The sequence below is a fragment of the Paraburkholderia elongata genome (assembly GCF_013177735.1).
GTDB classification, from domain to species: domain Bacteria; phylum Pseudomonadota; class Gammaproteobacteria; order Burkholderiales; family Burkholderiaceae; genus Paraburkholderia; species Paraburkholderia elongata.
This window is the reverse complement of sequence record NZ_WOEZ01000222.1, coordinates 1-53,717: the sequence shown is the minus strand read 5'-3', so window position 1 is coordinate 53,717 and position 53,717 is coordinate 1. Positions and strand designations below refer to the sequence as shown.

Annotated in this window: 44 protein-coding genes and 1 pseudogene; 25 read left to right on the top strand and 20 right to left on the bottom strand. The window is 62.4% G+C overall.

Annotated elements, in window-relative coordinates:
* The 3 genes from GNZ13_RS39520 to GNZ13_RS39510 form a co-directional block, all read right to left on the bottom strand.
* On the bottom strand, window positions 1–214 hold a 214-nt coding region (locus GNZ13_RS39520; protein WP_172175438.1), incomplete at its 3' end, for a hypothetical protein.
* A gap of 916 nt (window positions 215–1,130) precedes the next feature.
* On the bottom strand, window positions 1,131–1,439 hold the full coding sequence (locus tag GNZ13_RS39515; RefSeq protein WP_172175436.1) for a hypothetical protein: 309 nt from the start codon (window positions 1,437–1,439) through the stop codon (window positions 1,131–1,133).
* Window positions 1,440–2,966: 1,527 nt separating this feature from the next.
* Complete coding sequence (locus GNZ13_RS39510) at window positions 2,967–3,938, bottom strand: AraC family transcriptional regulator (RefSeq protein WP_172175434.1); 972 nt, start codon at window positions 3,936–3,938, stop codon at window positions 2,967–2,969.
* A gap of 94 nt (window positions 3,939–4,032) precedes the next feature.
* Between GNZ13_RS39510 and GNZ13_RS39505 the strand changes: the two genes are divergently transcribed.
* A complete protein-coding gene (locus GNZ13_RS39505) occupies window positions 4,033–4,866 on the top strand; it encodes an oxidoreductase (RefSeq protein ID WP_172175432.1) in 834 nt (277 codons plus the stop codon).
* A 658-nt stretch (window positions 4,867–5,524) separates the two neighbouring features.
* Here the strand turns inward: GNZ13_RS39505 and GNZ13_RS39500 are convergent.
* From GNZ13_RS39500 to GNZ13_RS39485, 4 genes are all read right to left on the bottom strand, one after another.
* Complete coding sequence (locus GNZ13_RS39500) at window positions 5,525–5,896, bottom strand: nitrile hydratase accessory protein (RefSeq protein ID WP_172175444.1); 372 nt, start codon at window positions 5,894–5,896, stop codon at window positions 5,525–5,527.
* 1 nt (window position 5,897) lies between these two features.
* Window positions 5,898–6,569, bottom strand: a complete 672-nt coding sequence (nthB, locus tag GNZ13_RS39495; RefSeq protein WP_172175430.1) for a nitrile hydratase subunit beta — start codon at window positions 6,567–6,569, stop codon at window positions 5,898–5,900.
* Window positions 6,566–7,240 (bottom strand): nitrile hydratase subunit alpha, encoded by a 675-nt coding sequence (gene nthA, locus GNZ13_RS39490; RefSeq protein ID WP_172175428.1) that lies wholly within the window; start codon window positions 7,238–7,240, stop codon window positions 6,566–6,568. The genes nthB and nthA overlap by 4 nt, the downstream gene beginning before the upstream one ends.
* Window positions 7,241–7,346: 106 nt before the next feature.
* Window positions 7,347–8,411 (bottom strand): pyridoxal-phosphate dependent enzyme, encoded by a 1,065-nt coding sequence (locus tag GNZ13_RS39485; RefSeq protein WP_172175426.1) that lies wholly within the window; start codon window positions 8,409–8,411, stop codon window positions 7,347–7,349.
* A 483-nt stretch (window positions 8,412–8,894) separates the two neighbouring features.
* On the opposite strand from GNZ13_RS39485, the gene GNZ13_RS39480 reads away from it, so the two are divergent.
* From GNZ13_RS39480 to GNZ13_RS39465, 4 genes are all read left to right on the top strand, one after another.
* Window positions 8,895–9,179, top strand: coding sequence for a DUF3303 domain-containing protein (locus tag GNZ13_RS39480; RefSeq protein WP_172175424.1), 285 nt, complete (start codon window positions 8,895–8,897; stop codon window positions 9,177–9,179).
* 178 nt (window positions 9,180–9,357) lie between these two features.
* Window positions 9,358–9,846 carry a RidA family protein gene (locus tag GNZ13_RS39475; RefSeq protein ID WP_172175442.1) on the top strand — a complete coding sequence of 163 codons (489 nt, stop codon included), beginning with the start codon at window positions 9,358–9,360 and terminating at the stop codon, window positions 9,844–9,846.
* Between the two features lie 170 nt (window positions 9,847–10,016).
* On the top strand, window positions 10,017–10,481 hold the full coding sequence (locus GNZ13_RS39470) for a hypothetical protein (protein WP_328807363.1): 465 nt from the start codon (window positions 10,017–10,019) through the stop codon (window positions 10,479–10,481).
* Between the two features lie 194 nt (window positions 10,482–10,675).
* Window positions 10,676–11,488, top strand: coding sequence for a mechanosensitive ion channel family protein (locus GNZ13_RS39465; RefSeq protein ID WP_172175422.1), 813 nt, complete (start codon window positions 10,676–10,678; stop codon window positions 11,486–11,488).
* Window positions 11,489–11,654: 166 nt separating this feature from the next.
* Here GNZ13_RS39465 and GNZ13_RS39460 read toward each other — a convergent pair whose 3' ends face one another.
* The gene (locus tag GNZ13_RS39460) at window positions 11,655–12,326 is read right to left on the bottom strand and encodes a DedA family protein (protein WP_172175420.1); all 672 of its coding nucleotides are present in this window, start codon (window positions 12,324–12,326) and stop codon (window positions 11,655–11,657) included.
* 172 nt (window positions 12,327–12,498) lie between these two features.
* Between GNZ13_RS39460 and mutL the strand changes: the two genes are divergently transcribed.
* Window positions 12,499–14,562 (top strand): DNA mismatch repair endonuclease MutL, encoded by a 2,064-nt coding sequence (gene mutL, locus GNZ13_RS39455; RefSeq protein ID WP_172175418.1) that lies wholly within the window; start codon window positions 12,499–12,501, stop codon window positions 14,560–14,562.
* 43 nt (window positions 14,563–14,605) lie between these two features.
* Window positions 14,606–15,562: a tRNA (adenosine(37)-N6)-dimethylallyltransferase MiaA gene (gene miaA / locus GNZ13_RS39450; RefSeq protein WP_172175416.1), complete on the top strand. Its 957-nt coding sequence runs from the start codon at window positions 14,606–14,608 to the stop codon at window positions 15,560–15,562.
* Window positions 15,563–15,633: 71 nt separating this feature from the next.
* Here miaA and purM read toward each other — a convergent pair whose 3' ends face one another.
* A complete protein-coding gene (gene purM, locus GNZ13_RS39445) occupies window positions 15,634–16,701 on the bottom strand; it encodes a phosphoribosylformylglycinamidine cyclo-ligase (protein ID WP_172175414.1) in 1,068 nt (355 codons plus the stop codon).
* 110 nt (window positions 16,702–16,811) lie between these two features.
* Here purM and GNZ13_RS39440 point away from each other — a divergent pair, with 110 nt between their 5' ends.
* The 7 genes from GNZ13_RS39440 to panB all read left to right on the top strand — a co-directional run bounded on the left by GNZ13_RS39440 (window position 16,812) and on the right by panB (window position 23,173).
* The gene (locus GNZ13_RS39440) at window positions 16,812–17,888 is read left to right on the top strand and encodes an AI-2E family transporter (RefSeq protein ID WP_172175412.1); all 1,077 of its coding nucleotides are present in this window, start codon (window positions 16,812–16,814) and stop codon (window positions 17,886–17,888) included.
* Window positions 17,889–17,981: 93 nt separating this feature from the next.
* Window positions 17,982–18,788: a DnaA regulatory inactivator Hda gene (gene hda / locus GNZ13_RS39435; RefSeq protein ID WP_172175410.1), complete on the top strand. Its 807-nt coding sequence runs from the start codon at window positions 17,982–17,984 to the stop codon at window positions 18,786–18,788.
* Window positions 18,781–19,467 carry a histidinol-phosphatase gene (locus GNZ13_RS39430; protein ID WP_172175408.1) on the top strand — a complete coding sequence of 229 codons (687 nt, stop codon included), beginning with the start codon at window positions 18,781–18,783 and terminating at the stop codon, window positions 19,465–19,467. The genes hda and GNZ13_RS39430 overlap by 8 nt, the downstream gene beginning before the upstream one ends.
* Window positions 19,464–21,047 carry a polynucleotide adenylyltransferase PcnB gene (gene pcnB / locus GNZ13_RS39425; protein ID WP_172175406.1) on the top strand — a complete coding sequence of 528 codons (1,584 nt, stop codon included), beginning with the start codon at window positions 19,464–19,466 and terminating at the stop codon, window positions 21,045–21,047. The genes GNZ13_RS39430 and pcnB overlap by 4 nt, the downstream gene beginning before the upstream one ends.
* 48 nt (window positions 21,048–21,095) lie before the next feature.
* A complete protein-coding gene (gene folK / locus GNZ13_RS39420) occupies window positions 21,096–21,644 on the top strand; it encodes a 2-amino-4-hydroxy-6-hydroxymethyldihydropteridine diphosphokinase (protein WP_172175404.1) in 549 nt (182 codons plus the stop codon).
* Window positions 21,641–22,321, top strand: a complete 681-nt coding sequence (locus GNZ13_RS39415) for a deoxynucleoside kinase (protein ID WP_172175402.1) — start codon at window positions 21,641–21,643, stop codon at window positions 22,319–22,321. The genes folK and GNZ13_RS39415 overlap by 4 nt, the downstream gene beginning before the upstream one ends.
* 36 nt (window positions 22,322–22,357) lie before the next feature.
* A complete protein-coding gene (gene panB / locus GNZ13_RS39410) occupies window positions 22,358–23,173 on the top strand; it encodes a 3-methyl-2-oxobutanoate hydroxymethyltransferase (protein WP_172175400.1) in 816 nt (271 codons plus the stop codon).
* Between the two features lie 369 nt (window positions 23,174–23,542).
* On the opposite strand, the gene pabB is transcribed toward panB, so the two are convergent.
* The 5 genes and pseudogenes from pabB to grpE form a co-directional block, all read right to left on the bottom strand.
* Window positions 23,543–25,432 carry an aminodeoxychorismate synthase component I gene (gene pabB / locus GNZ13_RS39405; protein ID WP_172175398.1) on the bottom strand — a complete coding sequence of 630 codons (1,890 nt, stop codon included), beginning with the start codon at window positions 25,430–25,432 and terminating at the stop codon, window positions 23,543–23,545.
* A gap of 24 nt (window positions 25,433–25,456) precedes the next feature.
* Window positions 25,457–26,599: a molecular chaperone DnaJ gene (gene dnaJ / locus GNZ13_RS39400; protein ID WP_172175351.1), complete on the bottom strand. Its 1,143-nt coding sequence runs from the start codon at window positions 26,597–26,599 to the stop codon at window positions 25,457–25,459.
* Between the two features lie 266 nt (window positions 26,600–26,865).
* Window positions 26,866–28,818: a molecular chaperone DnaK gene (dnaK, locus tag GNZ13_RS39395; protein WP_172175348.1), complete on the bottom strand. Its 1,953-nt coding sequence runs from the start codon at window positions 28,816–28,818 to the stop codon at window positions 26,866–26,868.
* 153 nt (window positions 28,819–28,971) lie between these two features.
* Window positions 28,972–29,160, bottom strand: a pseudogene (locus tag GNZ13_RS39390) (thioredoxin family protein); the annotation flags it as partial.
* An 87-nt stretch (window positions 29,161–29,247) separates the two neighbouring features.
* Window positions 29,248–29,832, bottom strand: a complete 585-nt coding sequence (gene grpE / locus GNZ13_RS39385) for a nucleotide exchange factor GrpE (RefSeq protein ID WP_172175345.1) — start codon at window positions 29,830–29,832, stop codon at window positions 29,248–29,250.
* A 388-nt stretch (window positions 29,833–30,220) separates the two neighbouring features.
* On the opposite strand from grpE, the gene GNZ13_RS39380 reads away from it, so the two are divergent.
* Window positions 30,221–30,382 carry a hypothetical protein gene (locus GNZ13_RS39380; protein WP_012431795.1) on the top strand — a complete coding sequence of 54 codons (162 nt, stop codon included), beginning with the start codon at window positions 30,221–30,223 and terminating at the stop codon, window positions 30,380–30,382.
* On the opposite strand, the gene GNZ13_RS39375 is transcribed toward GNZ13_RS39380, so the two are convergent.
* The 3 genes from GNZ13_RS39375 to hrcA all read right to left on the bottom strand — a co-directional run bounded on the left by GNZ13_RS39375 (window position 30,354) and on the right by hrcA (window position 33,045).
* The gene (locus GNZ13_RS39375) at window positions 30,354–30,761 is read right to left on the bottom strand and encodes an RNA-binding S4 domain-containing protein (RefSeq protein ID WP_172175342.1); all 408 of its coding nucleotides are present in this window, start codon (window positions 30,759–30,761) and stop codon (window positions 30,354–30,356) included. The two genes, GNZ13_RS39380 and GNZ13_RS39375, sit on opposite strands and share 29 nt — an antisense overlap.
* 8 nt (window positions 30,762–30,769) lie before the next feature.
* Window positions 30,770–31,840 (bottom strand): ferrochelatase, encoded by a 1,071-nt coding sequence (hemH, locus tag GNZ13_RS39370; protein WP_172175339.1) that lies wholly within the window; start codon window positions 31,838–31,840, stop codon window positions 30,770–30,772.
* A gap of 185 nt (window positions 31,841–32,025) precedes the next feature.
* Window positions 32,026–33,045 carry a heat-inducible transcriptional repressor HrcA gene (gene hrcA, locus GNZ13_RS39365; RefSeq protein ID WP_172175336.1) on the bottom strand — a complete coding sequence of 340 codons (1,020 nt, stop codon included), beginning with the start codon at window positions 33,043–33,045 and terminating at the stop codon, window positions 32,026–32,028.
* 354 nt (window positions 33,046–33,399) lie between these two features.
* Between hrcA and GNZ13_RS39360 the strand changes: the two genes are divergently transcribed.
* Both GNZ13_RS39360 and recN read left to right on the top strand, forming a co-directional pair.
* The gene (locus GNZ13_RS39360; protein WP_172175333.1) at window positions 33,400–34,302 is read left to right on the top strand and encodes an NAD kinase; all 903 of its coding nucleotides are present in this window, start codon (window positions 33,400–33,402) and stop codon (window positions 34,300–34,302) included.
* Between the two features lie 118 nt (window positions 34,303–34,420).
* Window positions 34,421–36,091 (top strand): DNA repair protein RecN, encoded by a 1,671-nt coding sequence (gene recN / locus GNZ13_RS39355; protein ID WP_172175330.1) that lies wholly within the window; start codon window positions 34,421–34,423, stop codon window positions 36,089–36,091.
* Between the two features lie 158 nt (window positions 36,092–36,249).
* Here the strand turns inward: recN and glnE are convergent, their stop codons facing one another.
* Entirely contained in the window at window positions 36,250–39,048 is a 2,799-nt protein-coding gene (gene glnE / locus GNZ13_RS39350; protein ID WP_172175327.1) for a bifunctional [glutamate--ammonia ligase]-adenylyl-L-tyrosine phosphorylase/[glutamate--ammonia-ligase] adenylyltransferase, read from the bottom strand.
* A 208-nt stretch (window positions 39,049–39,256) separates the two neighbouring features.
* On the opposite strand from glnE, the gene GNZ13_RS39345 reads away from it, so the two are divergent.
* The 6 genes from GNZ13_RS39345 (at window position 39,257) to GNZ13_RS39320 (ending at window position 48,372) form a co-directional block, all read left to right on the top strand.
* The gene (locus GNZ13_RS39345; protein ID WP_236002390.1) at window positions 39,257–43,441 is read left to right on the top strand and encodes a YhdP family protein; all 4,185 of its coding nucleotides are present in this window, start codon (window positions 39,257–39,259) and stop codon (window positions 43,439–43,441) included.
* Window positions 43,442–43,569: 128 nt separating this feature from the next.
* Window positions 43,570–44,445: a carbon-nitrogen hydrolase family protein gene (locus GNZ13_RS39340; RefSeq protein WP_172175321.1), complete on the top strand. Its 876-nt coding sequence runs from the start codon at window positions 43,570–43,572 to the stop codon at window positions 44,443–44,445.
* A 113-nt stretch (window positions 44,446–44,558) separates the two neighbouring features.
* Window positions 44,559–46,025 carry a metalloprotease TldD gene (gene tldD, locus GNZ13_RS39335; RefSeq protein WP_172175318.1) on the top strand — a complete coding sequence of 489 codons (1,467 nt, stop codon included), beginning with the start codon at window positions 44,559–44,561 and terminating at the stop codon, window positions 46,023–46,025.
* A gap of 403 nt (window positions 46,026–46,428) precedes the next feature.
* The gene (gene aroG / locus GNZ13_RS39330; RefSeq protein ID WP_172175315.1) at window positions 46,429–47,502 is read left to right on the top strand and encodes a 3-deoxy-7-phosphoheptulonate synthase AroG; all 1,074 of its coding nucleotides are present in this window, start codon (window positions 46,429–46,431) and stop codon (window positions 47,500–47,502) included.
* 198 nt (window positions 47,503–47,700) lie between these two features.
* Entirely contained in the window at window positions 47,701–48,036 is a 336-nt protein-coding gene (locus GNZ13_RS39325) for a type II toxin-antitoxin system RelE/ParE family toxin (RefSeq protein ID WP_172175309.1), read from the top strand.
* A gap of 3 nt (window positions 48,037–48,039) precedes the next feature.
* A complete protein-coding gene (locus GNZ13_RS39320) occupies window positions 48,040–48,372 on the top strand; it encodes a helix-turn-helix domain-containing protein (protein WP_115781897.1) in 333 nt (110 codons plus the stop codon).
* Between the two features lie 55 nt (window positions 48,373–48,427).
* Here GNZ13_RS39320 and hmpA read toward each other — a convergent pair whose 3' ends face one another.
* Window positions 48,428–49,633, bottom strand: a complete 1,206-nt coding sequence (hmpA, locus tag GNZ13_RS39315) for an NO-inducible flavohemoprotein (protein ID WP_172175306.1) — start codon at window positions 49,631–49,633, stop codon at window positions 48,428–48,430.
* Window positions 49,634–49,743: 110 nt separating this feature from the next.
* Window positions 49,744–50,298, bottom strand: a complete 555-nt coding sequence (locus GNZ13_RS39310) for a cob(I)yrinic acid a,c-diamide adenosyltransferase (RefSeq protein ID WP_172175303.1) — start codon at window positions 50,296–50,298, stop codon at window positions 49,744–49,746.
* A 248-nt stretch (window positions 50,299–50,546) separates the two neighbouring features.
* On the opposite strand from GNZ13_RS39310, the gene GNZ13_RS39305 reads away from it, so the two are divergent.
* Window positions 50,547–51,962: an FAD-linked oxidase C-terminal domain-containing protein gene (locus GNZ13_RS39305; RefSeq protein ID WP_172175300.1), complete on the top strand. Its 1,416-nt coding sequence runs from the start codon at window positions 50,547–50,549 to the stop codon at window positions 51,960–51,962.
* Window positions 51,963–52,086: 124 nt separating this feature from the next.
* Entirely contained in the window at window positions 52,087–53,580 is a 1,494-nt protein-coding gene (locus GNZ13_RS39300) for an FAD-linked oxidase C-terminal domain-containing protein (RefSeq protein WP_172175297.1), read from the top strand.
* Window positions 53,581–53,717 lie beyond the last annotated feature (137 nt).

The following is a 53,717-nucleotide window of genomic DNA, read 5'->3' as shown; positions in this document are numbered from 1 at the left end:
CCACACGATAATTGGATTTCGACTCCGGATTGCCGACGCGAAACTCGGAGAAAAACGGCTCCGTCCCGAGATTCTCCAGCCCGAACACCTGCTCGCGCCCAAATTGCCGGCGCAAGGCGCGCTGCCAATCGGCGGGAGGCATGTGATCCGGGGCGTGAGTACGAGAAAGCTTCGGGGCTTCAGCCGCCTTGGCAACATTGCGCTTGCGTTTCATAACTTCCGCGTAATCATGGGTTGATAGATACCTAGCTTGTCGACTCCGCATCCCCGGCATATTTCTTCGTGCGCAACTCTTCGAGCACTTTGTCCCCCAGCTTCCACGCATCACCTTTGATGCGGACTATCAGTTCCGCCCACGGAGCGCCAGGCCGCAAGTTCCCTCCACTGTTACCACACTGCGTGGATGCCGGTGTCGCTCAGCGGTGCCGGTCCTGGACTTGCTATGCGCTAACGCCGCACCGTCGAAGCATCCTGTCCATAGAGGATCTAACGAGGCTCCGCCTCAGATCCACGAGTGGTATTGGTGACTGCGTGACGCTCGGGGTGTAGGGTAGCCTCGCGCGCACCGGCTTGGACAAGCCCAGAGACGTACGAGCTCGAAGCTCAATGGGGTCCGAAGACCCGTGGACGACCGGAGCCATACATGACGCTATCACAGAGTGTGTGCGATGTTCTATGGGACCACGTCGTGCTTGAGAGCAAGTGCAGCGATCCGATCTGGCGCCTATGTCGCCGGGTAGGTAGTCGCCACACCCATCGTTAGCGCGGGATACTTTCTGGACGAGAAGGGCGCGCGAGGCCCGCAGCGGGGCGTGGCCAAGCCTGTGGCGTGTTTCCACGCAGCCGCGATTGCCTGCGCGACTGACTTCGATTCCACGAGCGCGATGACTGCGTCGTGCTCCACGTGCAGGAAAGGCCCAGCGGAGCCGGACATCGACCGAGACGACACGAAGCCTGGTCACGCGCGCGGTGTAAGGTACAGCGGCGGATCCCCTGCGGAGAAGGCACGCTGTCGGATCTTGCCGATCTTGCCGATCGTGGCGAGCATCACCGTTGGTGTAAGGGGCAGAATCATGGGTTCTTCTTGCCGAACGTTTCTGATCGCTCGTGACGATACCCTCTGGCGGCTGTCAAGCACTAGGTTTGACCGGATGCTGCGAGATCCGGCAAGCCACTGTCTGCCCGTTTTTGCGGGGCAACGAGCGCGAATGGCCAGCGTCGTGGTAGAGCTTGTGGCGAGAAACCCGGTGCACGTCGTTCGGAGCACGTTTTCCATTCTCACTTTCGATGCCGAAGGCCGCATCGACCCGAGCAGATTCGAAAAGCAGCAGTTTGCCCTCGCGGAGTCGGTCGTCGCACCCGTCTTTGCGGTATTCGATGATGACAGCAACCAAACCGTCGTCGACGCGACTTCCCGATTCATTGCACAGGGAGGCCAATGGGTTCCGTCACGCGCTTTGGCGCGCGTCATAGGCCAGACCGCGTTAGGCCAACGACAGTGTCGACACCTATAAGCGGTCGCTCGAAGGCGGCTCTACGGCACCCAGTTCTCGACTCTCGAGTGTTGGAGTGCCGATACCTGCCGACCGACGCCAAGGGATGAATGACCGCTCCACACTGATACTGTTGAAAAAGTCGCTGTCCATCTCTGCCGTGACGTTAGAGGGTAGCCGCGCCCCCTCCCGGAAACGCGGCCCCCGAAGAACCGTACGTGCGAGTTTCCCCGCATACGGCTCGCGCACGGCATTAAGCATCATGTCGATGCCGGTTGCGGCTTGTGCACACACAACCTTCGCAAACGTCACATCGTCGATTCATCCCGTCGCCGGGACAAGGGCGCTGAACCGTAGCCCGACCGGTCTCTCACAAGCTTCCCTTTGGTGAATCTCTGACGTGGGCCAACGACAGCCGCACCACGCGCACGTCAGCACCCTTTCAGGTCGGGGCAAATCTCGAACCCCTATGTCACCCGTTACAGGCAACCCTTCGCTTCTTGCGCGTTCTCACTCCCGCTTCCCCAACAGTGTTCCTCACGGTCCACCTGCCACCGCTCCATTGAACCAGAGCGAGGGCGGGAAATCGGGGTTCCCGCGTTCCCATCCCTGCCGACCCGACCACTTCCGGGCCTGTCCGTTTAGCACCTGTCTATTCCCCGATGGCCTCGTGACGACGTGCACCCACTTGAAAAAGATGCAACCGGCCATTTACCATTTTGGTCAGAGCCTCTCAGCAGCTTTGGCTCTTCGAAGATAACGAGGATTCCATCGACAGTTCACGTACGTTGTGCATGCGGAACTTGCCTGGCCCCCACACCGCACGGCTGCTGGCAGTGTCGATCCCTGCCCGGTCGCCCGGGTGAATCGCCCATAGGGTGGGTACGTTGTCCCCGGAGCTTCGAACCCGACCGTTACCGGTCGCGCACGTCCAGGTAGGCAACTGCTGGTCGTACAGCAGGTCACGGCTTCAATCTCCGATGTTCAGGTTGTTGAATGTGACAAGGCAGAGAAGAGCTTTGCCATCCACTACGTTGCCGATTTACGTCCGGCGGACGGCGACACGCGTCGCACTTCAGGGGTCTTCTTACCCTTGACCGGTACTCGCGAGCGGTCTGCAAGCCGATCTGAGAGGTCGATTTTCTTGCGAGCGAATTGAAAAAGCCACGCGGCGACTTTTTCAACAGTATCCACTAAAAGCTGCCGATCAAGTGGCGCGCGGTCCAGCGTCCAGAGTGGGTCGCGTGCTGCCGATCGCCGACAGGCAGAGGACGGTCGACCTGGGCCGGCCGCCATCGGGCTCAGTACGGCCAGGAACAGTCCTGTGTGACGATAACGTAGGCGCCCGCTTCTCGCCGCTTACCGGACGTTCGTGGGGTATCGATAACGGATCAACGCAAGTGCACGTTTGTTACTCGCGTAGTAGACCGTCGCGACGCCTTCACACTGCCGTCAAAACGAAGCGTGCCAAACTCAGTGTGACGAAACGTACGTCGCATCGCCGAACGCTGCCGGAATGGCGAAGCTCTCGCGCATACGCTTCGTCTCCGCCGCTGGCGTCAAGCCAAAAAGCCGCTTGAACTCTCTGCTGAACTGGGACGCGCTCGTGTAACCCACTGCGTGGCTCGCGGCCTCCGCAGTCAAATCCTCGCGGACCATCAACAGGCGAGCCTGATGCAAACGCGTTGACTTCACGTACTGCATCGGCGAAACGTGTGTGATTGCCTTGAAGTGGCTGTGGAAGCTCGGAAGACTCAATCCCGCTTCCTCTGCCAACTGCATCAAGTCCAGCGGCTGCGCGTAGCCGGCATGGATGAGGCGTAGCGATCTGCCTATCCGGCCGAACTGCCCTCTCATCGCCAAAGACTCGCGCATCGAGCTTCCTTGCTTTCCGGTGAGCACACGGAAATAAAGTTCGCGTAGCAGGCCCGGGCCCAATACAGCGGCTTCGAGCGGCCGATGCATCGCCTCAAGGAAGCGCAACACGGACGCCTGCATCGCGTCATCCATCGGCGTCGACATCATGCTCTGAGGCGCCTGCACGTGTTCCGTTACGCCTTCACGATCGATCTGTACGGCCAGTTCAGCGGCCAATGTGAAATCGAGGTGAAGGTACAGCGCGAGCAGCGGGCGCTCCTGGGTTGCCTCGGTTTCCATGCTGAACGGAACAGGCACGGACACGGCCAGGTAGTGATGCTCGTCGTACAGATAGAGCTGGTCGCCGAAATGACCTCGCTTGCGGCCCTGACAAACGATCACGATGCCGGGGTCGTAGAGAACCGGCGTGCGTGACAGGGGCCGGTTTGAACGCAAGATGCGGACGCTCGGCAGCGCCGTGAGGTTGTAGCCCTCCTCGGGCGCCAACGCGCGGAGCAACGCAATCATGCGCTTCTGGGTTCCCGAGGAAAGATCAGGATTGTGCGGAGAGGCCCGCTTCGTACTCATAGCTTTAGGCAAGAAAAATAGCGGAATATGGCTTAGCTAGCCCCGTCCTTCAGACTAGTATGCATTCTCCAGACAACATTCGGGAGAAGCTTCAGTGGCATCCAGCAAAATTCTGCTCATCACTGGCGTCAGCAGCGGCTTCGGCCGTGCGCTCGCAGGAGAGGCTCTAGCGGCGGGACACAAAGTCGTCGGTACTGTGAGAAGTGCGCAGGCAAAGCGTGATTTCGAGTCTCTGTCTGCGAAAGCTGCTTTTGGACGTGTACTTGACGTGACCGACTTCGATGCCATCGACGGCATCGTGGCGGAAATTGAGGAGACCGTCGGACCCGTGGACGTTCTGGTCAACAATGCCGGCTACGGGCACGAAGGCATCATGGAAGAATCGCCTTTGTCCGAGATGCGCAGACAGTTCGATGTGAATGTGTTTGGCGCTGTCGCCATGATGAAAGCCGTCCTGCCCTTCATGCGTGAGCGCAGACGTGGCCACGTTCTGAATATCACGTCTATGGGCGGCCATATCACCATGCCAGGAATCACCTACTACTGCGGAAGCAAATTCGCGCTGGAGGGCATCTCTGAGGCGCTTGGCAAAGAGGTCAAGCCTCTCGGCATCGCCGTAACAGCCGTCGCGCCAGGCTCGTTCCGCACCGACTGGGCGGGTCGCTCGATGACGCGAACGCCCCGTTCGATTGCGGATTACGACCATATCTTCGACCCCATCCGCAAAACTCGAGAGGAGAAGAGCGGCAAGCAATTGGGAGATCCCCAAAAGGCGGCACGCGCGATGCTCGCCGCAATCGCCGCGGATCGCCCTCCCACGCATCTTTTGCTTGGTAGCGATGCACTCGGGCTCGTGAGGGACAAGTTGTCCGCGTTCGAAAATGAGATCCGTGACTGGGAGGCTGTTACGGTCTCGACTGACGGCTGAAGACCGCTGGAGCAGGGAGGCTGTCGCGTACCTGATCCCTCGCCATCGGGCCCGGAAAGCAGCGGTCCGCAACCAGGACATGGTCGTCTGCTGTCGACGCATTGCCGTCATCCACGGCTGGAACACGAAGGACGGGTCGACTCCAGTCCTAGGCCTCGCTCGTAAGCGGCCGTTCGCTGAGCGCGGGACACGACGGGTTGCGGACAACCGCAATGGCCAAACCGAAGTCAGCCGCTGAGTTCGGTCAACTGTTTCGAAAAAGGTCGAACTGCCAATCGGCGTGTGCCAGTTTCGACTACTCCGCTATCTCACTCGCTTCAGCGTCGACGCACGCTCATCCCGACCCACCTCGGATCGCCCACACATCCCGCCGACTGCCCGCGTGACGGGCCTGAGCCGGCGGAATCGGGAGGCAGATTGGGAGGCAGACAGAGCTGCGAACAACTGCCTCTGACTGCGGACGACTGCGGTCCAGTTGCGCCAAGTCATTGATTTTTAGTAGAATACGTATGCAGCGTTATACCCTGATTCGCACTTTTAATCCGTTGGTCACAGGTTCGAATCCCGTACGGCCTACCAAGAGATTCAAGGGCTTAGCGTTCGCGCTAGGCCCTTTTTCTTTGCCCCTCGCGGGCATCGGGATGCATTGGAAGGCTCGCTATCGTCCAAGCTCGATCGGCTGACCATGCGGAGTCCGTCGCGCTGCCGCGTCCCATTCATCGCGACGCTGTAAGAGCAAGTCGCCTTTCACCCATCCTCTCGCGGCACTAATGCGTTCCAGTGCCGTCAGCCAATGGACATAGTACGTGTCGCCACGGTCGGGGTCGCCGGCCGCCTGAGCGTCATGGATGGCCTGGTTCAGATATTCCGCCCATTCCGTCCAGGTGAACAGGCCGCGTTCATGCAAGGCCAATGTCATCGCAAAAGCCTGGGCTTCCCATGGCGCCTTGAACGTGGGCCCTGCGTCGTCGCACGGCAATTCGGGCAGCGCGGTACGCAGTTCGTGCGGGTTCTGCTTGGTGGAAGTCATGTCAGGCCGGTTCGACGTCTGGATAGTCAAGGTAGGGCTCCCAGCAATCCACACTCACCGACGCCGCAGTCGTGTCCTTACCCCAGAGTTCGGAGGCATCGAAGCGCACGGTATAGAGCCATTGCGGTTGTTCGCCCAGGCCGATCGCATTGGTATCGGGAAAGACGTGCGCACCATGCACGCGGATAATTTGCCCTCGCTTGCCGCGGCAATAGCGCGGCAAGCGCGTGTGAGTGCGTGGATGCAGTTGACGGGTCCGAACGATATCGCCGACCTTAAAGCGCGCTTCGGCGGACGCTGGGCGCTCGACCGGGCTGCCTCGCAGCAACGCGGCAGCCACCTGGTCGGCGATCAGGACGCGAGGGACCGGCGCCGCCGCGACCTTCGACTCGCCCGTCGCGATTTCTGCTGCCGTCGCGAGCCCCGTATTCAGGAGCAGCTTTTTCAGTCCCTCGAACCAGATCTCGTAGTAGCTGCTTGCGAGGTATTGCGCCGGTGGCAAGCTCTCCCGCGCGGCACGAGACGTGTCGATGTTCCACTTGCCGGTTGCTCCCATCGCCAGCGTAATGGCCAGCACCCGGCGCTCCCAGTCGGCGTGAAAGGATGCAACGTCGGCCTCCGGCTCGATCGGGCCGAACGCCTGCATGCCACCGAGATCTTGTGCGCCGTTCATGTGAACTCCCGTTTCGATTCGGGCGCACTTGGCAAACCGGTACCGATCATCGAATCACGCGTCACCAGTTCAGCCAGCGCCTGCTCTGACAAACCATCGGTTCCGGCGGGGCGCATCGGCAACACGACATAGCGGACCTCCGCCGTGGAGTCCCACACGCGCAACTCCGTTTCAGCGGGTAATTCGAAGCCGAACTCCTTCAACACGCCGCGCGGATCGATAACCGCGCGCGACCGATACGGCGCCGACTTGTACCAGACAGGCGGAAGCCCAAGCACTGGCCACGGATAGCACGAGCACAGCGTGCAGACCACCATGTTATGCACGGCAGGCGTGTTCTCCAGCGCGATCATGTGCTCGCCCTGCCGGCCGGTATAGCCTAACGAGGCGATCGCCGCGGTGGCGTCGTCGAGCAGCCATTGCTTGTAGACCGGATCGCTCCAGGCCTTCGCGACCACGCGCGCACCGTTGTGCGGTCCGACTTTGTGCTCGTATGTCTCGATCAGGATATCCAGCGCCTTGGGATCGACGTACCCCTTCTCTACCAACAATGATTCCAGCGCCCGCACGCGCAAATCCATCTCCGACAACTCACTACCTTCGTGGTCGTGTTCATGATCTGGAGCATCGGCGTGCCGATATTCTGGCCGGGTCCTTTGAGGATCGTTCATTGAAGTTCGCCCAGGAAATTGCCCAAGAAAATCAGTATGGTCGGCTCGATGCGCAAATGCAAACCGGGGGATACAACCTGCCTTTGCGGGTAACGTTCGCCTCATCCTACTCATAGTTACGAAGCCGCGACGGTGCATCGTAGCCCGATCGATCGCCGGTCATGACTGCAGCAAAAACGTGCATATCAATGCCTCCCCCCGTGAGGACAGCGGCAACGCACTTGCCAGAAAAGAACGGATGATCAGCTGCCGCGAGAGCTGCAGCGCCTGCCCCTTCGACGACGATATGATTATTCTTTGCCAGACGTCGGATGGCATCAGCCGTGGCATCCAGCGACGATACGACTACACCGTCCACCATCGCACTAAGGTAGGGCCAGTTTGCCTGAAGGACAGTTGATACACCGATGCCTGTGACCATCGGACTCGGGTTGACAGGTACTTCGACGGGTGCACCCGCCAGGAAGGAGGAATACAGCGGCGTCGCCGCCTCGGTCTCGCATGCGTACACCTTCGCGGGAGAACCCCACAGCGTGCGCGCCAGCGCAATCCCGGTCATGAGTCCCCCACCGCCAAAGGGCACCAGAATCGCGTCCACGTTCGGCAGATCCTCGAAAATCTCCTGTCCGATGGTGGCGTTTCCGACGATGACATCGCGGCCCGAGCATGGATGAACGAAGGTGCCGTTTTCGCCGTCAGGCGTTTCCCCGCACAGGATCGCCCACCATTTGTCGAAACTCGTTTCGATGACTTCCGCACCCAGTTCGCGAAGTGCGGCGATCTTGCTTTTCGCAGCGGTTTCCGTGACATAGACCCTAACGTCCACCTCACGCGCACGCGCGGCATGCGTCAAGCCGAGTGCGAAATTGCCGGTGCTCGCCGTATAGATCCCTTTCGATAGCCGAGCCGGCTCGAGGTTGGAGATCGCGTTCAGCGAACAACGTATCTTGAACGATCCACGCGGCTGCAGGTTCTCAGGCTTGACCCATATCGACCGGTCACCGGATGGCTCTGCGCAAGTGCAAGACAGCAGAGGCGGGCGAACAGCTTCCTTGCTGAGCACGCGCGACGCCTCTTCGACGTCGTCACGGGTTACGCCCGACAGAAAATCCGCTTCGGTTCCACTATGGGTGAGTGGCTTCCGATGATTGTGAAGGATGTCTGGAAGCATGATTCCGCCCTCCGCTCAATCAATATCCCGGACCGCTCGGGTGTCTGCAAATAGTGGGCTAAGGCATGTGTACAACGTAGTCGAACGGACGCTATACGCTTCGTCGGAGACATCAAAGAGAAGCGAGATCCAAGCCACAATAGTAGGTGTTAATTCGCACGGGCCAAGCTCTTTTCACGGCCTCATTTTCATCGCTTGTGATATCGATTCCACCGCGGCGCGAATCGACGCTATGGTCAGATGATAGATACCGCGGCAATCTCTTCGCGCCTGATTATTCGCCGCGACGTCGCATTCGAACCTCCTTGACATGCCTGCTCGCCTATCATGATTTGAACGCCTCGTGGCCTCATGCCGTTCGCGTGGAAAGTGTGGGCAGTTCCATGCTGGCATCGGGAGCGCCGAAGTGTCGCGACGCCGCGGCGTTTGGACGGTGCAGGCATGCCACGAACCGGTGCCGCCAATCTTGCGTAGAGGTCTGCTATGAAGTTCATTGTTCAATGGAAGGGCGAGCCGGCGATGCAACAGCCCGCAATCGAGCGCTTCATGAAAACCGGAGGTCGCCCGCCGGACAACGTCACGATGTTGGGACGCTGGCACGCAATCGGTGAATTGAGTGGCGTAGCAATCGTCGAAGCGACGGATACGAGCGGGCTCGCGGAATGGGTCCTGCAATGGGGCGATCTGTTTGCGTTCACTTCCGCTCCCGCACTGACCGACGAAGAACTGGGTGCCGCATTGGCGGCTAATCAGGCAGCGTCGAGGTAACCGGGCAAACGCGGAACGGAGGCAAGTCAGAAATAAGAAATGCCCGCGCGTAGGACCGGCGCGCGGCACGGCACACAGGATGAAGCGCGTCGCATCAGGATTACGGCGACCTCGTTGGGCGCGACGAGTGTGCTCCGCACGGAGCGGATATCTTTTGCAGGACGTCGAGGAGGCAATCATGGCAAGGATCGAAGCAAAGCTTGAGGAAATGGGATTGTCTTTGCCGCAGGCGCTCCAGATGCCGAAAAATGTGAGCATGTCATTGCCGTTTGCATGGGTGCGCGTAAGAGGTACGCGGGTTTTTGTATCTGGACACGTACCCCTGAACCCGGACGGAACCATTGCCCAACCGGTCGGCAAGGTTGGCGCAGAGGTTTCCCCGGACGAAGGCTATGCAGCGGCACGCCTTGTTGCGCTCGCTCAATTGGCGAGTCTTCAGAAGGCGCTCGGAGACCTGGATCGGATTACAGCCTGGCTACGTGTCTTTGCGATGATCAACGTTGCGCCCGGTTTCGACCAGATGCCGCGGATCGCGAATGGCTTCTCAGATCTCATCATTGAACTGTTCGGGCCGGACATCGGAATACACGCCCGTTCAGCGATCGGCGTGGCGCTTCCGCTAAACGTGCCCGTCGAATGCGAGTCGGAGGTCGAGATTGACGGGTAGCCTCGGTAATACCGTACGGCTTACCCGCGGATCTCGCTGCCGTTATTCTCACAGCGCCTATCACAATGTCCCACGCAACCATGAGGCCCCTCTTACATCACGCTTCTTCGATACGGGACAGATACAACGGACTCCGAACATTGATATTTATTGAGATATAAAGACGTGCAATGATCGCCGCCGGTTCTGCGAATCACGCTGCAACTCTGCGTGAGCAGACGCTCTGGCAACACCGCAGATCCCTGCGCTTTCATTCCGTCAACATGACCAATTTCCTGTTCAGCCTCGTCTCGAACCTTGCTTTTCTGGCTATCGTGCTGAGTGCATGTCATCTGTGCAACCGGCTCGTACCCGGCGCCGAGCTCAATGGTGCCCACGTTTTCGTCGCGCTGGCTTCGGCCGCCTTGCTGCTCGATGCCGCGCTGACCTTTCTCGTGTTCGCCGATGCACAGAACCGCTATGGCAAGTTCAGTTCGTCGAGCGCATTCTTCGAACGCGCCAGTGCGTATGTGCTGGCAGCCATTGCCGCATTGGCGTGGCAGTACGTGTTACGTCGCACGCGCCCCGCCAAAACGCACAAGAACACGCTGGTCATACGCACGTCCTCGTATTCCGAATCGCATCTGCCGATGTAACGCCACGCGGCCCACTTTCTCCTCGTTACGCAATCCGCATCATCGTCAGGAACGGACCTTGCGTATGCGCGCGCCGTCGCGTATAACTCCCGAAGATCGAGAGTTACCGTTTGCGCCCGCCACTGGGCATTTGCCGCTGTATTGCACTCCCGCCGTTCAATCAGTCGAAGGCAACTTAACCAGCGAGGAACATCTTGGATCTCGATACCGTACGCGTGTTCATCATGACCCGAGGCATCGACCTTGGCACCAAGGTACTCGGCGCGATCGTGTTGTGGGTCGTCGGCCGCTGGGTCATTGGCCTGATTACCGGCTTGCTTCGCAAACTGCTGGCGAAAAACGGCCACGTCGATCCAACTCTCGCTCATTACCTCGGTTCGATTCTCGGCGCACTGCTGAACCTGCTGCTGATTCTCGCGATTCTGCAGGTGTTCGGCGTCCAGACTACCTCGTTCGCCGCATTGCTCGCTGGCCTCGGTCTTGCGATCGGCACTGCGTGGGGCGGCTTGCTCGCCCACTTCGCGGCAGGCATCTTCATGCAGGTACTGCGCCCGTTCAAGGTGGGCGATTTTGTCATGGCGGGCGGCGTCACGGGCACGGTCTCGGAACTGGGGCTGTTCGGCACGACCATCGTGACGCCAGACAACGTGACAACCATCATCGGCAACAACAAGATCTTTTCGGACACGATCTCGAACTACAGCGCATTGCCAGTACGGCGCGTCGAGCTGACGGCAAAGATCGCCAACGGCGTCGACCCTACGGATGCGATGAGCCGGCTGAAGGCGGCCGTCACGCAGATTCCGAACGTGGCCGAAAGCCCTGCGCCGGATATCGAAGTGCTGAGCTTCACGCCGGAAGGACCGTTGCTATGCGTGCGGCCCTACACGCACACCGACCATTACTGGCAGGTCTACTTCGACACCAACCGCACGATCATCCAGACCTTCAAGGATGCAGGTTATCCGACTCCGGAAACACCGCTTGCGCCGCGTATAGTCAGTTGAGCACGATCAGGGCTTAGGTCTCCGGACTGAGGTTGACGTTCGCGAAGGTGAAGCGTTTTTTTGCTGCCTCAGCGGTCCGGCTCACCGGAATCAGGACCGTAAAATAAAAACGGCGTCGCGAGATTCGCGACGCCGTTTGTTCGTCTGCTACACGCAACGCGAAACGTCAGCGGCCGCCCGCCTTGGATGCGTTCTTGCGCGTCATCTTCCACAGTGCGCCAAGCACAACCGGCACCACGGCCGCGCCGATACCCACCAGCACGATCACATTCAGATATTGACGGATGAACGGAATGTTGCCGAAGAAGTAGCCGAGCAACACCAGCAGCAATACCCACAACAGCGCGCCGAGGATGTTGAAAAGCTGGAACCGGCTCACCGTCATCTCAGAGGCGCCGGCAACGAACGGCGCGAAGGTGCGCACCACCGGAATAAAACGCGCCAGCACGATCGTCTTGCCACCATGCTTTTCATAGAAGTTATGAGTCTTCTGCAGCGCGGCGCGATCGAGGAAACGCTCAAGGAAAGGGATGTGCGAATTGAACACCCGTGGCCCGATGGCCCGCCCGATCGTGTAGTTGACCGTATTGCCGGCAACCGCCGCAACAAGCAGCAGCACGATCAGCAGGCCGAGATTCATTTCACCGCTCGCGCAGAAGGCGCCGCCGATGAACAGTAGGGAATCGCCCGGCAGAAAGGGCAGAACGACCAGGCCGGTTTCACAGAACACGATAAGAAACAGCACCGCGTAGACCCAGGTGCCGTACACGTGAATGAAGTCGCCCAGAAACTTGTCGATATGCAAGACAAGGTTGACGAAGTGTAGCAACGTGTCCAAAAAGCGTCCTTTATTAAGGGAATGTGAACGTAGCGGGAGCGGCCGCGCGAACGGCCCTGCGGGCGAAGCGCAGCGAGCGCGTGCTCGCCGCCGGAAATTGACCGCGTCATCATACCGAAAGTGCCCGGTTGCGATTAAAAATCTGCTCGCGCCAAATCGCTATAATTTCGCCATGTCAGAATTCTCCGAAACGCCTGCCGGCACCGCCGACGCGGCCGCAGTTTCCGCCGCCACGCCCGTCCCACGCCCGTTGCGGGCGATCCAGCCCCTGCCCGATCAGCTGATCAGCCAGATTGCCGCCGGCGAAGTGGTCGAGCGGCCGGCCTCGGTGGTCAAGGAATTGCTGGAAAATGCGCTCGACGCCGGCGCGCAGACGCTGCGCATCCTGCTCGACGAGGGTGGCGTCAAACGCATCTCGATCACCGACGACGGCTGCGGCATCCCCGAAAACGAACTCGCGCTCGCGCTGATGCGTCACGCGACCAGCAAGATCCGCTCGCTTGCCGAACTCGAAGCGGTCGCCACGCTGGGGTTTCGCGGCGAAGCGCTGGCGTCGATTGCGTCGGTCGCGCAGATGAGCATCACGAGCCGCACGGCTGACGCGCCGCATGCCGTGCGCGTCGACGCACAAACGGGTGTGCTGAGTCCCGCCGCCGGCACCCAGGGCACCACGATCGAAGTCCGCGAGCTGTACTTCAATACGCCCGCGCGCCGCAAATTCCTGAAAAGCGAGCAGACCGAACTCGGCCATTGCCTCGAACAGATTCGCCGCGCGGCGCTGGCGCGGCCGGATGTGGCGATTTCGGTCCTGCATAACGGTAAGGCGGTCGAACACTGGAACGCCAGCGAGCCGCCCGCGCGGGTCGCGAAGATTCTTGGCGAAACCTTTGCGACGGCTCATTTGCCGCTCGACGAATCCGCCGGACCGCTCGCTGTCTACGGCTGCGCCGGCCTGCCGACCGCGAGCCGTGGACGCGCCGATCAGCAGTATTTCTTCGTCAATGGCCGCTTCGTGCGCGACAAGCTGCTCACGCACGCCGTGCGCGCCGCCTACGAAGACGTGCTGCACGGCGACCGCTATCCGTCCTACGTGCTGTTTCTCGATCTGCCGCCAGAAGCGGTCGATGTGAACGTGCATCCGTCCAAAATCGAAGTGCGGTTTCGCGATTCCCGTTCGATTCACCAGTTCGTGTTTCATGCCGTGCAGCGTGCGTTGGCGCGGCACGCGGGCGCGTCGCCGGAAACAACCGCCGGTGGGCATGCGGCGCATCTGGAAGCGTCGGCGGGTGGGCCGGCTTCGTTCGGCGCTACGCCGCTGGGCGGTGCGGGCGCTGGAAGCGGCGGTGGCTTCGGCACCGGCGCAGGCGGCCTCGGTAGTGGAATGGGAAGCGGGATGCAAGGCGGAACGGGCAGCGGATTCGGATCCTCGCAGCCCGGCAATACCTGGATGCGTCAGGCGCGCATGACGCAGGGCACGCTGCCGGTTGCGCAACCGCTGGCGTTCTACGACGCGCTGTTCGGCCGTAGAGACACGAACATCGGCACAGCGGAAGGCGCGACGTTGTTCGATGCGCGCGACTCGGCCGCAGAAGCGCCGTCCCCGTACAACACCTCAGCGCCATACGCATCGCCCGCGTTCAATGCCTCAGACGAGCAACCGCTCGGCTTCGCGCTCGGCCAGATTCACGGCATCTATGTGCTCGCGCAAAACGCGCACGGACTCGTGATTGTCGACATGCACGCCGCGCACGAGCGCATCCTGTACGAGCAGTTCAAGAACGCTCTCGCCGATCGCACGATTGCCGTGCAGCCGCTGCTGATCCCGCAAACGATGCAGGCCGATCCGATCGAAATCGGCACGGTCGAAGAAGAGCGCGACACGCTGGACGCGCTCGGTTTCGACCTCGCCGTGCTGTCGCCGACCACGCTCGCGATCCGCGCCGTGCCCGCATTGCTGAAAGACGCCGATCTGCAGGCGCTGGCACGCGCGGTCCTCTCCGACCTGCATGCGTTCGGCGGCTCTCGCGTGTTGACCGAGCGTCAGCACGAGCTGCTCGGCACACTCGCGTGCCATCACGCGGTGCGCGCGAACCGGCGTTTGACGCTCGATGAAATGAACGCGCTGCTGCGCCAGATGGAGGCGACCGAGCGCGCCGACCAATGCAACCACGGGCGTCCGACGTGGTATCAGTTGACGCTGTCCGATCTCGATCGGCTGTTCATGCGTGGGCAATGACGGTGCGCCTGATTACGCTTTCTCGGCGCGCGCCGTCTTGCCTATGACTTCAAGCACGTCAAGCACGCCCGCGCCGATCCCTTGCCTGCTCGGCCCGACGGCATCCGGCAAAACCGCTGCCGCGCTGGCGCTGGCCGCACGGCGGCCGGTGGAAATCATCAGCATCGATTCGGCGCTGGTCTATCGCGAGATGGATATCGGCACCGCCAAGCCGACGCCAGAAGAACGCACGGTGGCGCCGCACCACCTGATCGATATCGTCGATCCGGCGGACGCATATTCGGCGGCGGAGTTTCGCAGCGACGCGTTGCGCCTGATCAGCGAGATCAGCGCACGCGGGCGGCTGCCCTTGCTGGTCGGCGGCACCATGCTGTACTACAAGGCGCTCACGCAGGGGCTAAACGACCTGCCCGGCGCCGATACCGACGTGCGTGCGACGCTTGATGCCGACGCCGCACGTGACGGCTGGCCGGCGCTACATGCGCGGCTCGCCGCTGTCGATCCCGTCACGGCTGCGCGCCTCGCGCCAAACGATTCGCAGCGAATTCAGCGGGCGCTCGAAGTTTTTATGCTGACGGGGCAAGCGATGTCCGCTTTGTTGGCGGCGCCCACTCGAACGGATGACGCCGCTTTGGCGTGGCGCTTCGTGCCTATAGCGCTCGAGCCATCCGAGCGGAGCGTGCTGCATGCACGCATCGAAAAGCGCTTCGACGCCATGCTGGCCAACGGCTTTATCGACGAAGTCGTGAAATTGCGCGAACGCGGGGATTTGTTGCCCGAGATGCCATCCATGCGCTGCGTGGGATACCGGCAGGTCTGGGAATATCTGGACGGGGCGGTCGACTATTCGACCATGCGGGACAAGGGGGTCTTTGCTACCCGGCAATTGTGCAAGCGGCAGCTCACGTGGCTGCGCAGCATGAAGGAGCGGGTTGCTGTTGATTGCGGCGATCCCAGCGCGACTGCGCAGGTCGTCAGCTTAATAGAAGAGTTGATTTGAGGCTTTTACCCACGCAGCGTTGTCTTTCTGTACGTCGCGCAGGCAAACCAGCCTTTGATCAAGCTGGCTGGTTAGACGACTACCGTCTGAGCTTCACCGGCCGCGCTCTCGCGAATCACGCCGATCTTCCAGACCTGCTCGCCAGCCGCCGACAAAGACGCGATCGCCACATCGGCATCAGCAGCGGAAACAACCACCGCCATCCCGATCCCGCAGTTGAACACACGGTGCATTTCCGCATCCGCCACGCCACCGTGCTTCTGCAGCCACGAGAACAGCGGCGGCATCGGCCAGCCGCGGTGATCCAGCTCAGCGGTCAGACCCTCACGCAGAACGCGCGGAATATTCTCGACCAGCCCGCCGCCGGTGATGTGGGCCATACCCTTGACAGCGATCTGCTGCATCAAGGCCAGCAAGGGCTTCACATAAATATGCGTAGGCGCCATCAACGCGTCGGCCAACGAACGGCCATCGAAATCCGCGTTCAGATCAGGCTGTGCACGCTCGATGATCTTGCGCACCAGCGAAAAACCATTCGAATGAATACCGCTCGAAGCCAAACCCAGCACCACATCGCCCGGTGCGATCGTGCTGCCGTCGATAATCTTGCTCTTTTCCACCGCGCCGACCGCAAAACCGGCCAGATCGTATTCGCCGTCCGGATACATGCCGGGCATTTCCGCCGTCTCGCCGCCGATCAGCGCGCAGCCGGACAGTTCGCAGCCATGCGCGATACCCTTCACGACCGTCGCCGCCGTACCGACGTCCAGCTTGCCGCAAGCGAAATAATCGAGGAAGAACAGCGGCTCGGCGCCCTGCACCAGAATGTCGTTCACGCTCATCGCCACCAGATCCTGGCCGACCGTATCGTGTTTGTTCAGCTGGAACGCGAGGCGCAGCTTGGTGCCGACGCCGTCCGTGCCCGAAACCAGCACCGGTTCCTTGTACTTCTTCGGCACTTCAAACAGCGCGCCAAACCCGCCGATGCCGCCCAGCACGCCGTCGCGCATCGTCTTTTTGGCAAAGGGCTTGATCGCGTCGACAAGGGCGTCGCCCGCGTCGATGTCCACGCCGGCGTCGCGATACGACAAACCTTGGGCCGAATCAGTTGAATGCTGGGCGGATTTCGGTTGATTCATGGGGAAGAGCTCGAAGGTCGGTAAAATGCGATTTTACCCGATGCCGGCCGTCTGGCTGGAATTTGAATCATCCTGAATCTTGCGGTCGCGACGACACCAGGGAAACAACTTTGCAACAGAACTCCTCGATCCTGACGCCCGTACAGCGCCGCGCCTTCATCTGGCTGGCGATCGCATTGGTTGTCGGCATTCTGCTCTGGCTACTGAGCCCGGTCCTCACGCCGTTCCTGCTCGGCGCCATTCTCGCGTACATTCTGCAACCGGGCGTCGCGTGGATGGTGCGCCGGCGTGTGCCGCGCGGACTCGCCGCCTTGCTGATGATGCTGCTGTTTTCGTTGCTGATGACGCTGCTCGTGCTGCTCGTGCTGGCCGTCATCCAGAAAGAAGTTCCGCAGTTGAAGCAGCAGGTGCCCGTGCTGTTCGCGCACGTGAGCGCCTGGCTGCAACCCAAGCTTGCGCTGCTGGGCCTCGCCGACTCGCTCGATTTCGCCAGTATCCGCGATCTCGTGATGGGGCAGCTCGAAGGCAGCGCACAACAGGTCGCGCAGTATGCATGGACCTCGATCCGCACCAGCGGCAACGTGATGATAACGGTGGTCGGCAACCTCGTTATGGTGCCACTCGTGCTGTTTTATCTGTTGTACGACTGGAATCGCATGCTCGCGCGCATGCAGATCGTGGTGCCGCGCCGCTGGCTCGACAAGACGCTGCAACTCGCGCACGACATGGACCAGATGCTGTCGCAATACCTGCGCGGCCAGTTGCTCGTGATGGCGGTACTCGCGGTCTATTATGCGATTGCGCTGACCGTCGCTCGCTTCGAGATCGCGCTGCCGGTGGGTATTTTCACGGGCCTCGCTGTGTTCATCCCATACATCGGTTTTGCAACCGGGCTCGCGCTGGCGTTGCTTGCAGCACTGTTACAGTTCGGCGACTGGTACGGCTTCGGCGCGGTCGCGCTGATTTACGGTGTCGGCCAGATCGTGGAGAGCTTTTATCTCACGCCGCGCCTGGTCGGCGAACGGATCGGCCTGCACCCGCTCGCGGTAATCTTCGCGTTGCTCGCGTTCGGTCAGTTATTCGGCTTTTTCGGCGTGTTGCTGGCGCTGCCGGTCAGCGCCATTCTGTCCGTAGCGATGCGCGAGTTGCGTCAAAGCTATCTGGCGAGCACGCTTTACAACAACTGAGTCACTGACTGCTCATTGACTATTTATTGACGTTTCAGGGCCCGAGATTCGGGTCATTTGCGGCCTAAGCCTCATTTTCGGCATTAACCTACTGTGCTTCGTCAACTGACGCTCGATCTCGGCACCCCGCCGCCATCGACATTCGACAATTTCTTCGCCGGCGCCAACGCCGAGCTGGTCACGCGGCTGCGCGAGCTCGACAATGCGCTCGCGGCCGGGCCAGTGGCCGATCGCACCTTCTACATCTGGGGCGAAGCCGGCAGCGGCCGCACGCATCTGCTGCAGGCGCTGGTCCACGAAGCGCCGCCAGGCCATGCGCGCTTTGCCGGTCCGCAGAGCAGCCTCGCCGCCTTCACGTTCGACCCGCGCGTCGCGCTGTATGCGATCGACGATTGCGATGGCCTGTCCGCGGCGCAGCAGATTGCCGTGTTCAACCTGTTCAACGAAGTGCGCGCGCACCCCACCAGCGCGCTCGTCGCGGCGGGCAATGCGCCGCCGATCGGCATGACGGTGCGCGAAGATCTGCGCACGCGCCTCGGCTGGGGCCTCGTGTTTCACCTCGCGCCACTGCCGGACGAAGGTAAGGCCGCGGTGCTGAAACACGCGGCGCGCGAGCGCGGCATCATGCTCGCCGACGACGTCCCCGCCTATCTGCTTACGCATTTTCGCCGCGACATGCCGAGCCTGATGGCGTTGCTCGACGCGCTCGACCGCTTCTCGCTCGAACAGAAACGCGCGGTCACGCTGCCGCTTCTACGCACGATGCTGGCCTCGCCCGACGCGGACGATCGGCGAACGGCGCCCGCTTCATCTGTGTCATCTGCGTCACCCGCCGCGTCAGCCGCCGCCTCATCCGCGTCCCCCGCCGCCGCTTCAAGTAAAATAGGCCCCCATGGCTAACCTCGCACTCTTCGACCTCGATCACACGCTCATTCCCACTGACAGCGACCACGAATGGGGCCGCTTCATGGTGCAACAAGGCATGGTCGATGCGGAAAATTTCGCTCGTGAAAACGACCGCTTTTTCGCTGACTACAAAGCTGGCAAGCTCGACATTCACGCTTATCTGATCGCCATGCTCACGCCGCTCGCAAAGTACACGCGCGCCCAGCTTGCCGACCTTCACGCGCGGTACATGCATGAAGTGATCAAGCCGGCGATCTTCCCGGTCGCGCTGGAGCTGGTCAGGGAACACCGTGAAGCCGGCGATCTCTGCTGCGTGGTCACCGCGACCAACGAATTCATCACCCGCCCGATCGCGCAGGCGTTCGGCGTCGATGCGCTGATCGCCTGCGAAGCGGAAACCGTCGACGGCCAGCCGCATTCGCCTTACACCGGCCGCCCCACCGGCACGCCGAGCTATAAGGAAGGCAAGATCGTCCGTACCGAGGCGTGGCTCGCATCCCTCGGCAAAACCTGGAGCGACTTCGAGCACAGCTATTTCTATAGCGACTCGCACAACGACATCCCGCTGCTCGAAAAGGTCACCGATCCGATCGCGACCAATCCCGACGACACATTGCGCGCCCATGCGCAGGCCAAAGGCTGGCGCACCCTCGAACTCTTTCAACCCTCGTGATCAAAAAACTTATCCGCAAGCTATTCGGCCAGGACTCGGCACCCGCTGACGACACCACACCAGCCGAAGCCGAAGCAGACGAAGCCGGCGAGGCACCGGCACGCAACGCGTCCAGCGCCAGCAAAGCACGCCGCAAAGCGGCACGCCCGGCCGCCAAAACCGTGCAGGACCCCGACGTGCCGGTCATCATTCCGCACGACGTGCATGGCATCGATCAGTCGCTGATCTCGAGGAACGCGATTCGCGTCACCGAGGGCCTGCAGGAAGCGGGGCATCGCGCGTTTATCGTCGGCGGTGCGGTGCGCGATCTCCTGCTCGGCATCAAGCCGAAAGACTTCGACGTCGCGACCGACGCCACGCCCGAACAGGTGCAGAAGCTGTTCCGCCGCGCCCGCATCATCGGCCGCCGGTTTCAGATCGTGCATGTGCAGTTCGGTCAGGAAATCATCGAAACCTCGACGTTCCGCGCGCTGGTCGATCCGCCCGCAGCCGACGCAGCGCCGCCGCGCCGCCTGAAGCGCGACGAGCTCGACCGCCGCACGCATGCGGTGGACGCCAGCGGCCGCGTGCTGCGCGACAACGTCTGGGGCGAACAGCACGAAGACGCCACGCGCCGCGACTTCACGATCAACGCGATGTACTACGATCCGGCCTCGCAAACCGTGCTGGACTATCACAACGGCATGGCCGACATGCGCACTCGCCTGTTGCGCATGATCGGCGACCCGGCCACGCGTTATCGCGAGGATCCGGTGCGCATGCTGCGCGTGGTGCGTTTTGCCGCCAAGCTCGACTTCGAGATCGAAGACCAGACCCGTGCACCGATCGCCAAAATGGCCGATCTGATCAACAACGTGCCGGCCGCTCGTCTGTTCGACGAGATGCTCAAGCTGATGCTGTCGGGCCACGCGCTCGCCTGTTTGAAACGTCTGCGCCAGGAAGGCCTGCATCACGGTCTGCTGCCGCTGCTCGACGTGGTGCTGGAGCAGCCGATCGGCGAGAAATTCATCACGCTCGCGCTGACCAACACGGACGCCCGGGTGCGAGCCGGCAAGCCGGTTTCGCCGGGTTTCCTGTTCGCCACGCTGCTGTGGCACGACGTACAGACGCGCTGGCAACAATTTGAAGCGAACGGCGAATATCCGGTGCCGGCCCTGCATCGCGCGATGGACGAGGTCCTCGACATGCAAACCGAGAAGCTCGCGATCCACAAGCGCTTTTCGTCGGATATGCGCGAGATCTGGGGCCTGCAGCTGCGCCTCGAAAAACGCTCGGGAAGAAGCGCGCTGAAGCTGCTGGAACACCAAAGATTTAGAGCGGGGTATGATTTCCTCCTGTTGCGCTGCGAATCGGGCGAACTCGATGAGTCGGTCGGTGCGTGGTGGACGGAGTTCATCGAAGGAGACGTCGCTGCGCGTGAGACTCTGCTCACGCAAGGCGGGAAGGACCGGAGCCCCAGAAAACGACGGCGGCGCAGCAGTGGCGCCAGAACCCGCAAACCGGGCGAGGGAATGGAGGGCGGTACGCCAGCCGAACGCACAGCCAACGACGCGGGCCATGACGGCTCGCACGAAGACTGACACAGCGTTCGCTGTTGCCGTCGAACGATAGTCGCAGGAAGTTATGCCATGACGGTTGCTTATCTCGGCCTCGGCGCGAATCTCGGGGACGCGCGCCAGACCCTGAAAGACGCGGTGGTGTGCCTGGCCCAACAGCACACCATCACCGTGCTCGCCAAGTCGAGCCTGTATCGCACCGCCCCGATCGACGCGGGCGGCGATGATTATTTCAACTGCGTCGTGAAGGTTGATACGACGCTCCCCGTGCGGCATCTGCTTGCGCTGTGCCACAAGATCGAGCATCAATTCGGCCGTGAACGGCCGTTTCGCAACGCCCCGCGCACGCTCGATCTGGACATCCTGCTCTTCGGCGATCAATCGATCGACGAAGCCGATCTGATCGTGCCGCATCCGCGTTTGATCGAACGCGCCTTTGCACTCGTGCCGCTCGTCGAGATCGACGCAGCGCTGATCATCCCGCAACACGGCCGTGCCGAGGCGCTGCTTGACGGCGTGAGCGATCAACGCATAGAAAAGGTGAAGAGCCCCTGCCACTGTCCAATGCTCAATGCAATGACTGCTGGCGCCCCTGCTGCGGACAAGGGCCGTTGCGAATGAATTCGCCGCCGCTCACCGTCACCGCGCCGCATCTACGGCCGCCGTTCGGCTATCTCGCGATCGAAGGGCCGATCGGCGTCGGCAAGACCTCACTCGCACGGCGGCTCGCACAGCGCTGGTCGATGCACGAACTGTTCGAGCGGCCGCAGGACAATCCCTTTCTCGAGCGCTTTTATCGCGACAGCGCGCGTTATGCGCTGCCGACGCAATTGCACTTCGCATTGCAACGCGCGCAGCAAGCCCAGAACGTGGTGGCCGCGCATGTGGCAGGCACACCGCTGATCGCCGATTTCATGACGCAGAAGAACGACATCTTCGCGCGTCTGACACTGCAGGAAGACGAGTGGCAGCTTTATCGCGCCCTCGCCGCTCGAATCGACGTGAGCGCGCCGGCGCCGGATTTCGTGGTCTACCTGCAAGCCAGCCCTGAAGTGCTGTTCGCGCGCATCCAGAAGCGCGCCGTGCCAATGGAACTGCAGATTTCCGATGCGTATCTGCACGCGCTGTGCGACGCCTACAACGAGTTTTTCTATCACTATGACGGCGCGCCGGTGCTGACGGTCAACGCTGAACATCTGAATCCGCTCGACTCGGACGCGGACCTTGCACTGCTCGCCGAACGCATCGAAACCATGCGTGGCCGCAAGGAATTCTTTGTCAAAGGCACGTCGCTTTAAGCGGCGCGCGCCCTCTTCTTTCCAACGGATTTCCCCATGACCTATTTGCAGGAAACGAGCCGGAACGCCATCACCGTGCCGAAACTGCAGGCGATGCGCGACGCCGGCGAAAAGATCGCCATGCTGACCTGTTACGACGCGAGCTTCGCCGCGCTGCTGGATCGCGCGGGCGTCGACGTGCTGTTGATCGGCGACTCGCTCGGCAACGTGCTGCAAGGCCAGACGACCACGCTGCCGGTGTCGCTCGCCGACATCGCGTATCACACGGCGAGCGTGGCGCGGGCGCGGCCCTCGGCGCTGGTGGTAGCCGACCTGCCGTTCGGCACGTATGGCACGCGGGAGGACGCCTTCAGGAGCTCGGTGGAACTCATGCGCGCCGGCGCGCAGATGGTGAAGCTCGAGGGCGGTGAGTGGCTCGCGGACACGGTGCGCTTTCTGGTCGAACGGTCGATTCCGGTGTGCGCGCACGTCGGCCTCACACCGCAATCGGTGCATGCGTTTGGCGGCTTCAAGGTGCAGGGCAAGACCGAGGCAGGCGCGAGCCAGTTGTTGCGCGACTCGCTCGCCGTGCAGGATGCGGGTGCCCAACTGATCGTCATGGAAGCGATCCCAACGCTGCTCGCGAGCGAAGTCACGAAGCAATTGCGGATTCCGACAATCGGTATCGGTGCGGGCCTCGACTGCTCGGGTCAGGTGCTGGTGCTGCACGACATGCTGGGGATTTTCCCCGGCAAGCGGCCGCGCTTTGTGAAGGATTTCATGCAGGGGCAGCCGAACATCCAGGCTGCCGTGGAAGCGTATGTGCGTGCCGTGAAGGACGGCGCGTTCCCGGGGCCGGAGCACACGTTCTAACTACGCGGTCTGATAGCGGATTACGTCGATCGGGCGTGATTGCACCCGTTTGGCGTGTTTGTCTTGTTTTGTCCTGTTTTGGGACCCGTCTTATATCGTCTGAAAACCTGGTCGTCTATCTTCGTCTACCTTGTTAACGCGGCCTTGCCGCTTGCCGAAGAGAGATGACCATGAGCCCCTTTTGCCTGATCGACGTAGCGGGAATCCGCAACCACGCTACCGCACCGCATGACGTGCGGGAATCCACTTGGCGCGCACGCCTGTCCGGATGGATGGCCCGCTTGCTGCACGTTCGCCACAGTTGAGCCGCCGCGGCGGCACGCAACGCCCAAAGCCGGCATTGCGACTGGCCTTAGCCTTAGCCCTACCTTAGCCCAGCACGTGCGCCTGTACCGCGCCTCGCAGTGCGTTGCACACGAGAAGCGCTTCGGCATTTTGCACATCGGCCCGAGTCAACACGCGTTCAGCCGCGTGAAGGTCTGAATCCTCTAGCAGCACGGCCCGCATGATCCCGGGCAGTACGCCCGACGTTAGCGGCGGCGTCCACCACCGTCCCGTCAGCTTCACAAACACGTTCGACCGACCACCTTCGGTCAACTCGCCGCGCTCGTTAAAGAACAGCGTGTCGAAAGCACCCTTCGCTTCCGCTTCGCGCCAGCCGCGATCATATTCGGCGCGGCGCGTGGTTTTGTGCCGCAGCAACGGATCATTGGCGAGCATCGCGGGGAACGCGTGGTCCGGCCCAAGCAGCACGCCGACGGTGGAATCGGCCAGCGGCGTCAGCAATGCCGCGGTTATTTGTGCCGTGCCATTTTTGCTCAGCGCGAGGCGCATACGGTGCGGGGTTTGCGCTGGCAACGCCGCACATTTCTCTGCGATTTGCGCGCGAATTTCGTTTTCATCGTCGAGTTTGAAACCCAGCGTCGCGGCGCTCGCCGAGAGCCGTGCGAGATGGCGCGACAGATGGCGCACGCCCTCTTCCCGCGTCGCGTACATCGTTTCGAAGAGATCGAAACCCGGCTCTGCGCCGGTCAGAAAGCTGGCCTTCAATTGGCACTCCGCATATTCGTCGGCGGCGACACTGTCGAGCACGATGCCCGCGCCTACGCCCATCTTGCCGTGCAGCTCACCCGGCTGTGCAGTCGGGCTTAAGGTCAACGTGCGGATCGCGACGGACAGGCAGAAGTCGCCGCAGGCGGTGTTGCTTGCGGTGGTTGAGGGCGCATCGAGCCAGCCGATCGCGCCTGTGTAAAGACCACGCGGCGTGCTTTCGAGCTCGTCGATCAATTGCATCGTGCGATGCTTCGGCGCACCGGTGATCGAGCCGCATGGAAACAGTGCGCGCATGATCTGGGCGAAAGACGTGCCGGCGCGCAACGTCGAATGCACTGTCGACGTCATCTGCCAGACCGACGCATACGGTTCGACCGAAAACAGCGCCCGCACATTGACCGAGCCCGTCTGCGCCACGCGCGACAAATCGTTGCGCAACAGATCGACGATCATCACGTTCTCGGCGCGATTCTTCGGGTCGTTTGCAAGGAACTCGGCGGCATGACGATCGGCCACGGGGTCGGCTGATCGCGGCGCCGTGCCTTTCATCGGCCGGGCGCGCAACATGGCGCCTTCCTTCTCGATGAACAACTCCGGCGAGCACGACAAGACCCACTCGTCGCCCGGCAACGCGATCAGCGCACCGTACGGCACCGGCTGACGGGCCCGCAGGCGCCGATAAAGCGCGGTCGGCGAGCCGAATACATCGAAAGCAAGCCGATACGTGTAGTTAACCTGATATGAATCGCCCGCGCGCAGAGCGGCATGGATCGCGTCGATCGCTTCGTTGAACTGCTTTGGATCGACGCTCGCGCGCACGTTCGCCGTGCCCGCCACAGACGCCTCGGCCGCGCCGCCGTCGCGTTCCACGAGCCACGCATCTACGTCGTCGCGCGACAGTTTCTCGCAACGTTCAAATAATAAAAAACGCAGCGTGGCATCGCCACGCTGCGTTTCTTTCAATGCCGGGTGAGTTTGGCCGCCGCCGAGAAGGCACCGGCCAAACTCGTAGTCGGCGAGCACGACGGCATGCAAACCGCGCCGTGTATCCGCGGCCGCAGTCTCGCACACGACTTCAAGCTGCGCGGCGTCCGCGCAAACCCGTTCATGCACAAAACCCGTGTACAGACGACTCGAACGGCGCGCCGCCGTCGCGTCGCAATCGTCGAGCAACGCGAAAACTGCGTCGCGCTCATCTGCCGTCATGCTTACCGCCAAATCAAACCGCTATTAATCGAAGAAGCTCTTCACCCGGTCGAACCAGCTCTTGCTTTGCGGGCTGTGCCGCGCACCGCCTTCCACCAGCGCCTTCTCGAACTGCTGAAGCAGGTCGCGCTGCGACTCGGTGAGCTTGACCGGCGTTTCGACTTGCACATGCACGTACAGATCGCCGGCAATGCTCGAACGCAGCCCCTTGATACCCTTGCCACGCAGACGGAACGTCTTGCCCGATTGCGTGCCATCCGGCACCGTGAAACTCGCGCGGCCCGCGAGGGTCGGCACTTCGATTTCGCCTCCGAGTGCCGCCGTGGTGAACGGAATCGGCATCTGGCAATGCAGGTCGTCGCCGTCGCGTTCGAACACCGAGTGTTGCTTGATGTGAATCTCGACGTACAGATCGCCCGACGGACCGCCGTTGATACCCGGCTCACCGTTGCCGGCCGAGCGGATGCGCATGCCGTCGTCGATACCTGCCGGGATCTTCACTTCCAGCGTCTTGGTTTCCTTCACTTTGCCCGCGCCATGGCAGTGGCCGCAAGGCTCAGGGATATAGGTGCCGGTGCCGTGGCACTTCGGGCAGGTCTGCTGAATGCTGAAGAAGCCCTGCGACATCCGCACCGAACCCGAGCCGCTACAGGTCGGGCAGGTTTCCGGCTTGGTGCCGGGCTTCGCGCCCGAACCGTGACAGATTTCGCACGACACCCAGCTCGGCACGCGAATTTGCGTGTCGTAGCCGTGTGCGGCCTGTTCCAGCGTGATTTCCATGCTGTAGCGCAGATCGGCGCCGCGATACACCTGCGGGCCGGCACGGCCGCCACCGCCGCGTGCGGCACCGCCGGCCGCCTGGCCGAAGATGTCGCCGAAAATATCGCCGAACGCATCGGCAAAACCGCCGAAGCCTTGCGCACCGGCTCCGCCCATGTTCGGATCGACGCCCGCGTGGCCGTACTGATCGTACGCAGCACGCTTTTGCGAGTCCGACAGCATTTCATAGGCTTCCTTCACCTCTTTGAAATGCCCTTCCGCATCCTTGTTGCCCGGATTGCGGTCGGGGTGGTGCTTCATCGCAAGCTTGCGATACGCCTTCTTGATTTCGTCGTCGCTCGCGTTCTTTGCGACGCCCAGAACCTCGTAGTAATCCCGTTTCGCCATATCGGTTCAACGCCACTCGCGCAATGGGGCGCGGTGACTCCTCTTGAATGCTGGAGTCTTGCGACTCGTCCGGCCGTTGTTCACACCGCTTTCAGGCGGTTCAAACAACGCCCTCCATAAAACAAATGTGCCCGGAGAGCCCCAAAAGGCTCACCAGGCGCGATAACCGCTTTGCAGGTTCATGCACCCGGACGGGAGCAAACCGTTTTGCAGCCGGGCCGCACACATTGCTGTGTGCGGCTTTACGGTCAAATTGCGACCCGGCTTTAGTCTTTCTTGACTTCCTTGAACTCGGCGTCGACCACGTCGTCCTGCTGCTGGCTCGCACCACCCGCCGATGCACCCGCACCTGCCGCGCCCGCTGCCGCAGCTTCGGCACCTTGTGCAGCCTGCATGTCGGCGTACATCTTCTCGCCCATCTTCTGCGAGGCGGTGGCCACCACTTCGATCTTGGCTTCGATCGCGGCCTTGTCGCTCGAGCTGCTCTTCAGCGTTTCTTCGAGGTCCTTCAGCGCGGTTTCGATCGCTCCCTTCTCAGCGGCTTCCAGCTTGTCGCCGTATTCGGTGAGCGCCTTCTTCGTGCTGTGGACCAGCGCGTCGCCCTGGTTGCGGGCATCGGCCAGCTCACGCAGCTTGTGATCTTCTTCCGCGTTCGCTTCGGCGTCCTTCACCATTTTTTCGATTTCAGCTTCGGACAGACCCGAGTTCGCCTTGATCGTGATGCGGTTTTCCTTGCCGGTCGCCTTGTCTTTCGCGCCGACGTGCAGAATGCCGTTCGCGTCGATGTCGAAGCTCACTTCGATCTGCGGCGTGCCACGCGGCGCCGGCGGAATGCCTTCGAGGTTGAACTCGCCCAGCAGCTTGTTGCCCGCTGCCATTTCGCGTTCGCCCTGGAACACCTTGATCGTCACGGCGCCCTGGTTGTCGTCAGCCGTCGAGTAGACCTGTGCGTGCTTGGTCGGGATCGTGGTGTTCTTGTTGATCATCTTCGTCATCACGCCGCCGAGCGTTTCGATGCCGAGCGACAACGGGGTCACGTCGAGCAGCAGAACATCAGTGCGGTCGCCCGACAGAACCTGGCCTTGAATCGCGGCGCCAACGGCCACGGCTTCGTCCGGGTTCACGTCACGGCGCGGTTCCTTGCCAAAGAACTCCTTGACCTTGTCCTGCACCTTCGGCATACGCGTCATACCGCCGACCAGAATCACGTCGTCGATCTCGCCGACCTTCACGCCTGCGTCCTTGATCGCCGTGCGGCACGGTTCGATCGTGCGTTCGATCAGCTCTTCAACCAGCGCTTCCAGCTTCGCACGCGTGATTTTCAGGTTCAAGTGCTTCGGACCCGACGCGTCGGCCGTGATGTACGGCAGGTTGATTTCGGTTTGCTGGCTCGACGACAGTTCGATCTTCGCCTTTTCAGCCGATTCCTTCAGGCGCTGCAGCGCGAGCACGTCTTTCGACAGGTCGACACCTTGTTCCTTCTTGAACTCGCCGATGATGTAATCGATGATGCGCTGGTCGAAGTCTTCACCGCCGAGGAACGTGTCGCCGTTCGTGGACAGCACTTCGAACTGCATTTCACCGTCGACATCAGCGATTTCGATGATCGACACGTCGAACGTACCGCCGCCCAGGTCATACACCGCGATCTTGCGGTCGCCCTTTTCCGCCTTGTCCAGACCGAATGCCAAAGCGGCTGCGGTCGGCTCGTTGATGATCCGCTTCACTTCCAGACCGGCGATGCGGCCTGCGTCTTTGGTGGCCTGACGCTGGCTGTCGTTGAAGTACGCGGGAACCGTAATCACAGCTTCGGTGACCGGCTCGCCGAGGTAGTCTTCAGCGGTCTTCTTCATCTTGCGCAGCACTTCAGCCGAAATTTGCGGCGGAGCCAGCTTGTCGTCGCGCACCTGGACCCATGCGTCGCCGTTGTCGGCCTTCATGATCTTGTACGGCATCAGACTAATGTCTTTCTGCACTTCTTTTTCTTCGAAGCGGCGGCCGATCAGGCGCTTGACGGCGTACAGCGTGTTCTTCGGGTTCGTGACCGACTGACGCTTAGCCGGTGCGCCGACAAGAATTTCGCCGTCTTCCATGTAAGCGATGATCGACGGCGTGGTGCGCGCACCTTCCGAGTTCTCGATCACTTTGACCGAATTGCCTTCCATGATCGCCACGCACGAATTGGTCGTGCCGAGGTCGATGCCGATGATTTTGCCCATTTTTACTAATCTCCTAACTTTGATCGCTGCGGGAATCGCCGTTTTTGTCCATCTGGCGGTACGGCGATCCGCTCTCAATTCCTACCTGCACTCAACATAAGTGCGTCCGCATCGTTTTCAAGACCTCTTTTGCGATGCGGTCTTTAATTTTTTTCAATCGGCCGAACTTTTGCCGCTTTTTTCACCATTTGTCGCGCTGCCAACCGCCTTGGCCGCCCGGATCTTTTCCCGCGCGGCCGCGACCGCCGCCTCGAACTGCCCAAGGCCGTGCCAGCCGGTTGCCCGGCCGGGCCGCTTGCCTCGGTAAAGGAAGAACCAGGTGGGCACGCCGTGAAGCATGAACGCGGTGGCGTCGACGGGAATGTTTGCCATGAAGGTGCCTGTGAGGCGGAACGTCTGATAGTCGGCTTTTGACGCGGCTTGTGATGCTTACTTCGGTGCCGAGACGGTCACCAGGGCCGGACGCAGCACGCGGTCGGCAATCACGAAGCCTTTTTGCAGTACGGCAACGACGGTGTTCGGTTCCTGATCGGCCGGCACCATCGAAATAGCCTGGTGACGGTGCGGGTCGAACTTCTCGCCGACCGGGTTCAGGGCGACGACGCGGCCCTTCTCCAGCGCGCCGGTGAGCTGGCGCAGCGTGAGTTCAACGCCTTCGCGGACCTTTTGCAGGTCGTCGGACGAGTGGGCAACCGCTGCTTCGAGGCTGTCGACCACCGGCAGCAAATGCTCAGCAAAGCTTTCGATCGCGAACTTATGGGCCTTGGCGACATCTTCCTGGGCGCGGCGGCGCACGTTCTCAGTCTCAGCCTTCGCCCGCAGGAAGCTTTCCTGCAGCTCGGCGAGCTTCGCTTCTGCTTCGGCCAATGCAGCTTCCGCACCGGTTACCGGCGCTTCAGGAGCCGCGTTTGCAGCCGCGTCCTGCTGGGGTGCTGCGGCCTCGGCGGCCTGGCGCGCGGTTTCGTCGGCGGGCGTGGGAGTCTGGCTCGTCGGGTTCTCTTGCGTGTTTTCCATGTCGCTGAAAGTCGTTAAAAAGTTAAAGCTAACGGTGGCGGCAACGCGTCAAAGCCAGCGCAATTTGTGCGTTGCAAAATTGCGACAGACAACTTGGTGCACAACTTGGTGCATTAACGCGTATCGAAACGGCAGATGGGGCCGGAAAGACCCATTTCAAGCACCTCTCCCGGAACTTTTCGCACCGAGGACGGGTGGAAGAAATGCCCGGTTACAACCATTTTTGCGGCGCAATCAGATTGAGATTGAGTGCGCCCGACAAGTGGCCTATCCTCCAATAAAGCGTCGGAAAAGACACGTTAACCCTAATCTAACGCAAGCCTTACCGACATTTTAAATTCCACCTGATTTGCCCGTTTCCATCCTGAATCTTCCCAAGGGGAGTGCCGTGAAACTGACCTTTGCAATATCGGTGGTCGCATTGGTACTGATCGCGGGCACCACGACCATCTGCATGTCCGGGGCCGTCAACGATCACACCACCGAGTACGGCGGTGTGCACGCGACGATGGAACAGTTGTTCAATCCCCACCTGAAAGTTTGTCGATAGTGCGCCGGTCGCGCTTGGTCGGCCTGCCGTGTAAAGCGGCGGCCGGTTCGCGGTACGTCTTGCGCCGCTCCTGCTCGACCTGCCGCTTCGCCCTGCTCTCTTCCGTTTCGGTATAAAGCGTCTGCGCGACGCTGGCCGGGCCGCGCACGTCACACACGCCCAGCACTTCCACCTGCCACACAATCCGCTCGATCTCGATCTCGACCAGGTCGCCGACGCGCACATCTTTGGCCGGCTTGACGCTGGCGCCGCCAATTCGCACATGCCCTTTGTCGACGGCATCCGCCGCGAACGAGCGGGTCTTGAAGAAGCGCGCCGCCCAAAGCCATTTGTCGATGCGCAGCTTCGCGCCCGGTTCAGTTGAAATCCTGTAGTTCATGAGCCTGCTTACGCCCCGCTCGTGTGCAGCACCGGCGCCGCTTGTACGGGCCAGCCCTGCAGATTCTGCGCGATGATTTCGCCTAGCGCGGCGATCCACGGCTGCGAGGCGTTCACGCAGGGAATCCGATGAAAATCCTTGCCACCTGCCCGCAGGAACTCGTCGCGCACTTCCATGCCAATTTCTTCAATCGTTTCAAGGCAATCGGCGGTAAAGCCCGGACAGAACACATCGGCTCGCCGCACGCCCGCCGAGCCCAGTTCCTTCAGCGTGGGCGCCGTGTACGGCTGCAGCCATTCGGCCTTGCCGAACCGTGACTGAAACGTGATGCGGCATTCCACCTGCGTCAACCCCAACGCCTGCGTCAACAATGCGCCGGTCTGCTGGCATTGCTCGTGGTACGGGTCACCGAGATCCATCGTGCGCTTGGGCACGCCGTGAAAACTCAGCACCAGCTTGTCGCCTGCAGCGAAATCCGGCCGGCCGTGCTGATGCCAGTAGTGATGCACCTGAGCAGCAAGCGCGGCGATATACGCCGGATGATCGGCGTACTGCCGCACCGTGCGGATTTCCGGCTGATTGCGCATGCGCTTGAGGGCCGAAAAAGCGTCGTCGAAAGCCGTGGCCGTGGTCGACGACGAGTATTGCGGATACATGGGCATCAGCAGCACGCGCTCGGCGCCCGCCAGCTTGAGCTGGTTCAGCATGGCCGGAATGCCGGGCGTGCCGTAGCGCATGGCGTAGTCGACCAGCACCGTGTAGTCGTTCAATTGCAGCAGATGGCGCAAACCCTCGACCTGCTTCTCCGTGAAGACACGCAGCGGCGAGCCTTCCGGCATCCACACGGCCGCGTACTTCTTCGCTGACGCACGGCTGCGGAACGGCAAAATCAACAACCGCAAGATCACCTGCCAGAGCAGCGCCGGAATTTCGACCACGCGAGGATCGGACAGGAACTCCGCAAGATAGCGACGGACCGCACGCGGCGTCGGCGCGTCGGGCGTGCCGAGATTGATCAGCAGCACGGCGACACGGTGTGAAGAGGCGTTCTGTGACGGCCGCTCGAGGTCGAAGCGCATAGGCAACAGAGATAACCGCTTGGGGCGGAGAGTCGGTTCAGGTGGAATTCATTATAGCGGCGCGGTTCATTGCGAAGTCCGCCAGGGACCCCTGGCCATTCGGCCAATTGGCAAGCCGCGCGCCGTCGCGCATCATTTGCAGCATGACGTGCCGCCAGCCAGCAGTGGTCGGTAGTGACTGCTGGTTACTGTTGACTAAGCGTGAGGGAAAGCAGCCGCGCGGTGATGTCGACAATCGGAATCACGCGGCTGTAGGCCATGCGGGTCGGCCCGATCACGCCGAGCGTGCCGACGATCTTGCCGTTCACCTCATAGGGCGCGGTGACCACGCTCATTTCCTCGATCGGCACGAGATTCGACTCGCCGCCGATGAAAATCTGCACGCCCGCGGCGTGACTCGACACGTCGAGCAACTGAAGGAGACTGGTCTTTTGGTCGAATACATCGAACAGCTTGCGCAAGCGCGCCATGTCCGACGAAAGGTCGGCGACTTCGAGCAGATTGCGCTCGCCGGAAATCAGCACGGTCTCGCCGGTGTCGGTTTCATCCGTGCTGGCCGTGACCGCGGCGTGCATCAGCGTGGTCATGTCCCCGCGCAACTCGTCGATTTCTTCGCGCAGACGGCGGCGAACATCGTCGAACGAGAGGCCCGCGAAGTGCGCGTTGATGTAATTGGAGGCTTCCACCAGCTGCGACGGCGAGAAATCGCGCTGGGTCGCCATGATGCGGTTCTGCACGTCGCCCTCGGGCGTCACGATGATCAGCAGGATGCGCTTGTCCGACAGGCGCATGAATTCGATCTGCTTGAACACGTGGCTGCGGCGCGGCGTGAGCACCACACCGGCGAACTGCGACAGATTGGACAGCACGCTGGCCGCCGCGGCGACGACTTTCTGCGGTTCGCCCGCCTGCAGCGTAGTCTTGACGGTGCGCATCACCGCTTCTTCGTCCGCGGCGGATTCCACCGTCAGCATGGTATCGACGAACAGCCGGTAGCCACGCGGCGTCGGAATGCGGCCCGCTGAAGTATGCGGACTGATCACGAGCCCCAGGTCCTCGAGATCGGACATCACGTTGCGGATCGTCGCCGGACTCAGTTCGAGGCCGGAATAACGCGACAACGTGCGCGAGCCGACCGGCTGACCTTCGGCGATGTAGCGCTCGATCAGCGTTTTGAGGAGGGTTTGTGCGCGGGGATCTAGCATGACGGAAAATTTTAGCTCAATGACGCGACTACAGCGAGCGCTAACGGCGCCAACCCCTGACTATCGCGCCGCCGGTTGGCGGGGCGGCGCCTGGTATTCCGTGCGGCGCCTTGACTGGCGCCGTGTCCAGCACCCTTGTCAGCGCGCCGCCGAGGCTCGGGCCCTGCGCCTCGCCAGCCACCATTCCGGCGAGTCCGCTGACGGCACGCCGCCGGATTACAACCGGCGCGTATGTCATCAAGATTTCACCATTCTAACGATAATCGCCGAATGCGCTGGCAGCCCGCTTGTGCAGGCCTGCTACCGGGTCTGTCTGCGGTTCTTTTCAGGCCCTACCTATGGTGTAATGCCGGCATGCAAGTGACCAGCCAGTTCAAGACCGTCGCGCTCGTCGGGCGCAACAATACGCCGGGCATCGGCGAGCCGCTGACCGAGCTCGCCTCGTGCATCGCGAGGCGCGGCTTCGAGGTCGTGTTCGAAGCCGATACCGCCGCCGAAATCGGCGTGACCGACTATCCGGCGCTGCGTCCCGCCGAGATCGGCGCGCGGGCCGACGTTGCCGTGGTGCTGGGCGGCGACGGCACGATGCTGGGCATTGGCCGCCAGCTTGCGCCCTACCGCACGCCGCTGATCGGCATCAATCACGGGCGGCTCGGCTTCATTACCGACATTCCGATCTCCGACATGCGCGAGATCGTGCCGCAAATGCTCTCCGGCAAGTTCGAGCGCGAAGAGCGCATGCTGCTCGAAGCGCGCATCATGCGCGACGGCACCCCGATCTATCACGCGCTTGCCTTCAACGACGTGGTGGTCAACCGTAGCGGTTTCTCGGGGATGGCGGAACTCCATGTCGCGGTGGACGGGCGCTTCATGTACAACCAGCGCTCGGACGGCCTGATCGTCGCCACGCCTACGGGTTCGACCGCCTACGCGCTGTCTTCGCAGGGGCCGATCCTGCACCCGCAATTACAAGGCATCGTGCTGGTGCCGATCGCGCCGCATGCGCTGTCGAACCGGCCAATCGTGCTGCCGGACGACTCGAAGGTGAGCATCCAGATCGTGTCGGGCCGCGAAGTAAACGTCAATTTCGACATGCAGTCGTTCACCTCGCTGGAATTGGGCGACACGATCGAAGTGCGCCGCTCGCGTCATACGGTGCCGATGCTGCACCCGGTCGGCTACAGCCACTTCGCCACGCTGCGCAAAAAGCTGCACTGGAACGAATACCCGTCGCACGAAGAAGATACCGAGCCCTAAGCGGCCCGGAACACCGGACCGCCGGAAAACCGGAACGCCGGCCGCCGGAATGCCGGCCACCGGAACGCGAACACCGCCGCTGCCGAACCCTGAATATCAAGCTCATCAGACGACCTCCATGCTTCGCCACCTCTCGATACGCGACTTCGTCATCGTCGCCGCGCTCGATCTCGAATTCGACAGCGGCTTTACCGTCTTCTCCGGCGAAACTGGCGCCGGCAAGTCGATTCTGATCGACGCGCTAGCACTCGCGCTTGGCGCCCGTGCCGATGCGAACGTGGTGCGCACAGGCGAGAGCCGCGCCGACATCACCGCCGAGTTCGAAACGCATGCGCAAGTCGAACAATGGCTCGACGAGCAGGCGCTCGGCACGATCGCCGACGAGGGCCATCACGGCGGCACCGTGATGCTGCGTCGCGTGGTGGATGCGAACGGCCGCTCGCGGGCGTTCATCAACGGCACGGCGGCGACGCTCGCGCAGTTGCGCGAAGTCGGCGAGATGCTCGTGGACATTCACGGGCAGCATGCGCACCAGCTGCTGATGCGTCCGGACGCGCAACGCGAACTGTTCGACACCCATGCCGGCCTCACGGAAACCGCGGCAACCGTCACGCGCGCATGGCGGTCGTGGCGCGAAAAGGTTCAGGCCGTCGAGCATGCGCAAACGCGCGACCGCGAACTGCAACTGGAGCGCGAGCGGCTCGTCTGGCAGCTCACCGAACTGGACAAACTTTCGCCGCAGCCCGGCGAATGGGAAGAGGTCAACACCGAGCACCGGCGCCTGTCACATTCAGCCAATCTGATCGACGGCGTTCAAGGGGCGCTCGGCGCGCTGTCCGAATCGGACGAGGCGATGATCACGCATCTCGCCTCGATCGTGTCGAAGGTGCGCGATCTGGCTGAGATCGACCCGGCGCTGAACGACGTGCTGGCGGCGCTGGAGCCGGCCGAAATCCAGTTGCAGGAAGCGGCCTACTCGCTCAGCCACTACGCGCAGAAGCTCGAACTGGATCCCGACCGGCTCGCCCAGGTCGAAAAGCGTCTTGACGCGTTGCACTCGGCCGCACGTAAATTCCGCTTGCAGCCGGAGACGCTGCCGGAAGAACACGAAGCGCGTCGAGCGCAACTTGCCGCGCTCGACGCCGCAGCCGATCTCGACAGCCTGCATGCAGCCGAAGCCAAGGCCAAAGAAGCCTTCCTCACCGAAGCGAAAAAACTGTCGAAGGCGCGCGCCAAGGCCGGCAAGGCTTTGGGCGCCGCAGTGACCACCGGCATGCAGGAACTGTCGATGAAAGGCGGCAGCTTCGAAGTGGCGCTGGTGCAGTTGCCGGAAGGCGGCGCGCATGGACTCGAGCAGGTCGAATTCCGCGTCGCCGGTCATGCCGGCGTGCCGCTGCGGCCGCTCGCGAAGGTTGCCTCAGGTGGCGAACTGGCGCGGATCAGCCTCGCATTGGCTGTCATTGCGAGCGCCGCGAGCCCGACACCGACCCTGATCTTCGACGAAGTGGATACGGGGATCGGCGGCGGCGTCGCCGAAGTGGTTGGACGGCTGCTGCATCAACTCGGACAGGCGCGTCAGGTGCTGTGCGTCACGCACTTGCCGCAAGTCGCCGCGCGTGGCGACCATCATTTCCAGGTAGCGAAGGCGGGCAACGGCAAGGGCGGCACGGTTAGCAGCGTGACCTCGCTCGACCGCGCGAGCCGCGTCGAAGAAGTCGCGCGGATGCTCGGCGGACTGGAGATCACCGCCACGACCCGCAAGCACGCGAAGGAAATGCTGGCGGCCTAGGAACTCGGGCTGGAAATCATCGCGGCCGTCTGCGAACGCAAGGCAAGATTGGCGGCGCACGCTACTCCATGGTGTGCGCCGCCGCTACGGTCAGTGCAGAGCGAATTCAGTGGGTCGCGGCGACCCGGGTAACGCGACGCACCTCGCCCCTCGCACCGTCAGCCTTCGCCAAACACCCGCTCCCAAAGCCCCAGCACCGCCTCACGCTCAGTCACCACCAGCGCCGGATCGACCCGCGCCTTCTCCATCCCATCCAGCCGCAGCTTGTGCTGCAACTTCCGGTAGATCCGATAAGCCGCGCCGACCGTCTCCGCTTCCGCCTCGCTCATCAGGCCGAAGCGCGACACCTCACGCAGCAACGCGATGTTGCCGGTATTGCGGATCAGTTCAGGATCGCTCGCCGCATGCAGCAGCACCCAGTACTGCACGGTGAATTCGATATCGACCATGCCGCCACGATCGTGCTTCAGGTCGAATAGCGCCGTATGGTTCGGATGCCCCGCCTCGACGCGCTCGCGCATCTCGACGATTTCCTTCGCGAGCGGCCCGGCTTCGCGCGGCGTGGTCAGCACCTGTTCGCGGATCTGCTCGAATTTCGCGCCGATTTCGGCGTCGCCCGCGCAGTAGCGCGCGCGGCTCAATGCCTGATGCTCCCACACCCACGCGGTATTGGCGGCATCGCCTTCGCGCAGTTGATAACGGCGGAACGCGTCCAGATCAGTGACGAGCAGGCCCGACTCGCCGTTCGGACGCAGCCGCAAGTCGACATCGAACAAGGTGCCCGCGCCGGTCGCTGTGGTCAGCCAGGTAATGAGACGGCGGGTGTAGGTGGCGTAGACATCGGCGGCGGCATCGTCCGGATCGTCGTAGAGGAAGATGACGTCGAGGTCGGACGCGTATCCGAGTTCCTTGCCGCCCAGCTTGCCGTACGCGATCACAGCAAACTTCGGCACCTCACGGTGGCGTTTGGCCAGTTGCTTCCAGACCGCTTCGAGCGTGACGTCGAGCACGGCGTCGGCGAGTTCGGACAGACGGTCGCTCACATGCTCGACACTCAGCCTGCCGGCCAGATCGATCAACAGGATGCGGAACACCTCGGCCTGATGCGCGTGGCGCAGCAGATCCATCTGTTGTTCGACGCCATCCGCTGCGGCCAGACGCAAGCGTAGCGTCCGCTTGAATTCGGGCCAGTCGAACGGACTGTCCATCGCCTCGTCGTCGAGGAGTTCGTCAAGCAATTGCGGGTGGCGAATCAGATAGCCGGCGGCCCAGCGCGAACCACCCAGCACCGACAGCACCCGATGCAGCGCCTGCGGATATTCCGTCAGCAGCGCAAGGTACGCGCCGCGCCGGCTCACGGCTTCGAGCAGGTCGAAAAACCGAGCGACCGTATCGCCGCGCCGTTCGGGCGGCTCCAACGTACGCGCAGCTTCCAGCGCTCGCTGCGCGACGATGTCGAACCGTTGCCGGCTACGCTCGGCGAGCCCCGCGTAACGCGACGACTGCCACACCCCCCGCAAGCGCGCCAGCAGTTCGCCCGGCTCGGGCACGCCCAGTTCGATCAGGCGCGCGCCAAGCGCTTCGTCAGCGCTGTCGTCGGCGAGCGCGCTGCTCCAGACCCACGCCGCCGCGCCGTCTTCCGGTGCGCCGCAGCCGTCGCGACCGCTCACCTTGTCGGCGAAAATCTGGTCGAACTGCTGTTCGACGAACTCGCGGTGCGCGTCGAGCTTGAGCATTAGCGCGGCATAGTCGTCGCAACCCATGGCGTGCGCGAGCGCCACGCGCTCCTCGGGATCGACCGGCATCGCGTGGGTTTGCGCGTCGTTGCGGTATTGCAGGCGGTGTTCGAGCTCGCGCAGGAAGCGGTACGCCTGTGAAAGCTTCACGCAGACCGAGGTATCGATCAGCCCGTGCGTGGCCGCGTGCCGCAAGACGGCGAGCGTCGGACGCACCCGGAAGCCGGCATCCTGGCCGCCCCGGATCAGCTGAAATACCTGAGCGCTGAATTCGATTTCGCGGATGCCGCCGCGGCCCAGCTTGATGTCGTCAGCCTTGTCGGGCCGCATCGAGGCACGCCGCTGTGCTTCCTGGCGAATCTGCAAATGCAGCGCGCGAATCGCGCTGATCACGCCGAAATCGAGATAACGTCGATAGACAAACGGCGTGACGATCGCATCGAGCTGCTTCTGCAGCCGCTCTGCCGCCTCGCTCGCGCCTTCAGACACGAGCCGCCCCTTGATCCACGCATAGCGCTCCCACTCGCGGCCCTGCACGTAGAAATACTCTTCGAGCATACCGAGGCTGCACACGAGCGGCCCCGAATCGCCGTTCGGCCGCAAACGCATATCGACCCGGAACACGTAACCGTCGGCGGTCACCTCGGCCAATGCGCCGATCAGGCGCTTACCCAGACGCGTAAAAAAGTCCTGGGTCGCGATCGGCGAACGCTGACCGCCCGCGGTCTCACCGTCTTCTTCATAGACGAAGATCAGGTCGATATCCGACGACACGTTCAGCTCACGCCCGCCCAGCTTGCCCATCCCGACCACACCGAGCGCGAGCCGCTCGCCCTGCGGTCCGCGCGGTTCGCCGTAGAGCGTTTCGAGCTCGGCGGACACGACCGCCAAGGCACGCTGAATCGTCGTCTCCGCCAGATCGGTCATCGCGCCGGTGACTTCGGCGACATCCGCCTCGCCCGCCAGGTCGCGCTCCATCACGGCGCAAAATACCTCGGTGCGCAATTGGCGCAAGGCCCGTTTGAGTGCATCCTCGCTCAATGGGCCGCCGCCCGCGCCGGCTGCCTCGGCACACAACGCGTCAAAGCGCGCGTCGATCCGTTCGCGTGTGAGGGGTGCGGACGCGAGCGCCGCCACCTGCGCCACGATTTGCGGACGGGCCGCCGCGGCGCGCGCTGCGTAATGTGAATAGCTGGAACTCAGGAGAGTGGCGTCGGTCATCAAGGGTCTGGCTCGCTCGTTGCTTTATCAGCGTTGTTCAGTTTGCTGCAGCACACGAGTACAAGCGGGACCCAAGCGGGGTCCGGCGGCCTCGCGCAGGTCGCGAGACGGCATGCGGAAAGGGTTTGCCGGAGGTCCGCCGACGCTTTCTCGTGTGTTACATTTCGTCGTTAATTCGCAAAACTACCATACGCCCACCCGCTGCAGCATGTCCGAGCGAAACGAATCCGCCGACCCGCACGAAACCAGGCAGGTCCGGCCCGCGAGCGGAACCGCCCACGTGGTGCTGCACCGGACGTCCCATGTGGTGATGGCGCTCGCACTCGCCTTCTACTTCATCGCGGCGGGCCTGTTTCTCGGTTTGCGTTACGTGCTGCTGCCGAACATCGACTCGTTCCGGCCGCGCATCGAGGCCACGGTCTCCGAGAAGCTGCACACACAGTTCACCATCGGCAAGCTGGCGCCGCATTGGAGCGGCTTTCAGCCGGGTCTCGACGCCACCGATATCGTCATCCGCGACCCAGAAGGCAAAGCGGCGCTGACCATTCCGCACGCCACCGCCGCGCTCTCGTGGAAGTCGCTCTGGCAGTTCCATCCCGCGCTGTCCAGCCTGATCGTCGATCGGCCCGACGTGCTGGTGTCGCGCAGCAGCGACGGCGTGATCTCAGTGGCGGGCGTGCCGGTGCCGACCCGGCACAGCGGCAACGACACCCTGTCCACATGGCTATTGCGCCAACAGGCGATCGTTGTGCGCGGCGGCGTGCTGCGCTGGCGCGATGCCCAGCATGACGCGCCGGAACTCGCCCTGCGTGACATCCGGATCGCGATTCTCACCGACGGCTACGATCACCGGCTCGCGTTGCAAGCGCCCGCCGACGGCCATGTCCTGCACGGGCCGATCGACTTCCGCACGCATTTCAAACACGCCCGCCTCTCCGCGATCGGCAAGCCGGTCAACTGGGCCGGCGAGGTCTATATGTCGACCGGTCCGGTCGATCTGCCGACCCTTGCGCGCTACATCAATTTCCCGATCGAGGTGTTCGCCGGCCGCATCGACAATGCGATCTGGGCCGACTTCGCCGATGGCCGTATGAAGTCGGCGAGCGGGCAACTGGCTGGCACGGATGTCTCGATGCGGGTCCGCCCGACCCAGCCCAAGCTGGTCGTGCCGATCGCCAATTTTTCGTGGCGTGTCGATGTCGGCGAGGGCGACTACACACTGCAACTGAACGACTTGCACGCCGAGCTCGGCCAGCCGCCGCTCGACGACGGCACGCCGCTCACGCGCAACCTCGCGCTATCGACGCTGAACGGCCGCTACCGGACGGCCTCGCTGCAGCATGGGCAACTCGTCAGCGTCAGCGGCGACCGCGTCGACCTGGGCATCCTCGCCGAATTCAGCCGCGCGCTGCCGTTTCCGCGCCCCTTGTTGAACAATCTGGTGCGCTTCAATCCGCGTGGCATGGTGGCGAACTATGTGATCGAAGTCGAACGCGGCAAACCGGAGTCGGGCGAAGCGGGCAGCGACCACCGGCCGAGCGGCGCCGAGCCGATCGAGCGCTATCGTTTCAAGGGCGACCTGCAGGGCATCAGCGTCGCCGCGCAGGAACCGCCGCCGGGGCTCACCCCGCTGAATCACCCGCGCGCGGGCATTCCCGGTATCGAAAATCTGTGGGGTCGCGTCGACGCCGACGAAAACCACGGCACCGCGACGCTCAACACCTCCAACGTCGCGATTACGCTGCCGGGCGTGTTCGACGACCCGCGCCTGAAACTCGACCGTCTGCATGGCCGGGCAGACTGGACCATCACGCCGAAGGCGCCGGGCGAAAAACACCGTGCCTTCACCGTCAAGCTGGCCGACTTCGGCATCTCGAACGCGGACGCGGACGCCACTGCCACCGCGGATTACAGCAACCCAGGCCATGGACGCGGCTCGCTCGACCTGAAGGCCGACTTCCAGCGCGCGCAGGTCACGCGCATCGTCCGCTATCTGCCGACCAGCATCGGCGAAAAGCTGCGCATCTACCTGGGTCATGGACTGCAAGCCGGCATATCGCGCGGCGCGACGATCGAAATACACGGCGATCTGACCAAATTCCCCTACTCCCGCGCCCCGGAGGCCGGGATCTTCCATATCGTCGCGCCGTTCAAGGGCGGCAAGTTCGACCCTTCGCCGTACCCGCCGCGCAAAATGAAGAACGGCACGCCGAACGTGTGGCCGCCGCTGGATGGCATCGACGGCGTATTCGAACTCAAGCAGAACGTGCTGCGCTTCGATATCGACCGCGCCCATTACAAGCAGGTCGCTATAAACAAGGTGAACGGCAAGATCGACGATCTCGGCACCAAGGCGTCGGACCTCATCATCACGGGCAACGGCCGTGGGCCGCTTGCCGACATGCTCGACTACGTCAACGAAAGCTCGCTCGGCATCATGTCCAAACATGCGACTGAGAAAGTGCACGCCGAAGGGCCCGCCGCGCTGGCGCTCAAACTGACCGTGCCGCGCACGCCGAAGCCGCATATCGCCGTGGAAGGCGCGGTGGGCTTCCAGAACAATCGCTTGACTGTCGATAACGTGCCGCCGTTGTCGCAACTGAACGGCAAGGTGCGCTTTACCGAACATACGGCGCAGTTCGACCGGCTCTCGGGCCAATTCCTCGGCGGCGACGTGCATGCGAATGGCGGCCTCAAGCAGGACGGCACGTATGCGCTCAACCTCGGCGGCCACGTCGCCGTCGATGCCGCGCGCGGCCTGAATCTGCATGGCCCGGCCGCCCAGGTGCTGACGCGCATGAGCGGCAGCGCGCCCTACGCGCTCAACGTGCGCGGCGCCAAGGGGCGGTTGCCGCAGGTCACGGCGAACTCCGATTTGACCGGCCTTGCGCTCGACTTCCCCGCGCCGTTCGACAAACCGGTCGGCACGCCGATGCCGTTGCACTTCGCGGTCAGCCCGTCCACCGACGCGAGCGAAGCCGGTCTGGAACGAGCCGACCTCACCTTCGGCCCGATCGCTGCCACCTACCTGCTGCGTTACCAGCCGAAAACGCCGCCGACGGTCGTGAGCGGCGCGATCGGCGTTAACAAGCCCGCCGACTTGCCGTCCGATGGCGTGATCGCCGCCGTCGACGTCGAGGCGTTCGACGCCGATGCCTGGCGCGCGCTCGTCACGCAGATGCGCAACAAGGAAGCGCCAACGCCCGTAGCGCCGGCTGCGCCGAATCCGACCCTCGCACAATTCCTGCCGAGCCGCTTCGCGCTGCACATCGGCACACTGACGCTGCTCAAGCGGCACTGGGACAGCGTGATTGTCGGCGCGTCGCATGCGGACGGTAAATGGCAGGCCAACGTTGCGTCGAACCAGGTGTCCGGTCACGTTTCCTGGCTGCCGGGCGCCAATAAGGAGTCGCCGGGCACGCTGCAGGCGCGCTTTGCCCGTGTGGTGATTCCCTCGGCCACCGACAAAGACCTGCTCGGCCAGGCCATGTCGGCGCCGGCGCAGAACATGCCGTCGATCGATCTGGTGGTCAACGAATTGATCGTGCGCGATCGCAGCATAGGCCGGCTCGAAGTCGACGCGCACAACTTCGAAGAAGACGGCGTGCCGGTCTGGCAACTCGACAAGCTCGACATCACCAACCCCGCCGCCACGCTGACCGCCACCGCGAACTGGCGCACGTCCACGGGCCTCGGCAACAACGCCGACGAGACGACGCCGCGCCGTACCGTGTTCGATTTCAAACTCGACATCAAGGACGCCGGCGCACTGCTGGAGCGCTTCGGCCAGCCGCACACGCTCAAGGCCGGCAACGGCACGCTGTCGGGCAAAGTGGTATGGCGCGGCGGCCCGACCGCCATCGACTACCCGACGCTCAACGGCAATCTCGCTGTCGATCTGCGCCATGGGCAGATTCTCAAGGTCGACCCAGGCGTCGCGAAACTGCTGGGCGTGCTCAGCCTGCAAAGCCTCGCGCGCTTCGCCACGCTCAATTTCCGCGACGTGATCGGCGAAGGGCTGCCGTTCGAACGCGTCACTGGCACGGGCCAGATCCACAACGGCATTGGCCGCACCGAGAACTTCGAGATGGTGACGGCGCCGGCCCGGGCTGAGATGAAGGGCTCGGTGGATCTGGCGCAGGAAACCCAGGATCTGCACGTGCAGATCGTGCCGACCGTCAGCGCCGGCGCCGCCGTGATCGCCGCGACCGTGATCAATCCGCTGCTCGGGCTTGGTGCGCTGGTGGCCGATCTGGCGTTCAGCAAATCGGTCTCCACGGCGTTTGCGCGCGAGTACGCGATCACCGGTTCGTGGTCGAAACCGCACGTCGAGCGGGTAAAGAGCGATCGCGGTAAGATGGACGCTCCGGCTTCGGCCGTGGAAGCGCACTGAGCCCGACCCGATCCATTGTTTGATCAGAAGAGCGCCGTGCCGCGCCACAGGCCCAAGCCAGCCTTGAACGACGTATACGGCGCCAGCGGTTCGCGCCGCCGCCTTGCCGGGAGTTTTTCGAAACGCTCATGAGCGAAACACACGTCTCTCCATCTTCGTCCACCGCCTCGCCCATTGCGGCGTCTGGCGGACCTGCTGAAAGCGCCTTCCGCGTTGCCGCGCTGCAAATGGTGAGCACGCCGGATCGCGAGCGCAATCTGGCCGAAGCGGAACGCCTGATCGCCGAAGCCGCCGCCGACGGCGCGCAACTCGTCCAGTTGCCCGAGTACTTCTGCTTCATGGGCTTCAAGGACACGGACAAGCTCGCTGTGCGCGAGCCCTACCAGGACGGCCCGATCCAGCGCTTTCTCGCCGACGCCGCGCGCCGCCACAAGGTGTGGGTGATCGGCGGCACCTTGCCGCTGATGTCGCAAGAACCGGCGCGCGTACTGAACACCACGCTGGTGTTCGGCCCGCAAGGCAACGAAGCTGCGCGCTACGACAAGATCCATCTGTTCAATTTCGAAAAGGGCGAAGAGTCGTTCGACGAGGCACGCACCATCTGCCCCGGCGGCGAAGTCCGCACCTTCGAGGCGCCGTTCGGCCGGGTCGGCCTGTCGGTCTGCTACGATCTGCGCTTTCCGGAGCTGTACCGGCGCATGGGCGACTGCGCGCTGATCGTGGTGCCGTCGGCGTTCACTTACACCACCGGCCGCGCGCATTGGGAAATGCTGCTACGCGCCCGGGCGGTCGAAAACCAGTGTTACGTGCTGGCTGCCGCGCAAGGCGGCAAACATGAAAACGGCCGCCGGACATGGGGCCACAGCATGCTGATCGACCCGTGGGGCGAAATCGTCGCGGTGCGCGACGAAGGCGCGGGCGTGGTGGCCGGCAACGTCGAGCGTGCGCGCATCGACGAAGTGCGGCAGAGTCTGCCCGCCTGGCGTCACCGCGTGCTGAGTTGAGTTGCTGATTTCTTACCTGACATTGAAAGTGCGGCGCTTGTCACCCATATTCCCACTCATATAGTGATGCAGGCGCTAACCGAATCCTTCGTATCGAGCAGAACATACTTCGCATGAACATCATCGAACCCGGTATCCGTAATCTCGCCACCGCCAAGGACATCCTCCTGACGCCCTACGGTCTCGACGAATCCCTGCTCACCCGCACGCTCGCCGAAATCTTCACGCACAAGATCGATTACGCCGACCTGTATTTCCAGGCCACGCGCAGCGAAGCGTGGAGTCTCGAAGAAGGCATCGTGAAGTCGGGCAGCTTCAGCATCGATCAGGGCGTCGGCGTGCGCGCCGTGTCGGGCGACCGTACGGCTTTCGCGTATTCGGACGACCTGTCGCCCGAAGCGATCCGCCAGGCGGCCATCGCCACGCGGGCGATCGCCAAGGCCGGCGGCGGCAAGCAGAAGATCAAGGTGGCCTCGTCGCTGACCGGCATCGCCGGGCGCGATCTGTACCTGCCGTCCGATCCGCTGCATTCGCTCGACGCGACCGCCAAGGTCAAGCTACTCGAGCGCATCGAACAGATGGCGCGCGGCCGTGACCCGCGCATCCAGCAAGTGATGGCGGGCCTCGCCGGTGAATACGACGTGGTACTGGTCGCACGCAGCGACGGCGGCTTTGCGGCCGATATCCGTCCGCTCGTGCGCGTGTCGGTCACGGTGATCGCCGAACAAAATGGCCGCCGCGAAATCGGCAGCGGCGGCGGCGGTGGCCGTTTCGACTACGGCTATTTCACCGACGAAGTGCTGTCGAGCTATGTCGACGACGCCGTGCATGCGGCACTCGTGAACCTCGACGCCCGCCCGGCTCCGGCCGGCGCCATGACCGTGGTGCTCGGACCGGGTTGGCCGGGCGTGCTGCTGCACGAAGCGATCGGCCACGGCCTCGAAGGCGACTTCAACCGCAAGGGATCGTCGGCGTTCGCGGGTCGAATCGGCGAGCAGGTTGCGGCAAAGGGCGTGACCGTGGTCGACGACGGCACGCTGCCGAACCGCCGCGGCTCGCTGAACATCGACGACGAAGGCAATCCGACCCAGTGCACGACGTTGATCGAAGACGGCATCCTGAAGGGTTACATCCAGGACACGCTGAACGCGCGCCTGATGAAAATGCCGGTCACGGGTAACGCGCGCCGCGAATCGTATGCCGCGCTGCCGATGCCGCGCATGACCAACACGTACATGCTCAACGGCGACAAAGACCCGCAGGAAATCATCGCGTCCGTGAAGAACGGTTTGTACGCGGTGAACTTCGGCGGCGGCCAGGTCGACATCACGAACGGCAAGTTCGTGTTCTCGGCCTCCGAGGCGTACATGATCGAAAACGGCAAGGTCACCTACCCGGTCAAGGGCGCGACGCTGGTCGGCAGCGGCCCGGAATCGCTCAAGTACGTCAGCATGATCGGCAACGACATGAAGCTCGATTCGGGCGTCGGCGTGTGCGGCAAGGAAGGCCAGAGCGTGCCGGTGGGCGTCGGTCAGCCGACGTTGCGCATCGACCGCATGACGGTCGGCGGCACGGCCTGATTTTGGTGTAGACGCATACTTCGTGCATGCAATGCACGAAGTATGCGGATTTGCCGCATTTTTACACCCTGCGGCTTGCCAGCCGAGCTTGCACGGGTTATAAAGTCACTCACCCTTTTTGACCAGCGACCTATTTCGCCATGTCCGCCAAGTTTTACTTTTACTTTTTTTGGCATCTCAGACCGCTGGCGGATCGAGAGGGGTGTTAGTGCACGCAAGACACTCAGAATTCACGAAAACCGCCAGCTAGCCTGGCGGTTTTTTTTCGCCTCACGCCTTTGAAACTTTTGCCGTTGAATTCTTTTTGATTGTTGTCCGCCCTGGCATCGCTGCCTGATCGCTGTCTGATCGCAGCCTTCGTTGCCCGCGCGAACACGCTACGACCCGATTCAGGAGAACAAGCATGCCCCCGCACAACACCGACGATGTCCGCATCCGCGAATTGAAAGAACTCACGCCGCCCGCTCACCTGATCCGCGAATTCGCTTGCGACGAAACGGTGTCTGACGTGATCTACAACTCGCGCAACGCGATGCATCGCATCCTCCACGGCATGGAAGACCGTCTGATCGTCATCATCGGACCGTGCTCGATTCACGATACGAAGGCGGCGATGGAATACGCCGGGCGTCTCGTTGAACAACGCAAGCGCTTCGCCGGCGAACTCGAAATCGTGATGCGCGTGTACTTCGAAAAGCCGCGTACGACGGTGGGCTGGAAGGGTCTCATCAACGACCCGCATATGGACAACAGCTTCAAGATTAATGACGGCTTGCGCACCGCGCGCGAGTTGCTGTTGCGTATCAACGAACTCGGCCTGCCGGCCGGCACCGAATACCTCGACATGATCAGCCCGCAGTACATCGCCGATCTGATCTCGTGGGGTGCAATCGGCGCGCGTACGACCGAATCGCAAGTTCACCGCGAACTGGCTTCGGGACTGTCGTGCCCGGTCGGCTTCAAGAACGGCACGGACGGCAACGTCAAGATCGCCGTCGACGCGATCAAGGCCGCCTCGCAGCCGCACCATTTCCTGTCCGTCACCAAGGGCGGCCACTCGGCGATCGTCTCGACCGCTGGCAATGAGGACTGCCACATCATCCTGCGCGGCGGCAAGACGCCGAACTACGATGCGGACAGCGTCAATGCGGCATGTGCCGACATCGGCAAGGCGGGTCTCGCGGCGCGTCTTATGATCGACGCGAGCCACGCGAACAGTTCGAAGAAACACGAGAACCAGATTCCGGTGTGTGCGGACATCGGCCGCCAGATTGCTTCGGGTGACGAACGGATTGTCGGCGTGATGGTGGAATCGCATCTGATCGCGGGCCGCCAGGATCTGCAAGAAGGCTGCGCGCTGACGTACGGCCAGAGCATCACCGATGCGTGCATCGGCTGGGATGAAAGCGTCGCCGTGCTGGAAGGTCTCGCCGAAGCCGTCAAGCAACGGCGTGTCGCGCGCGGCAGCGGCAATTAAAAGTCTCTGCGCGCCTACGCGCGTTTGCTGTAGTTGGCTCAACGAAATCCCGGCTCATTTCCGCCGGGTTTTTTGTTAGCCAAATGGACGAATGGTGCTCCACGAGCCGCCTCTGTACCGTAACAGCTCGTTGCCGGGTCGGATATGACTTGACCGGGTTGAGTGTTACGTATAAAATTTTGTACATGAAAGGCGGCTATGGAGCAGGAAAAAGAAATTCGCTGGATGGGCTCCAGCTATCACGATTTACTCGCCTTTCCCGAAGGGCCGCGTCGCCGGGCCGGATTTCAGCTTGGCAAGATTCAGGCAGGTCTTGACCCAGACGATTGGAAGCCGTTTGATTCGATCGACGCTGGAACACGCGAAATTCGCATCAGAGAGGCTGACGACATTTACCGCGTGTATGTCACCAAGTTTGTGGAAGAGCTGTACGTTCTGCATTGCTTTCAGAAGAAAACTCAGAAGCTAACGCCGCAGGATAGAAAAATTGCCGAGATGCGGTACCGCGCAATCATCAATGATAGGAAAACTTAACAAATGACGATCGACACGAAAATCCGTCACGTAACAAAACCCGGTGCGAACCTGTTTCTCGAACTCGGCTTCTCCGCCGAAGAAGCGAAGCGCTTGCACGCCGCGTCGCAAAAACAGATCAACGACACGCGGCTGCTCAAGGAGCAGTTGATGACCGAGCTGTCCAGCTGGATCGAACAGCATCATCTAAAGCAAGCCGAGGCGGCTGAGATTCTGATGGTGTCGCGTCCGCGCGTGTCAGACGTGGTCAACAAGAAGACCACCAAGTTCACTATCGACACCCTTGTCGAAATGATGAGCCGGATCGGCAAGCCGGTCACACTGGCGATTGGGTAAGGCGCATGGCACGCCCTTGTGTGCTTTCACACGTAGCTCGCCATGCGCCCTCGCTTCACTCCACCGCGCCTGAACCGAACACTTCGGTATGAATCCGCGCCGCATCCACACCGAGCGAGGCCAACGCCTCGCATTGCGCGCGCATGAACGGCACCGGCCCGCAGATGTAGTAATCCGCATCGGGAACAATCACCTTGTCGGCGATTTTCGCGAGGTCGAGGCGGCCTTCGAAGTCATAGTCGATGCCGGCGCGATCAGATGCTTCAAGGGCTTCGTAGAACACCGCACGTGTGACGTTGGGATGCGCTGCGACCGTATCATTAAGCCACTGCCGGAACGCATGCACGCGGCCATTGCGGCAGGCATGCACGAAGGTCACGCTGCGCTTACTCTGGTCGGCGAGTAACGTGGACAGCATCGAGGTCATCGGGGTCACGCCCACACCGCCGCTCATCAGCACCACGGGCGTCGTCTTCTTGCGGTCCAGCGTGAAATCGCCCATCGGCGCGCTGACATGCACCACCGCGCCCACTTCCACACCGTCGTGCAAAAGGTTCGATACATGGCCGGGTGCCGTATCTTCGCGGCCGGCCTCGCGCTTCACCGAAATACGCAGCCAGTTTCCGTTCGGCGCATCCGACAAGCTGTACTGCCGCGGCTGATCGACACCAAGTTCATCCACGAAACGCTTTACGCTCAGATATTGACCAGGCTCGAAGCCGCAAGCCGGCGAGCCATCGGCGGGCGTCAGATAGAACGACGTGATTTCATCGCTCTCCACTTCCTTGCGCGCAACCTTGAACGGCCTGAAGCCACTCCACGCCGCACCTCCGTAAAGCTTGGCCTCCGCGCCGATGAAGATATCCGCGAGCTGCCCATAAGCGGCTTCCCATGCGCCGAGCGTCTGCTGATCGACTGCGTCGCCGAGCACATCAACGATTGCGCCCAACAGGTGCCGCCCCACGATCGGATACTGTTCCGGCCGGATATTCAGACTCGCGTGCTTGTGAGCGATTCGCGAGACGGTGGGGCCCAGCGCGCCGAGGTTATCGATATTGGCGGCATACGCGTACACCGCCTTCGCCAGCGTTTCCGGCTGATTGCCGCTCTTCTGGTGAGTCTGGTTGAACACGTTCTTCAACTCAGGATGGTGCGCGAACATGCGCTTGTAGAAGTGTTTGGTGATGGTCGTGCCGTGTACCGCGAGCACGGGAACGGTGGCTTTGACGCGGGCGATCTGGTCGGCAGTGAGAGCGGTCATAAATATTTCTCCTTAAAGATGCATCTACAATACATTTTTAAGGAGAAGTTTTGACCCGGACAGATTGTCACAGGCCTTAAAAGGGACTAAAGCGGGACTAAAGCGCGGTGTTAGCCGGCGCTACGATCGTGCTGCCATAACACGTCGCTGCCGCCGTCCGCGCGATTGAGCACGCGTGCGAACACGAACAGCAGGTCGGACAGCCGGTTCACGTACTGACGCGGCGCCTCATTGATCGCCTCGCCTTCACCCAGGGCGACGATCGACCGCTCGGCGCGCCGGCACACGGTACGGCACACGTGCGCAAGCGCAGCCGCGCTTGAGCCGCCGGGCAGAATGAATTCCTTTAGTGGCGGCAGGGTCGCGTTGTAGTCGGCCAGCCAATCGTCGAGTTGGCCGAGCTGCTTGTCGGTAATCATCGTGTGACCGGGAATGCAAAGCTCACCGCCGAGATCGAACAGGTCGTGCTGAATCGCGACCAGCGCCGCCCGCACGTTGTCGGGCAGCGTTTCGCACAGCAACACGCCGAGATTCGAGTTGAGTTCATCCACGTCGCCGATTGCGGCAATGCGCGCGCTGTCTTTGCGCACGCGGCGGCCGTCGCCGAGACCGGTGGTGCCGTCATCGCCCGTACGGGTGGCGATCTTGCTCAAGCGGTTGCCCATGATATCTCCCATGCATTCATTCAGTGACGATGCGTCAGCGCGGCGCCGGCGAATCCATCCGGCAAATCCGGTAAATAAGTCACCAGGTTAACCACCGCGTTAGCCACCGCGTTTATCCATATTGCGCGCATCGTGAGGTCGCCGCCATTATAGGAGCGGCAGTCGCCCCCGACGTCGGCCCGTAGGCGATCGGCGTAAAATGAAGCACAAGCTGTAGAACAGCTCCGCCCCAATATCAGGAGACATGCGTGAATCATCCCGTGCCGCCGGCCCCGCTGCGCCGGCCGTTTCCCGCCGAGTTGCTGACAGCCCTCAAAGCCGCTTTCGGCGAACGCGTGTCCACAGCAGAAGCCGTGCGTGCCCACCATGGCCGCGACGAATCGCCGTTCGATCCCCAACTGCCCGACGCCGTCGTGTTCGCGCGCAATACGGAAGACGTCCAAACCATCGTCAAGCTGTGCGGCGAGTACAACGTACCGATCATTCCCTACGGCAACGGTTCGTCGCTCGAAGGGCATCTGTTGGCGGTCCAGGGCGGTGTATCGATCGACCTGTCGGAAATGAACCGTGTGTTGTCGATCAACGCCGAAGACTTGACCGTCACGGTCGAACCCGGCATCTCGCGCAAGCAGCTGAACGAAGCGCTGCGCGACACCGGCCTGTTTTTCCCGATCGACCCGGGTGCTGACGCGAGCATCGGCGGCATGTCGGCTACGCGCGCATCGGGCACGAATGCCGTGCGCTACGGCACGATGCGCGAAAACGTACTCGGGCTGACGGTGGTTCTCGCCGACGGCCGCGTGATCAAAACCGGCACGAGGGCGCGCAAGTCGTCGGCGGGTTACGACCTCACGCGTCTGTTCGTCGGCTCGGAAGGCACGCTCGGCGTGATTACTGAAATCACCGTTCGGCTGTATCCGCAGCCGGAGGCGGTCTCGGCTGCGGTCTGCACGTTCCCGTCGATGGGCGATGCGGTGCGCGCGGTCATCGAAACGATTCAGATGGGCGTACCGATTGCGCGTGTCGAGTTTGTCGACTCGCTCGCGATCCGCTCGATCAATCGCCATTCGAACCTGACGCTGCGTGAGGCGCCCACGCTCTTCTTCGAATTCCATGGCACCGAAGCCGGTGTGAAAGAGCAAGCCGAGCTGGTACAGGAGATCGCCGCGCAGAATGCGGGCGAAGGCTTCGAATGGGCGACCCGGCCGGAAGACCGCAGCCGCCTGTGGAACGCGCGCCACAACGCCTATTTCGCGATGCTGCAACTGAAGCCCGGCTGCCGCGCAGTCACGACCGATGTCTGCGTGCCGATCTCGCGCCTTGCGGAATGCGTGGTGGAAACCGAGCAGGATCTGAACGCGTCGCCACTGCCCTGCCCGATCGTCGGCCATGTCGGCGACGGCAACTTCCACGTCGCTATTCTGATCGATCCGAACAAGCCGGAAGAGCTCGTCGAAGCTGAGCGCCTAAACCATCGCATCGTGCAGCGCGCGCTGCGCATGGACGGCACCTGCACCGGCGAGCACGGTGTCGGCCTGCACAAGATGAACTTCCTGCTCGAAGAACACGGCGAAGTCGCCGTCGATACGATGCGCTCCATCAAGCACGCGCTCGATCCGCGTAATCTGATGAACCCGGGCAAGATCTTTTCCTGGGCGGCTTGAGGCGTCGCTTGAGGCGTCGCTTGAGACGTCATTAACACTCGGTTGCGGCAGCGGCAACGCCTGCTGCCGCACAACCAGGCTAGACCGGGCACACAGAGTGAAAAGACACCAGGAGACAAGTCATATGAACGCACCCGTCGAACTGACGGCCGAAGTTCTCGCCCAGCGCCAGCGAGAAGTCGTGCAGGCGCTGATGGCCGTGCTGCCGACCCACTGTCTGCTGTATCGCGAAGAAGACACCGTCGCCTACGATTGCGACGGCCTCGCTGCCTACCGGCGCCTGCCGCTCGCGGTCGCATTGCCCGAGACGGAATCGCAGGTCCAGCGCATCGTGCAAATCTGCCACCGGCTTGACGTGCCGATCGTGCCGCGCGGCGCGGGCACCGGTTTGTCCGGCGGGGCGATGCCGATTCGTCACGGCGTGGTGGTGTCGCTCGCGCGCTTCAGGAAGATCGTCGAAGTCGACTCGTACGCCCGGACCGCCACAGTGCAACCGGGTGTGCGCAATCTGTCGATTTCCGAAGCCGCCGCGCCCTACGGCCTTTACTACGCGCCCGATCCGTCGTCGCAGATCGCCTGCACGATCGGCGGCAACGTCGCCGAGAATTCGGGCGGCGTGCACTGTCTCAAATACGGTCTCACCGTGCACAACGTGCTGCGTGTGCGCGCCGTGACGATGGAAGGCGAAATCGTCGAATTCGGCTCACTTGCGCCGGACGCGCCGGGGCTTGATCTGCTCGCGGTGCTGATCGGCAGCGAAGGCATGTTCGCGATCGTCACCGAAGTCACCGTCAAGCTGATCCCGAAGCCGCAAACGGCGCAGGTCATCATGGCCAGTTTCGACGACGTCGTGAAAGGCGGCGACGCGGTCGCCGGCATCATTGCAGCGGGCATCATTCCGGCCGGTTTGGAGATGATGGACAAACCGGCTACGCGCGCTGTTGAAGAGTTCGTCCACGCGGGCTACGACCTCGACGCGGCGGCGATCCTGCTGTGTGAATCGGATGGCACGCCGGAAGAAGTCGCCGACGAAATCGTGCGTATGACCGCAGTGCTGCGTGAACAGGGCGCCACCCGCATCCAGATTTCACGCTCGGAAAATGAACGGCTGCGCTTCTGGTCCGGGCGCAAGAACGCGTTTCCGGCGGCTGGCCGCATTTCGCCCGACTACTACTGCATGGACGGCACCGTGCCGCGCCGCAGTATCGGACCGCTGCTGGCGCGCATCGAAGTCATGGAGAAAAAATACGGCCTGCGCTGCATCAACGTATTCCATGCCGGCGACGGCAATATGCACCCGCTGATCCTGTTCAACGGCAACGATCAGGACGAGTGGCATCGGGCTGAGGCGTTCGGTTGCGACATTCTCGAAACGTGCGTCGAACTGGGCGGCACGGTGACCGGCGAGCACGGCGTGGGCATCGAGAAAATCAATTCGATGTGCGTGCAGTTTTCGCCCGAAGAGCGCGACGCATTCCACGCGGTCAAACGCGCCTTTGACGCGCCGGGCTTGCTCAATCCCGACAAGGGCATTCCCACCCGCGCCCGTTGCGCCGAGTACGGCAAGATGCATGTGCGCGGCGGCTTGCTGCCGCATCCGGACCTGCCGCGGTTCTAAGACCGCTTGTGACGCTGCGGGCCCAAGGTGGGCACGCAGCTTCACAGGGCGCGGTCGCCGTGCAGCTCCGCTTGTCCACATAGCGGGACTCCCACGCTCCACCAGCCCGCCTCCCAACTCGCCTCCCAGCCCACCTC

Bases quoted from the DNA above. Each gene is read 5' to 3' on its own strand.
- GNZ13_RS39510 (WP_172175434.1), bottom strand. From the start codon at position 3,938: ATGAGTACGAAGCGGGCCTCTCCGCACAATCCTGATCTTTCCTCGGGA.
- GNZ13_RS39500 (WP_172175444.1), bottom strand. From the start codon at position 5,896: ATGACTTCCACCAAGCAGAACCCGCACGAACTGCGTACCGCGCTGCCC.
- nthB (WP_172175430.1), bottom strand. From the start codon at position 6,569: ATGAACGGCGCACAAGATCTCGGTGGCATGCAGGCGTTCGGCCCGATC.
- nthA (WP_172175428.1), bottom strand. From the start codon at position 7,240: ATGAACGATCCTCAAAGGACCCGGCCAGAATATCGGCACGCCGATGCT.
- GNZ13_RS39485 (WP_172175426.1), bottom strand. From the start codon at position 8,411: ATGCTTCCAGACATCCTTCACAATCATCGGAAGCCACTCACCCATAGT.
- GNZ13_RS39480 (WP_172175424.1), top strand. From the start codon at position 8,895: ATGAAGTTCATTGTTCAATGGAAGGGCGAGCCGGCGATGCAACAGCCC.
- GNZ13_RS39475 (WP_172175442.1), top strand. From the start codon at position 9,358: ATGGCAAGGATCGAAGCAAAGCTTGAGGAAATGGGATTGTCTTTGCCG.
- GNZ13_RS39470 (WP_328807363.1), top strand. From the start codon at position 10,017: ATGATCGCCGCCGGTTCTGCGAATCACGCTGCAACTCTGCGTGAGCAG.
- mutL (WP_172175418.1), top strand. From the start codon at position 12,499: ATGTCAGAATTCTCCGAAACGCCTGCCGGCACCGCCGACGCGGCCGCA.
- miaA (WP_172175416.1), top strand. From the start codon at position 14,606: ATGACTTCAAGCACGTCAAGCACGCCCGCGCCGATCCCTTGCCTGCTC.
- purM (WP_172175414.1), bottom strand. From the start codon at position 16,701: ATGAATCAACCGAAATCCGCCCAGCATTCAACTGATTCGGCCCAAGGT.
- GNZ13_RS39430 (WP_172175408.1), top strand. From the start codon at position 18,781: ATGGCTAACCTCGCACTCTTCGACCTCGATCACACGCTCATTCCCACT.
- folK (WP_172175404.1), top strand. From the start codon at position 21,096: ATGACGGTTGCTTATCTCGGCCTCGGCGCGAATCTCGGGGACGCGCGC.
- GNZ13_RS39415 (WP_172175402.1), top strand. From the start codon at position 21,641: ATGAATTCGCCGCCGCTCACCGTCACCGCGCCGCATCTACGGCCGCCG.
- panB (WP_172175400.1), top strand. From the start codon at position 22,358: ATGACCTATTTGCAGGAAACGAGCCGGAACGCCATCACCGTGCCGAAA.
- pabB (WP_172175398.1), bottom strand. From the start codon at position 25,432: ATGACGGCAGATGAGCGCGACGCAGTTTTCGCGTTGCTCGACGATTGC.
- dnaJ (WP_172175351.1), bottom strand. From the start codon at position 26,599: ATGGCGAAACGGGATTACTACGAGGTTCTGGGCGTCGCAAAGAACGCG.
- dnaK (WP_172175348.1), bottom strand. From the start codon at position 28,818: ATGGGCAAAATCATCGGCATCGACCTCGGCACGACCAATTCGTGCGTG.
- grpE (WP_172175345.1), bottom strand. From the start codon at position 29,832: ATGGAAAACACGCAAGAGAACCCGACGAGCCAGACTCCCACGCCCGCC.
- GNZ13_RS39375 (WP_172175342.1), bottom strand. From the start codon at position 30,761: ATGAACTACAGGATTTCAACTGAACCGGGCGCGAAGCTGCGCATCGAC.
- hemH (WP_172175339.1), bottom strand. From the start codon at position 31,840: ATGCGCTTCGACCTCGAGCGGCCGTCACAGAACGCCTCTTCACACCGT.
- hrcA (WP_172175336.1), bottom strand. From the start codon at position 33,045: ATGCTAGATCCCCGCGCACAAACCCTCCTCAAAACGCTGATCGAGCGC.
- GNZ13_RS39360 (WP_172175333.1), top strand. From the start codon at position 33,400: ATGCAAGTGACCAGCCAGTTCAAGACCGTCGCGCTCGTCGGGCGCAAC.
- recN (WP_172175330.1), top strand. From the start codon at position 34,421: ATGCTTCGCCACCTCTCGATACGCGACTTCGTCATCGTCGCCGCGCTC.
- glnE (WP_172175327.1), bottom strand. From the start codon at position 39,048: ATGACCGACGCCACTCTCCTGAGTTCCAGCTATTCACATTACGCAGCG.
- GNZ13_RS39345 (WP_236002390.1), top strand. From the start codon at position 39,257: ATGTCCGAGCGAAACGAATCCGCCGACCCGCACGAAACCAGGCAGGTC.
- GNZ13_RS39340 (WP_172175321.1), top strand. From the start codon at position 43,570: ATGAGCGAAACACACGTCTCTCCATCTTCGTCCACCGCCTCGCCCATT.
- tldD (WP_172175318.1), top strand. From the start codon at position 44,559: ATGAACATCATCGAACCCGGTATCCGTAATCTCGCCACCGCCAAGGAC.
- aroG (WP_172175315.1), top strand. From the start codon at position 46,429: ATGCCCCCGCACAACACCGACGATGTCCGCATCCGCGAATTGAAAGAA.
- GNZ13_RS39325 (WP_172175309.1), top strand. From the start codon at position 47,701: ATGGAGCAGGAAAAAGAAATTCGCTGGATGGGCTCCAGCTATCACGAT.
- GNZ13_RS39320 (WP_115781897.1), top strand. From the start codon at position 48,040: ATGACGATCGACACGAAAATCCGTCACGTAACAAAACCCGGTGCGAAC.
- hmpA (WP_172175306.1), bottom strand. From the start codon at position 49,633: ATGACCGCTCTCACTGCCGACCAGATCGCCCGCGTCAAAGCCACCGTT.
- GNZ13_RS39310 (WP_172175303.1), bottom strand. From the start codon at position 50,298: ATGGGCAACCGCTTGAGCAAGATCGCCACCCGTACGGGCGATGACGGC.
- GNZ13_RS39300 (WP_172175297.1), top strand. From the start codon at position 52,087: ATGAACGCACCCGTCGAACTGACGGCCGAAGTTCTCGCCCAGCGCCAG.